Annotated in this window: 42 protein-coding genes and 4 pseudogenes; 15 read left to right on the top strand and 31 right to left on the bottom strand. The window is 64.0% G+C overall.

Annotation, left to right across the window (positions count from 1 at the left end):
- Window positions 1-32: 32 nt before the first annotated feature.
- The gene (locus PCE31106_RS22555) at window positions 33-1,067 is read right to left on the bottom strand and encodes a zinc-dependent alcohol dehydrogenase family protein (RefSeq protein WP_150564746.1); all 1,035 of its coding nucleotides are present in this window, start codon (window positions 1,065-1,067) and stop codon (window positions 33-35) included.
- Between the two features lie 24 nt (window positions 1,068-1,091).
- Entirely contained in the window at window positions 1,092-1,934 is an 843-nt protein-coding gene (locus PCE31106_RS22550; RefSeq protein ID WP_150549882.1) for a universal stress protein, read from the bottom strand.
- A gap of 230 nt (window positions 1,935-2,164) precedes the next feature.
- On the opposite strand from PCE31106_RS22550, the gene PCE31106_RS22545 reads away from it, so the two are divergent.
- The gene (locus tag PCE31106_RS22545) at window positions 2,165-4,150 is read left to right on the top strand and encodes a PAS domain-containing sensor histidine kinase (RefSeq protein WP_150564745.1); all 1,986 of its coding nucleotides are present in this window, start codon (window positions 2,165-2,167) and stop codon (window positions 4,148-4,150) included.
- A gap of 6 nt (window positions 4,151-4,156) precedes the next feature.
- On the opposite strand, the gene PCE31106_RS22540 is transcribed toward PCE31106_RS22545, so the two are convergent.
- The 6 genes and pseudogenes from PCE31106_RS22540 to PCE31106_RS22520 form a co-directional block, all read right to left on the bottom strand.
- On the bottom strand, window positions 4,157-5,149 hold the full coding sequence (locus PCE31106_RS22540; RefSeq protein ID WP_150564744.1) for a zinc-dependent alcohol dehydrogenase family protein: 993 nt from the start codon (window positions 5,147-5,149) through the stop codon (window positions 4,157-4,159).
- 36 nt (window positions 5,150-5,185) lie between these two features.
- A complete protein-coding gene (locus PCE31106_RS24665) occupies window positions 5,186-5,560 on the bottom strand; it encodes a helix-turn-helix domain-containing protein (protein ID WP_437343845.1) in 375 nt (124 codons plus the stop codon).
- 33 nt (window positions 5,561-5,593) lie between these two features.
- Window positions 5,594-5,974 (bottom strand): annotated as a pseudogene (locus PCE31106_RS24660) (cyclic nucleotide-binding domain-containing protein); the annotation flags it as partial.
- Window positions 5,975-6,125: 151 nt separating this feature from the next.
- A complete protein-coding gene (locus PCE31106_RS22530; RefSeq protein ID WP_150549886.1) occupies window positions 6,126-6,770 on the bottom strand; it encodes a response regulator in 645 nt (214 codons plus the stop codon).
- 164 nt (window positions 6,771-6,934) lie between these two features.
- Window positions 6,935-7,402: a universal stress protein gene (locus PCE31106_RS22525; protein WP_150564743.1), complete on the bottom strand. Its 468-nt coding sequence runs from the start codon at window positions 7,400-7,402 to the stop codon at window positions 6,935-6,937.
- A gap of 4 nt (window positions 7,403-7,406) precedes the next feature.
- Window positions 7,407-7,910, bottom strand: a complete 504-nt coding sequence (locus tag PCE31106_RS22520) for a universal stress protein (RefSeq protein WP_150549888.1) — start codon at window positions 7,908-7,910, stop codon at window positions 7,407-7,409.
- 285 nt (window positions 7,911-8,195) lie between these two features.
- On the opposite strand from PCE31106_RS22520, the gene PCE31106_RS22515 reads away from it, so the two are divergent.
- A complete protein-coding gene (locus PCE31106_RS22515; protein WP_150564742.1) occupies window positions 8,196-9,650 on the top strand; it encodes an MBL fold metallo-hydrolase RNA specificity domain-containing protein in 1,455 nt (484 codons plus the stop codon).
- Complete coding sequence (locus PCE31106_RS22510) at window positions 9,640-9,939, top strand: DUF1488 family protein (protein ID WP_017234428.1); 300 nt, start codon at window positions 9,640-9,642, stop codon at window positions 9,937-9,939. The genes PCE31106_RS22515 and PCE31106_RS22510 overlap by 11 nt, the downstream gene beginning before the upstream one ends.
- A 56-nt stretch (window positions 9,940-9,995) precedes the next feature.
- Here the strand turns inward: PCE31106_RS22510 and PCE31106_RS22505 are convergent, their stop codons facing one another.
- From PCE31106_RS22505 to PCE31106_RS22445, 13 genes are all read right to left on the bottom strand, one after another.
- Window positions 9,996-11,024 (bottom strand): zinc-dependent alcohol dehydrogenase, encoded by a 1,029-nt coding sequence (locus PCE31106_RS22505; protein WP_150564741.1) that lies wholly within the window; start codon window positions 11,022-11,024, stop codon window positions 9,996-9,998.
- A 52-nt stretch (window positions 11,025-11,076) separates the two neighbouring features.
- Window positions 11,077-11,757 carry a DUF4286 family protein gene (locus PCE31106_RS22500; RefSeq protein ID WP_150549891.1) on the bottom strand — a complete coding sequence of 227 codons (681 nt, stop codon included), beginning with the start codon at window positions 11,755-11,757 and terminating at the stop codon, window positions 11,077-11,079.
- A gap of 37 nt (window positions 11,758-11,794) precedes the next feature.
- The gene (locus tag PCE31106_RS22495) at window positions 11,795-13,174 is read right to left on the bottom strand and encodes an MFS transporter (protein WP_150564740.1); all 1,380 of its coding nucleotides are present in this window, start codon (window positions 13,172-13,174) and stop codon (window positions 11,795-11,797) included.
- A 25-nt stretch (window positions 13,175-13,199) separates the two neighbouring features.
- A complete protein-coding gene (locus PCE31106_RS22490) occupies window positions 13,200-14,342 on the bottom strand; it encodes a porin (RefSeq protein ID WP_174975392.1) in 1,143 nt (380 codons plus the stop codon).
- A 187-nt stretch (window positions 14,343-14,529) separates the two neighbouring features.
- Entirely contained in the window at window positions 14,530-15,441 is a 912-nt protein-coding gene (locus tag PCE31106_RS22485; RefSeq protein WP_150564738.1) for a LysR family transcriptional regulator, read from the bottom strand.
- Between the two features lie 82 nt (window positions 15,442-15,523).
- Window positions 15,524-16,792 (bottom strand): MFS transporter, encoded by a 1,269-nt coding sequence (locus PCE31106_RS22480; RefSeq protein WP_254441270.1) that lies wholly within the window; start codon window positions 16,790-16,792, stop codon window positions 15,524-15,526.
- Between the two features lie 10 nt (window positions 16,793-16,802).
- Window positions 16,803-17,606, bottom strand: coding sequence for a peptidylprolyl isomerase (locus tag PCE31106_RS22475; RefSeq protein WP_150564737.1), 804 nt, complete (start codon window positions 17,604-17,606; stop codon window positions 16,803-16,805).
- A 73-nt stretch (window positions 17,607-17,679) separates the two neighbouring features.
- On the bottom strand, window positions 17,680-18,363 hold the full coding sequence (narI, locus tag PCE31106_RS22470) for a respiratory nitrate reductase subunit gamma (protein ID WP_150549896.1): 684 nt from the start codon (window positions 18,361-18,363) through the stop codon (window positions 17,680-17,682).
- Between the two features lie 24 nt (window positions 18,364-18,387).
- A complete protein-coding gene (gene narJ / locus PCE31106_RS22465) occupies window positions 18,388-19,113 on the bottom strand; it encodes a nitrate reductase molybdenum cofactor assembly chaperone (RefSeq protein ID WP_150564736.1) in 726 nt (241 codons plus the stop codon).
- A gap of 1 nt (window position 19,114) precedes the next feature.
- Complete coding sequence (narH, locus tag PCE31106_RS22460; protein WP_150549898.1) at window positions 19,115-20,641, bottom strand: nitrate reductase subunit beta; 1,527 nt, start codon at window positions 20,639-20,641, stop codon at window positions 19,115-19,117.
- Window positions 20,638-24,399 (bottom strand): nitrate reductase subunit alpha, encoded by a 3,762-nt coding sequence (locus PCE31106_RS22455; protein ID WP_150564735.1) that lies wholly within the window; start codon window positions 24,397-24,399, stop codon window positions 20,638-20,640. The genes narH and PCE31106_RS22455 overlap by 4 nt, the downstream gene beginning before the upstream one ends.
- Window positions 24,400-24,716: 317 nt before the next feature.
- Window positions 24,717-26,456 carry an ATP-binding cassette domain-containing protein gene (locus PCE31106_RS22450; protein WP_150564734.1) on the bottom strand — a complete coding sequence of 580 codons (1,740 nt, stop codon included), beginning with the start codon at window positions 26,454-26,456 and terminating at the stop codon, window positions 24,717-24,719.
- 142 nt (window positions 26,457-26,598) lie between these two features.
- Window positions 26,599-29,904, bottom strand: coding sequence for a deaminase domain-containing protein (locus PCE31106_RS22445; protein WP_150564733.1), 3,306 nt, complete (start codon window positions 29,902-29,904; stop codon window positions 26,599-26,601).
- Window positions 29,905-30,274: 370 nt separating this feature from the next.
- Here PCE31106_RS22445 and chrA point away from each other — a divergent pair, with 370 nt between their 5' ends.
- On the top strand, window positions 30,275-31,498 hold the full coding sequence (chrA, locus tag PCE31106_RS22440) for a chromate efflux transporter (protein WP_150564748.1): 1,224 nt from the start codon (window positions 30,275-30,277) through the stop codon (window positions 31,496-31,498).
- Between the two features lie 71 nt (window positions 31,499-31,569).
- Here chrA and epsC read toward each other — a convergent pair whose 3' ends face one another.
- From epsC to PCE31106_RS22430, 3 genes are all read right to left on the bottom strand, one after another.
- Window positions 31,570-32,511, bottom strand: coding sequence for a serine O-acetyltransferase EpsC (gene epsC / locus PCE31106_RS22435; RefSeq protein WP_150564732.1), 942 nt, complete (start codon window positions 32,509-32,511; stop codon window positions 31,570-31,572).
- 446 nt (window positions 32,512-32,957) lie between these two features.
- The gene (locus PCE31106_RS24510) at window positions 32,958-33,086 is read right to left on the bottom strand and encodes a hypothetical protein (protein WP_017232138.1); all 129 of its coding nucleotides are present in this window, start codon (window positions 33,084-33,086) and stop codon (window positions 32,958-32,960) included.
- 183 nt (window positions 33,087-33,269) lie between these two features.
- Window positions 33,270-34,160, bottom strand: a complete 891-nt coding sequence (locus PCE31106_RS22430; RefSeq protein WP_150564731.1) for a LysR substrate-binding domain-containing protein — start codon at window positions 34,158-34,160, stop codon at window positions 33,270-33,272.
- A gap of 93 nt (window positions 34,161-34,253) precedes the next feature.
- Here PCE31106_RS22430 and PCE31106_RS22425 point away from each other — a divergent pair, with 93 nt between their 5' ends.
- Both PCE31106_RS22425 and PCE31106_RS22420 read left to right on the top strand, forming a co-directional pair.
- The gene (locus tag PCE31106_RS22425) at window positions 34,254-35,555 is read left to right on the top strand and encodes an aspartate aminotransferase family protein (protein ID WP_150564730.1); all 1,302 of its coding nucleotides are present in this window, start codon (window positions 34,254-34,256) and stop codon (window positions 35,553-35,555) included.
- Between the two features lie 296 nt (window positions 35,556-35,851).
- Window positions 35,852-38,044, top strand: coding sequence for a TonB-dependent receptor (locus tag PCE31106_RS22420; RefSeq protein WP_174975390.1), 2,193 nt, complete (start codon window positions 35,852-35,854; stop codon window positions 38,042-38,044).
- Window positions 38,045-38,113: 69 nt separating this feature from the next.
- Here the strand turns inward: PCE31106_RS22420 and PCE31106_RS22415 are convergent, their stop codons facing one another.
- Window positions 38,114-38,323, bottom strand: a complete 210-nt coding sequence (locus PCE31106_RS22415) for a tautomerase family protein (RefSeq protein ID WP_150549906.1) — start codon at window positions 38,321-38,323, stop codon at window positions 38,114-38,116.
- A gap of 81 nt (window positions 38,324-38,404) precedes the next feature.
- Window positions 38,405-39,139: an SDR family NAD(P)-dependent oxidoreductase gene (locus tag PCE31106_RS22410; protein WP_150564729.1), complete on the bottom strand. Its 735-nt coding sequence runs from the start codon at window positions 39,137-39,139 to the stop codon at window positions 38,405-38,407.
- A gap of 145 nt (window positions 39,140-39,284) precedes the next feature.
- Between PCE31106_RS22410 and PCE31106_RS22405 the strand changes: the two genes are divergently transcribed.
- From PCE31106_RS22405 to hutG, 9 genes are all read left to right on the top strand, one after another.
- On the top strand, window positions 39,285-40,259 hold the full coding sequence (locus PCE31106_RS22405; RefSeq protein ID WP_150549908.1) for a LysR family transcriptional regulator: 975 nt from the start codon (window positions 39,285-39,287) through the stop codon (window positions 40,257-40,259).
- Window positions 40,260-40,338: 79 nt separating this feature from the next.
- The gene (locus PCE31106_RS22400) at window positions 40,339-41,616 is read left to right on the top strand and encodes an MFS transporter (protein ID WP_150550392.1); all 1,278 of its coding nucleotides are present in this window, start codon (window positions 40,339-40,341) and stop codon (window positions 41,614-41,616) included.
- A gap of 208 nt (window positions 41,617-41,824) precedes the next feature.
- Complete coding sequence (locus tag PCE31106_RS22395; RefSeq protein ID WP_437343844.1) at window positions 41,825-42,988, top strand: DSD1 family PLP-dependent enzyme; 1,164 nt, start codon at window positions 41,825-41,827, stop codon at window positions 42,986-42,988.
- 164 nt (window positions 42,989-43,152) lie between these two features.
- Window positions 43,153-43,908 (top strand): histidine utilization transcriptional repressor HutC, encoded by a 756-nt coding sequence (hutC, locus tag PCE31106_RS22390; protein ID WP_150564728.1) that lies wholly within the window; start codon window positions 43,153-43,155, stop codon window positions 43,906-43,908.
- Window positions 43,909-44,085: 177 nt separating this feature from the next.
- Window positions 44,086-45,765, top strand: coding sequence for a urocanate hydratase (gene hutU / locus PCE31106_RS22385; RefSeq protein ID WP_150564727.1), 1,680 nt, complete (start codon window positions 44,086-44,088; stop codon window positions 45,763-45,765).
- Between the two features lie 42 nt (window positions 45,766-45,807).
- Complete coding sequence (hutH, locus tag PCE31106_RS22380) at window positions 45,808-47,349, top strand: histidine ammonia-lyase (protein ID WP_150564726.1); 1,542 nt, start codon at window positions 45,808-45,810, stop codon at window positions 47,347-47,349.
- Window positions 47,350-47,493: 144 nt separating this feature from the next.
- The gene (locus PCE31106_RS22375) at window positions 47,494-48,873 is read left to right on the top strand and encodes an amino acid permease (protein ID WP_150564725.1); all 1,380 of its coding nucleotides are present in this window, start codon (window positions 47,494-47,496) and stop codon (window positions 48,871-48,873) included.
- A gap of 7 nt (window positions 48,874-48,880) precedes the next feature.
- The gene (gene hutI / locus PCE31106_RS22370; protein WP_150564724.1) at window positions 48,881-50,098 is read left to right on the top strand and encodes an imidazolonepropionase; all 1,218 of its coding nucleotides are present in this window, start codon (window positions 48,881-48,883) and stop codon (window positions 50,096-50,098) included.
- 26 nt (window positions 50,099-50,124) lie between these two features.
- Window positions 50,125-51,087: a formimidoylglutamase gene (hutG, locus tag PCE31106_RS22365; protein ID WP_150564723.1), complete on the top strand. Its 963-nt coding sequence runs from the start codon at window positions 50,125-50,127 to the stop codon at window positions 51,085-51,087.
- Between the two features lie 98 nt (window positions 51,088-51,185).
- Here the strand turns inward: hutG and PCE31106_RS22360 are convergent.
- From PCE31106_RS22360 to PCE31106_RS22340, 5 genes and pseudogenes are all read right to left on the bottom strand, one after another.
- A pseudogene (locus PCE31106_RS22360) lies at window positions 51,186-51,581 on the bottom strand (amino acid permease); the annotation flags it as partial.
- 177 nt (window positions 51,582-51,758) lie between these two features.
- Window positions 51,759-52,730 (bottom strand): ExeA family protein, encoded by a 972-nt coding sequence (locus tag PCE31106_RS22355; RefSeq protein WP_150564722.1) that lies wholly within the window; start codon window positions 52,728-52,730, stop codon window positions 51,759-51,761.
- Window positions 52,720-53,439 (bottom strand): hypothetical protein, encoded by a 720-nt coding sequence (locus tag PCE31106_RS22350; protein ID WP_217425925.1) that lies wholly within the window; start codon window positions 53,437-53,439, stop codon window positions 52,720-52,722. Before PCE31106_RS22350 ends, PCE31106_RS22355 begins: the two co-directional genes overlap by 11 nt.
- 617 nt (window positions 53,440-54,056) lie before the next feature.
- Window positions 54,057-55,021: pseudogene (locus PCE31106_RS22345) on the bottom strand (IS91 family transposase); the annotation flags it as partial.
- A 220-nt stretch (window positions 55,022-55,241) separates the two neighbouring features.
- Window positions 55,242-55,805: pseudogene (locus PCE31106_RS22340) on the bottom strand (tyrosine-type recombinase/integrase); the annotation flags it as partial.
- Between the last annotated feature and the right edge of the window lie 83 nt (window positions 55,806-55,888).

The following is a 55,888-nucleotide window of genomic DNA, read 5'->3' as shown; positions in this document are numbered from 1 at the left end:
CGCCGCGCGCCGCGCGCCGCGCGCCGCGCGCCTCACGGCGAGATGATGACCTTTAGCGCATGCGTGTTCGCGGCGTCGCCAAATGTCCGGTACGCGTCGAGAATTTCGGCAAGCGAGAAGTGGTGGGTGATCAGCACGCTGGGAGAAAGGCGTCCCGATTGCACGGTCTTGAGCAACATCGGTGTTGCCGCCGTGTCGACCAACCGGGTCGTGATGCTGATGTTCCTGTCCCACAGCGACTCGAGATGTAAATCGACCTTGCTGCCGTGCACCCCGACATTCGCGATGACGCCTCCGGCGGCGACGATCGCCTGGCATAGCTCGAACGTCGCCGGCACGCCGACGGCTTCGATAGCTGTATCGACGCCGCGCCCGCCGGTCAGGTTCCGGATGGTCTCCTCGGCGGCTTGCCCGGGAGACAGCACCGTCGTGGCGCCGAGTCGCGTTGCCACTTCCAGCCGCGAGGCATCCGGATCGACAACGATCAGTTGCGCGGGCGTGAAGAACTGCGCGGTCAACAGCGCCGCAAGGCCGATCGGACCTGCGCCGACAATCGCCACACTGTCGCCCGGTTTGACTTTGCCGTTGAGCACGCCGCACTCGAATCCGGTCGGCAGAATATCGCTGAGCATGACCAGCGCATCGTCATCGATGCCCACAGGCGCATGGTAAAGACTGGTGTCGGCATGCGGCGTGCGGACATATTCGGCTTGTGTGCCGTCGATCCGATTGCCGAGAATCCAGCCACCGGCCGCGCAATGCGAATACATGCCACGTCGGCAAGCCTCGCACTTCCCACACGATGAAATGCACGAAATCAGCACGCGGTCGCCGGGCTTGAACGCGGTCACGGCGGTGCCTGTCTGAACGACCTCGCCTACCCCCTCATGTCCCAGGATTCTCCCAGGCTCCACCGTCGGCACGTCGCCCTTGAGAATATGCAGATCGGTACCGCATATCGTCGTCTTGGAAACGCGGACGATGGCGTCGGTTGGCGCGATCACCTCCGGCATGGGTCTGTCCTCCAGCGTGATTTGCTGTGGACCGTGGAATACCAGCGCTTTCATATCCGAACTCCGTATCACGTGGCATCAGTGCGACATCAGCACCGGCACCGTCATGGTTTCAAGTAGCGTGCGAGTCACCCCGCCGAGCACCCATTCCTGCATTCGCGAATGGCCGTAGCCCCCCATCACGATGAGGTCAATGCTCATGTCGGCCACACGGGAGAGCAAATCCTCTCCCACGGCAATGTCGTTGGCGCCGCGCTCGGGCGTGACGCGCACATTGACGCCATGACGGGCGAAGAACATCGCGATATCGAGCCCCGGGATCGGCCCAAGGACATCCGTTTTGCTTCCTCGACTGACGTGCATCACATGGACGGTCTTCGCCGCCTGCAAGAAGGGCATGGCGTCGGCCGCGGCGCGCGCCGCTTCGCGCCCGCCGTCCCACGCGACCAGGATGTTATTGAACGCACGCGGTACCTTGCCCGCATACGGCAAGATCAGGACAGGCCGACCAGCGGCGAGCACGACCGACTCGACGAATCCCATGGCCGGTATCGTTTCGGGGTCGCGTTGGTCTTCTTGGCCGACGATCACCAGATCCGCATAGCGCGCGTGGGTTTGCATCTCGCGAATCGTGTCGAATCGGGGCGCCAGCCATTCGGGACTGACGGCCTGACGGCGACATATCTCCATGAACATCTGCTCCGCTTGCTCGAGTCGCTTGGCGTCGCTCTCCGGCGACGACGGCGGCGGTACCCCCATGCCCCCAATATCGGTGACGTCGGAAAATAGCGGCATGTGGAACGGCAGGTAGATGCCCGTCAGGTGGGCCGGTAGCCGACAGGCAAAGTCCACGGCAAGCTCGACGCGTGCGCGGGATTGCTGACTGTTATCAACGTGAACAAGCAGCGTCCGGTAGGTCATGGTGACTCTCCAATGGGGGCGATCACCTTGTACTCTAGTTCGACGCCGGGCCCCCTCCGTTGACGCGGATCAAGGCCTGACTTGACGACGACGACGCTTTTACGTCCGCGGTCCGGGGTTTTGCGCTTGTCACGCGCGATGCCTTACGGATTGACGAGGATGGGAAAATTGCGCCAGCAGTGCTACAAAGACGGAATCCTCGGCATGAGAACCGACAGGGGGCAACGTACATGGCCAAATTGACGTTTCGTGGGGCAATACAATCGCTTTCGCAGCAGTCAGATGGCATCACCCTCGCCCTGCTGTGTTCGATCTGCCTCGCGCTTGCGGCATGGAACTGGGTCGCCGTACGCACCACCATGCAGGCTAACGTCGACGCGCGATTCGACTTGCGCACGACGGCCGCGACGGACAAGCTCGCGATCGCCCTCTCGGCTTATCGCGACACCTTGCATAGCGCACTCGACCGGCTGGCGATGGCGCCTCGGCCCGACGAAAACGCCTGGGGAGCGTATGCGCAAAACATGCGGGTGGCGGAGCGATTGCCCGGTCTGGTGAGCTTCGCCCGATGTCAGCGCACGGGCGACACCATCGAGCGTGTCGTCGCCTATACCATCGGCGACGACACCGTATTCGGTCCGAGCGGTTCGATGGCACTGCCAAGTGGTACAAATACAACAGGAAACCTCGTCACGAGGACATCGCCGACGACGGGGCGCGCGTATTGGATTTTCCTGTCCGACACCAGCCGCCCGTCGTTATGCGCGTACGCCGTTGCGGATATCGACGCGCTCGTACACGTTGCCATCGGGCCGCTTCTCCATGACATTGCGCTGACGGTAAGTACCCGGGACGGCGCGAACCAACCCATCCCCATCTTCGACAGCCTCTACCCTCGGGCGCCCGGCGAGCCCCGCCCCCGCGTCGGCTACCAAACGCAAGCGAGTCTGCCGTACGGGGAAAAACCTGCGCTGTTTCTCACCTTCACCGCGTCCAATGAATTCGCCTCGCTGCGCGGGGCCGGCGTGGCCAACTGGGCCCTTGGGCTGGGGCTCCTCATGACCGCAGTAACGACGTTCGCCTGGGCCCTCACCCTGCTGGCGCGACGTCACGCGCAACGGCACAGCGAACGCGACGCGGGGGACAAGCGACGCCGCGAAAGCCGCCTTTTCAGCGTGATCCAATCCGTGCGCGAGGCCATCATCACCGTCGATGATCAGCAACGGATTCAGATCTTCAATCCGACGGCGGAAAGCGTGTTCCGATGCAGCGCCATGGAAGCGATCGGCGAGCCGCTCGCGCGGTTCATCCCGGAGCGGTTTCGGGATGCACATCATCAGCATATCGAGCGTTTTGGCATGACCGGCGTGTCGGAGCGCCTGATGGGGCGAGGCAGGCCGCTCTGGGGACTGCGCTCGGACGGCGAGGAGTTTCCGATGGAAGCGTCGATTTCGCAAAGCGCCGACGCGGCCGGCAAGTTCTATACAGTGGTGTTGCGTGACGTGACCGAACAACGGCAAATTGCGAATGCCCTGCAAACGTCTCGCACTGAACTCGAAAAGCTCAATGCACGCCTCGAAGCGGTTCGGGAGGATGAAAAGCTACGGGTCGCCCGGGAGTTGCATGATGACCTGGGCCAACGGCTCACCGCCTTGAAAATGGACACGGCGCTGCTCAAGCGCGCCTTGGGCGATCAGGCCACCGTCAGCGGCGATGTCAAAAGAATCGAGCAATCCATCGACGGTATGGTCGCCGCAGTGCGCCAAATGGCCGCTGACCTGCGCCCTCCGATGCTCGATGATTTGGGGCTTGGTCCCGCGATCGAGTGGTACACCCGGGATTTTGCACGCCGGTATGGCGTGGACGTCGATTTTACGGAGGCACACAGTCTGCCCCCGATTCCCGCCCCGGTCGCAACGGCGCTATTCCGGATTGTTCAGGAGTCTCTCAACAACGTCGCAAAACACGCCAGGGCGACGTCGGTCACCATCGAATTATCATGCGATCGCGAATGCCGGCTTCGAATTTCCGACAACGGTCGCGGTCTGCCGCCAACGCGCCCGAAATCGGATTCACTCGGCTTCATCAGCATGCGTGAGCGGGCACGCTTGCTGGGCGGCACGCTGGAAGTCCGCAGCCCATCCGAGGGCGGAACGGTTGTCACCACCGTGATTCCCCTGGAGACGTCGGCACCGGTCCACTCGCGCGACGACTGAATCCGGCTATGGCGCGCGAATCTGGAGTACCGCGGCACCTGAAAAGGCGCCTCGACGCAGATCGCTCAAGGCGACATTCGCCTGTTCGAGCGGGTAGATTTTCGTCGTGACGTGCAACGGAATACGTTCGGCGAGCGCCAGAAACGTCAGCCCGTCGTCTCTCGTCAGATTGGCGACCGATCTGACCTGCCGCTCGCCCCAGATCAGGCGGTAGGGGAACGCCGGGATATCACTCATGTGGATGCCTGCGCACACGACGGTGCCGCCCCGATCCACGGCTGCAAGGGCTTGCGGGACAAGATCGCCGACCGGGGCAAAGAGGATCGCGGCATCCAGACGCTTGGGTGCCGGCGCGTCGCTCGCGCCTGCCCAGCAAGCTCCGTTGGCCAACGCAAAGGCCATCGCCGCTTCGTCGCCGGGGCGTGCGAAGGCATAGACTTCCCGTGATTGGGCTTGGGCGATCTGGGCAATCAGATGGGCGGCGGCACCGAAGCCGTACAGGCCGATCCGTCGTGCATCGCCTGCCATGCCGAGCGAGCGGTAGCCGATCAGCCCGGCACACAGCAGCGGCGCGGCGGTGGCGTCGTCGTAGCGCTCTGGCAACTTGAAGGTGAAGCGGGCTTCGGCCGCCGTGTATTCCGCATAACCACCGTTAAGCGTATACCCAGTGAAACGTGCGGCCTCGCATAGATTTTCCCGATGACTCTGGCAAAACCGGCAGTGTCCGCATGTCTCGCCTAGCCAAGGGACGCCGACCCGATTCCCGATCGCCAGTCCGCGAACCTCGGCGCCCAGTGCGGCCACCGTTCCGACAATCTCGTGCCCGGGGATGATCGTGTCGGGCACGTCCGGCAGGTCGCCATCCACCACATGGAGGTCGGTGCGACACACGCCGCACACGCTCACACGCACCAAGACCTGCGTGGGCCCCGGGACAGGAATCGGGATATCCACGAGCGTGAGCGTGCCGTCCCGCTTCGACATCTGCATTGCTCGCATACGTGCGTGCCAAGGAAACGGGGAAAAGAGACGCGGCTAATGCGACAGGGCCGCCATCTCACCCAGGCGCTTGGTATCGAGCAGCGTGATTTCGCGTTGCCTGACGCGCAGCGTATTCTGCGCCTGCATGCGCGAGAGCATTCGACTTACCGTTTCCAACTGCAGACCGAGGTAGCTGCCGATCTCCTCGCGCGTCATGCGCAGCAGGAACGAACTGGGGGAGTACCCGCGAGCGGCGAGCCGCGCCGAGACGTCGAGCAGGAAGCTGGCCAGCCTGGCTTCGCCGCGTGCGGTGCCCAGGCGCAGCAACTGGTTCTGCTCTCGCACAATGCCTGCCGCGATCAACCGATGCATCTGCCGCATGATCATGGGCACTTGTCCTGCAACGGCTTCCAGATCCGCGAACTTGATCGCGCAGACCTGGCTATCCTCCAGCGCCACCGCTTCCGACACCTGCCGGCCAAAGGCGATGGCGCCCAGCCCAAGCAGCTCCCCGCCCATCATGTACCCCGTGACTTGTTCCCGGCCATCCGGATGCATGATGACCGTTTTGAACGAGCCCGCACGCACGGCGTATAGATGCTCGAGAGGGTCGCCCGGTCGAAACAGCACTTCGGCGCGGCGAACGGTACGACGCACCCGGGTCACGCCGTCCAGACCGCGGGCAGATGCATCGGAAAGGCCTTCCGGCAGGCAAAGCTGACGCAGGAGGCAGGTGCTGCACCGGGGCACACCGTCATCGATATCGTTGAATGCCCGATGCACGCGAATACTCTGTGGGTAGGCCTCGGGGGCGGGATCGAGCGGGCGGAAGGAAGCATACATGGCGGACTCCGGTGGACTGGCCTGTGCAATCGACGCCTTCAGTATCGGAGACGGACACCGGAAAGAAAATAAGCGCGCGACGCGATCTTTTGTCAGCCGTGATGGCGCTCTGTAGGCCATGGCTGACAGACCGCGCTGTAAAACCGCGCGGTCAGAGGCTGTCCCGTAACAAATTGTGCTTGATCGCGTAATGGACCAGATCGGTCTGGCTCCTGAGGTCAAGCTTCTGCAGCACGCGAGCCTTGTAGGTGCTCACGGTCTTGGCGCTCACGCACAAGGTATTGCCGATATCGCTCACGCTCAGACCCCGGGCCAGCATCAGGAACACGTCGAATTCCCGGTCGGACAGGCGCCGGTAGCCCGGCGTGTCACCAGCGGCGCTTGCCAGGTCCTGTGCGATCCGCTCGGCCATCGCCAGGCTCAGATAAACGCCGCCGGCAACGACTTTCCTGACGGCCAGCACTAACTCTGACGGTGCGCTTTCCTTCGTCATATAACCGGCGGCTCCCGCTTTGAGGGCACGCACGGCGTACTGTTCTTCGCCGTGCATGGTGAGCACCAGAATCGCCAGGCGCGGAAATGATGCCTTGATCTGCACGATCAGGTCGATGCCGCTGCGTCCGGGCATCGAGAGATCCAGCAGAAGCACATCACAGGGCGTCTGCTCAAGCAGCGCCATCGCCTGCGCGCCATTCGCGGCCTCGCCTACGATCTCGAGGTTCTCGCTGCCGGCCAGGATGCGCTGCAACCCGGCCCTTACCAGCGTGTGATCGTCCGCTACGATGATGCGAGTCATGCGCCGGCCTCTGCGTCGCTTTGTGCATTTGGAGGTATCGCCTTCGCGATACGCGGGTGTATGAGATCGCACATCCGTCTGGCCGATTTTACACGCTCGGCTCGTTTGCGCACATTGCCTCGCGCAATGATGCCCGTGCGACCTCGCCAGGCGCGACCGAAGTCTCACGACACCGCATTGCCCGCCTCGGCCGCCGTCGGCGGAATGAGGATGACAGGGCGCTGCGCCTGTCTCGCGCAGTTCTCCGCCACACTCCCCAACGCCATACGTTGAACACCGCGCCGGCCGTGCGTGCCGATGACGATCACATCGGCCTGGTCTTCGTCGGCCGCCACGTTGATCTGGTGCGCGACATCGCCCCCGAGCGGCAGGAGTTCCCGGATCTCTACGTCACCGTCAACGCCGTCCCCCTTGAGCCGCTGGGTGGCCGTATCGCGAATCGCTTTGCCCTGCAGCCGCATCGCTTCGATAAACGGAAACGGATCGGCATCGGCTACGTAGGCCACTGGAATGTCCACGACAAACACGACATGCAGGTGAGCGTTGCGCGCCTTGGCGAGCGCCAGCGCATAATCAAAAGCCTTATCCGACGTGGGGCTGCCGTCGATGGCGACCAGAATGCGTTTCAACATGATCTCACCCCTGCTCGGCGTCGGTTGCGGCCGTGGACGGGCCCTGCGGCGATGGGGCGGGCCCGGTCACCAACATGACCGGTCGATGCGTTTGCCGAAGCACTTGCTCGGCAACGCTGCCCATCAAGAGCCGCCGCACGCCCTTGCGTCCGTGCGTGCCGAGCACCAGGAGATCGGCATGCCACCGCTCGGCTTCCCGAATGATGGCGTCGGCAATCGTGCCGCCCCATGCGCGCAGATCGATGGAGCGTGTGTCGGCCTGGATCCCTTCTTCACGCAGCGTCTTGTAGGTATCGCTCAACGTCTGCTGGTTCTCGGAAATCAAGGCGTCGCGGACCGCTTCGAGATCGATATGGGAAGCGAACGCGGCCTGATAGTGGGCGAAAGGGTCGTCGATCACATTTACTGCCCGAACGACGTCGTCGGGCATCGCGAATCGGATGGCTTCATGCAAGGCGCGCCAAGACGTCTCGCTACCGTCCGTGGCAAGTAGTATTCGATGAGACATTGCGTCGTCCTCAGTAGCGTCAACCGGTGAACTCGACGACAGGTCGGGGAACAGCGAGCGCGAAAAACGCGGTAGCAGCGAGGTTCGCGCGCGGGTCGAGTCAACCGTCTGCCATCGTGACGATTACACGGTAGCGGCAGTTAAGCGAACGGTGAGCGAACGCGAACACGGTCCTTGATACACATCAACGTCCACGGCCACGTCGGAGGAGGATCCGGCGCCGGAGGACTATTCTGCCAATACCGGGCGCCGTGTTGCCGCCCGGCCAATGTGCGAGGTGTGTTCATGCAGTTGCGCTTCTTGGGGGCCGCCGGCACCGTGACCGGTTCCAAGACCCTGCTTTCGGCCGCCGGCAGGCAAGTTCTGATCGACTGCGGCGCCTTTCAGGGTGTGAAGAATTTGCGCGCTCGCAACTGGGCGGCGCCCGCGTTCGACGTCGAGCGACTCGACGCCGTGGTACTCACGCACGCCCATATCGACCACAGCGGCTACCTGCCTGTGCTCGCGCGGTACGGTTACAAAGGTCCGGTCTATTGCACGTCCGCCACCCGCGATTTATGTGAGATTCTGCTGCTCGACAGTGCGCGACTCGAGGAGGAACAGGCGGCGTTCGTGAACCGTCACGGAAAGTCGAAACACCAGCCTGCGCTCCCGCTGTTCACCGCTGAAGACGCACACCGTGCGATCGCGCTGCTCAAGCCGCTGCCATTTGATACGCCGTTTCAAGTGTCCCCCGAGATCACGCTGCACTTCTGGCATGCCGGCCATATTCTGGGCGCGGCGATGGCGCAGTTCAATGTCGGTACCCGGAAGTTGCTGTTTTCAGGCGATCTGGGACGGCAGGACGATCCGATCATGCTGCCCCCGGCAGTCCCCGAGTCACCGGATTTCCTGGTGTTGGAGTCGACGTATGGGGATCGGCTGCACGACCGGACCGATCCCGGCGCGCAACTGGCGGAAATTCTGAACCGAACGTTCGCCCGGGGGGGCACCGTGATCGTGCCGGCGTTTGCCGTTGGTCGTGTGCAGAGCCTGCTTTACTGGATTGCGAAGCAGAAGGCGTCCGGTGGCATTCCGGACGTGCCGGTCTATCTCGACAGCCCCATGGCGATCAACGTCACGAAGACTTACTCGGCCCATCAGACCGATCATCGCTTGAATCATGTCGAATGCGCGGAGATGTGCGGCGCGGCGACGTTCGTCACCGGTGTCGAGCAGTCGAAATGGCTCGATACCCGCGCCGTCCCCCTGGTCATCATTGCGGGCAGCGGCATGGCCACCGGGGGGCGCGTGCTGCACCACCTCAAGGCGATGGCAGGCGACTGGCGCAACACCGTGCTCTTTACTGGCTTCCAGGCGCCCGGCACCCGCGGCGCGACCCTGGTCGGCGGCGGCGAAGTCAAGATTTTTGGCGAGTACGTTCACGTGGGCGCCGAAGTCGTGCAACTCGACACGCTGTCCGCTCACGCCGACTACCAGGAGACGCTCGCCTGGCTTTCGAAATTCGACAAACCGGTCCGGCACATCTTTCTCAATCATGGCGAGCCGGCCGCGTCCGATAGCCTTCGCCGGCGGATTGCGGAGCGCCTCGGCTGGCCTTGCCATGTCGTGGAACCGATGGAACAGGCTTACCTGGAGGGAGACGAAGCCATTCCTGGCCACACACCCGCCGCGACCGGCGCGTCCGACGATCGCCATCGCAGCCCGCGCGCATCCGAGGAGTTGGGTCATGAAGATTGAGTTTCCGCACGTCGCGCCGGCCTATAACGGCGACGACCTGACGATCGAGTTCGCGGCCGATCTTAACCACAAGCGTGTATTGTGTGCCATCTCCGCCGAGGCGCTGGAGGATCACTTTGGCGCGAAATCGTGCAACGTCGACGATCTGATGGCCGCATTCCGAGCGAATCGACCGGCCATCGAGAAAATGACCGAGCGCTACCTCGGACTCTGCCTCGGCGCGCCGGTCTTGTTGCGCAGCGGCCATTTCCGCTGGGGCATGGAGTGTCCGCCGTCTCGGGATGGCTAGCGTGCCCGAATCACGGTCGCACGCGCGACGACGTCGCGCACTCAGGCCGCCCTGCGTCAGGGAACGAGCACGATCTTGGATCCGATCTTCCGGCGCGCCATCTCGAATCCCTCGACCGCTTGCGCGAGCGGTAGCCGGTGCGTGACCATCGGTGCCAGCGAGGCATGATTCGCGATAAGGAAGTCGCGCACCTCTTGCCAGGTCGCGCGTGACGCACGGTAGGTCCCACGAATCTGATGGCGCATCCGTACCAGCTTCGCGCCGTCGAAGCTGATGGGCTTGCCGTGAATCCCGCACACGACAAATATGCCCGACGGACGCAGCACATCGAGCCCGGCCTGCACCGCCGCGCCGACCCCCGTCGCTTCGATCACGACGTCGTATTCGCTGCTGCCCAACATCGCGCGCATGGCGCCTTCTTGCGCACCGTCGAGATCCAGTGTCGCGTCGATGCCGAGCGCGCGCGCCGTTGCGAGGCGCTCGGCGTCGTTATGTCCGACGATCGCCACCTGTGCGCCGCGGGCCTTCGCCAGCACCGCGATCGCCTGACCGATCGTCCCGGGGCCCATCACCAGCACGCGCTCACCTGCACTCACTTCCGCCGTCTTGACCGCCGACAGCCCAATGGACAAGGGCTCCGCGAGCGATGCGACACCCGCATCCATCTCCGCCGGGAACGTCAGGCAATTGGCGGCCGGCACCCGTACGCGCGGCGCAAAGGCACCGTCGCGCAGCATGCCGATGCCCCGACGGTCGCGGCAATCATCGAGGCGACCGGCGACGCAGTGCTCGCAGCCGCCGCATTCGACAGAGGGGATGACGAAGACGGCATCGCCGACGCGCAGCGTGTGGACGTCGGCACCGAGCGTTGCGACGCGGCCCGCGAATTCGTGGCCGAGCGTCACCGGGAACGCGCCTCGCAGGAAATCGTAGCCACCCGACCAGTCGTAGATGTGAACGTCGCTGCCGCAGATTCCAGCGGCGGTCACGTCGACAATGACCTCTTGCGCGCTTGGCTGTTCGGGTTCGGGAACATCGCGCCACTCAAGACCGAAGGCGGCGGTCGCTTTTTGCAGGGCTTTCATAGAGGAACTCCGGAAATCATCGTTCATTGCCATTGCCACTGCCGACGGCGCGTCAGCGGGCGCGGCGTAGCGAGTCGTCGACATCTGCGTGACCAATCGCAAAAATCAGTGAATACACGTCGGCGGTGGGAGGCGCCGAGACCGACAGCGCGTCGTTCACCAAGGCACGAATCGCCGCGCTCAAGGTGCCTGCAGCCTGCAGGTCTTCCGTCTCGACGAGCAGGACGTGCGTAGGCATCTCAGACGCCGTCCAGCGAGCGAACGCACTCGGCTGCGCCGCGAAGACCGCGCCCAGGTGGGCGGCGACCGCGCCGTCGAGCGCGGCGCAGGCGGTCGTCAACTCGGCTACGGCGGGTGCCGCCGGTGCCACGGCGCGAATTCGGACGCACGCGAGCGCCCCCCCGGTGCCGCTTCCCGCCGAGCCGAGTGTGCGGCACGGCGCCCGCAGAACGTGGGTCAGCGTGTCGCGCATATTGGCAGACCACGGTGTCGGCGCATCGATCACGTTCAGATAGGCTTGCGACTCGAAGACTTCGGGAGCCGTCACGCCATAGGCGGTGAAATATTCCCGTTGCCCCGACGCAGCGTGCCGGTAGCGTCGCCCTTCGATGAAGCCGTCGATGCCGACGCGTTCCGGCACATGCTCGCGCATGTGCCAGCGGTTGTATTCCTGCGCATGCTGGGGCGCAACGTCATTCCAGAGCGCCAGAAACGCCGGGCCGGGAAATACCATGAGTCGTTTGTCCAGTTGTCAATAAAGGGCAGCGCGTTCAGCGCGTTACGGGCGTTACGGGCGTCAGCACCGGTACCGGCTCGCGCCGGAGCGGTGGCATCGCAAACATGCAGCAGGCGGCAAGCAAGGCGGGAATACCGACGATCAGGAACAGCACGGGGTACGCCATGCCTGAGCCGAGCAATACACCGCCGATGCTGGAGCCCAGCATCGAGCCGAAGCGACCGATGCCCGTCGCCCAGGCCACGCCCGTGGCGCGGTTCGCCGTTGGGTAATACGTCGCCGCAAGGCCGTTGAGGCCAACCTGCGTGCCACTGATGCAGACACCCGCCAGGTACACGAGCGGCGCTAGCACGGCAACTTTGCCGAATGTCTGGCCGACACAAATCACGGTGACGAAGGCCACGGCATAGGCCACGCCCAGCACGCGTGTCGGCTTGGCGCTGTCCATGACGCGTCCCAGCAGCAACCCGCCGGTCGTACCGCCGATAGACCACAGCGCGGTGATGAGTGCCGCGTTGCGCATGGAGCCACCGGCGTTGGTGATGATGGTCGGCAGCCAGCTTGCCATCAAGTACAGCACCGACAGTCCCATGAAGAAGGCCGCCCACAACAGCAACGTGCCGCGCGCATAAGGCGCCACCAGCAACTCGCGCACCGGCGAGCGGCTCGGCTTCGTCTCGAGGGCGACGAAGGTCGTCTGCAACGTCACGTCATTGGGCGCGATTCGGCGTCCAAGCGCGCGGAGGCGCTCCTGCTCATGCGGGCGGCGCAGCGCGAGAAAACGCATTGACTCGGGCAGCAGCGCCCACAAGACCGGCAACAACAACAGCGGCAACACCCCACCCACGAGCACCATGGCATGCCAGCCGTGCCGCTCGATGATCTGCGAGGCCACCACGCCGCCGAAGGCGGACCCCATCGAGTTGCCGCACATCATCAGGGTGATGATGGACAGCTTGCGCTTGCCCGACGCGTACTCGGCCGTGAGCGTGACGGCGGCAGGCGAAGCTCCCCCGATGCCCGCGCCGGCGACGAAGCGCAGGATCGACAGTTCGGTAACGTTCGTTGCGAACAGTGTCGCCAACGTCGCCAGGCCGAAGGTGGCGACCGACGCGAGCAGCACGAACCGGCGACCGCGCCGGTCCGCCAGCGGTCCGAACACCAGCGAGCCGGCCATCATGCCGAGCAGCGCCGACAGGAAGATCGGTGAGAGTTGCGCCACCGAAAGGCCCCATTCGCGCCGCACGGAAGGCGCGATGTAAGCCGCCAGTCCGATGTCGATGCCGTCAATGGCGACAATCAGAAAGCACAGGGCGACAACGCGCCACTGCAGCCGCGACATTCGGCGTCCATCGAGGAACGACTGAAGATCGAGCGCCGAATGGGCGTTGGGGAGGTGAGTAGTGTTTGGCATGCGAGTTCAGGTCCCGTCGATATGGTCAGAACAGCTTGCGCAATCCAACGCGCACGGCCAATTGGTTGGGGGTTGTCGACGCGTTCAACCCGAAGATGTCGGCCACGGCGGCCTTGCCCGTTGAATCTCGCCCGCTCGCGTGCTGCCAGACGAGAATTCCGTAAACGTAGGCGGTCTTGGAGAAATTGTAGGCGGCCCCGCCTTCGACGGACTGATAATGCCCGCCCGGCGCGAAGCTGTACTGATAACCCACGCCAGCCATTGTGTTCGCCGAGAGGTTGTAGCCGTAGTTGATCTGATAGTTGTTGAAGACGGCGTCGGGTGGTGCCGATGGGTTGGATGCAGTGCGCACGATGTCGAGAAAGCGCACGTTCTCGTACATGGCCGAGACCTGCGAACGACCCCACGTGTATTTCGCCCCACCGCCGACGACCTGCTGGCTCGTGGCCGTGACGTAGTTCTGGAAGATCGGGTTGGTGACCGGGTTGCTATAGGCGGCACCCGGCTGCGCCGCACTCGCCGCGCCGAAGATCGACGTGCCGGGGGTGCGCATGTTCATGTACGCACCGCTGATCAACAGGCCACCGTTCGTGTACGAGGCGCCGGCGCCGTACGTCCGGTCTTTGGCGAAATCGCCCGCCGCATTCCCGAACGAGACCATCGTGCTGAATTTCAGACCATCGTAGGTCTGGCTCTCGTATTTGACGACGTTATTGATCTTGTTGTAATTCCACGAGCCGTCGATGTCGCCCAACGTCGCCCCAAGTCCCCCGGCAAACATGAACGAGGTGGACAGCGGTACGAAGTAGTCGTTTGTCATCGAGTACTGATGACCGATGGTCAGCGTACCGAGTCGCGCGTCGGACAGGCCGACGAAGGCCTGACGTCCGAACAACGTGTTGGCCGGTTGCGCGGTGCCGTTCATGATGTTGAAGCCGGCTTCGAGCGTGAAGATGGCCGACAGACCACCCCCAAGGTTTTCGACACCCCGCAAGCCGAACTTGTCGCCGGCGCGCCCGCCACTGGCGGCCTGCCAGGCGGCGCTGCCGCCAGTGTTGTTCACGTAGGTCATGGCGGCGTCGACCGCGCCGTAGAGTGTGACGTTGCTTTGCGCAAACGCGCTCAGCGAGCATGCCGCGAGCGGCAGACAAGCGATCCAGTGCTTCAAGGTTGTCTCCTGTATCTCTTATTTTTTGTCGGATGGCGCCGGGCATCGGGCATGCCGTACACCGGACGGCCAGATCATGGCCGAACGGGGCGCGCAGACATAGCAGCGGAGTGGAAGTTCAGAACACGCGATTTGGAAATAATCGCGCAGCGCCCTCAGGGCAAGGCAAGCGACGCGGCGGCGAGGCTCACAGGTCGGTCCCTTGCGCCTTCAGCCTCGACAGTCCTTCGACGAGGAAATCCAGCAGCGCATGGAACAGTTTGGGGTTGTGATGGTTCGCTGGACGCAACACCTTGATCCAGTAGTCTGGCAGTCCGAACCCTCGAAGGATCTGCACCAGGCTGCCAGCCAGAACGCTGTCGCGCGCCCGATAGCGCGGCAGGATCGCCACGCCCATGCCGTCGACGCAGGCATTGTGCATGGCGTCGATGTCGTTGGTCGCGAAGCCGCCGTCGACAGTGACCTGGATGTCGCCGGCACGCGCGTCGGTAAACGTCCACGTGCGCACGGTGTTCTGATACGAGTAGAGCAGGCAGCGGTGGCCGGGCAAGTCGGACGGATGCTCGGGGGTGCCATGGCGCGCCAGATAATCGGGCGACGCGTAGACGTGGCGCTTGAACGGACACAGGGGGAATTCTTCGACGCCCTCGTAGGTCACGGGCAGGCCGGTGATCACGAAATCGAAGTTCTCGAGCACGGGGTCGACGGCGCGGTTCGCCAGTTGCAGCTCGATGCTGGCTTTGGGATGAGACAGGAAGAACGCGTTCAGCAGCCTGCCGAGGAAGTGGTTAGTGAACGATGCAGGCGCCTTGACGCGCAAACGCCCGCCGAGCGAGCGTTCATCGACCACGGCGCGTTCGGACAGGCGCTCGTAGGCGGCCAGGAAGTCGCGCGCGGCACCCATCATGTCGCGCCCCGAGGCCGTCAGCGCGAGGCTGCGCGTGGTGCGCTGGAAAAGCAGCACCTTGAGCTCTTTTTCCAGCGCACCGACCCGCTTGGTCACTACCGGCGCCGACACGTCGAGCCTGCGCGCGGCCGCAGTGAAGCTGCCCATGTCGGCCACCGCGAGGAACGCTCGCACGTTCTCTACACTATCCATCGCTCCATACCTCTCATCTTCTTATGGAGGTGAATTGTATAGATAGCCGCTCCAGTCGCCCACGAACGCTGCCCGGGCCCGACTACATCACCCGCGCGCGTCGCACTTCAGAAATATAAATCACGATCAGCGAGACCCACACGACGCCATAAAGGAGCATGAAGCAACTCGAGCGAATCTTGACGACGTCGAGCAGCGCGCCGAACAGAATCGGCAGCAGGAACCCGCCCAGGCCACCGGCCAACCCCACGATACCGGTCACCACGCCCATATTCTCGGGAAACTCGTCCGCCACGTATTTGAACGTCGAGGCCATCCCGAACGCGAACACCGCGCCCAGCACGAACGCGAGCATCACGAACCCCACCACCGACACGCTGATGTGGAACGTTTGCGGTCCCTGGATCGTGTAGATCACGAAATCGGTCTTCGGGTACGACAGCAGGAACAGGCACATCCAAGCTACCCACAGGCACCACCACGTGACCGCGTGCGCGCCGAACTTGTCGGCGAGCACGCCACCGACCGCCCGCAGTACCGACCCCGGCAGCGAAAAACCTGCCGCCACCGCCGCGGCCATCACCACCGTCATGCCGTATTCGGCCTTGAGATACTGGGGAATCCACAGCGACAACGCCGTGAAACCGCCGAAGGTAATCGAGTAGTACTGGCACAGCCGCCATACGCGCGCATTGCTCAGCACCTTGAACGACGCCAGAATCGATCCGCCCTTCTTCCCCGCGCCCGGGTCTGGCGCGGACGCCAGCCAGAAGATCACTGCCGTGACGAGCAGCACGACCGCATAGATGCGTGGGACCGCACGCCAGCCGTACGCCGCCTCCAAGCTCGGCGTGATGAACAGGTTGACGGCCGCCCCTGCCGTGCCCGCCCCGAAAAAACCCATCGCGAATCCGCGCCTGGCCGGCGGGAAGAAGCGAGCGACATAGGGGGTACCCACAGCGAACGACGCGCCCACGCACCCAAGAAATAGCCCGATGACGAGGAATTGCCACAGCTGCGTCGCGTAGCTGACGACATACACGGGAATCGCGCACGTCACCAGCAACACGGTCATCACGAGGCGCCCGCCAAAGCGGTCCGTCCAGATGCCGAGCGGCAGGCGCATCACCGCGCCGGTCAGCACCGGTGTCGCCGTGAGCAAACCGAATTCCGTGCTGTTCAGGCCAAGGTCTTCGCGCAACTGGATGCCCAGCACGCCGAACATCATCCAGACCACGAAACAAACGAGAAACGCGAACGTACTCGCGAACAACACCGAGTACGCCTTGGCGCCCGGCGCGGGCAGATTGCCGGCAACCGATGGCGATGCAGCAACGCGTGCGGTATCCATCCCCTCTCCCTTATTGCACAAGCGGCCCGTCGGCGCTCGCAAATGTCACGCCTTCCAAGTCGGCTTGCGCGGCCAGCAGTTGCACGTACTGACGCGTGGCGCGCAGGCGCACCTGCTCCGTGAGCATCATGGCGATGTCGTCCTGAACGGCCTCGAACGGAATCAGCGCACCCGGCACCCGGTGATCGATCCGAACCAGATGAAAGCCGAAGCGGGTTTTGATCAGCCGCGGCAGAACGCCGATCTCGTCCGAACCGAAAATGCCTTGCGCGAACTCCGGCACGCAGCTCGTGCGCTCGAGCTGGCCAAGACTCCCGCCCACCTGCGCGGACGGACAGTTCGACCGCTCCGCCGCCATCGTTTCAAACTGGTCGGGCGCTTGCAGGATCGCGTTGAGCGTCTCTTCCGCCTTGCCGCGCACCAGCGCGAGCGGTGCCCGTCCGGTCACACCGAACAGGATATGGCTCGCGTGCACCAGTTCGCCGCTGGTGAAGCGATCACGATGCTGCTCGTAATAGCGACGCGATTCCTCGGCAGTGGCCACGGGCGTCGCGACTTCCTTCGCGAACACCGCATCGGCCATCGCATCGGGCCGGTCGGCGTCGATGGGCAGCCCCAGCTCGACGGCACGCTGGCGCAACAACTCGCGGATCGCTAGCGCGTAGCGGGCCATCGCCTCGGCGTCGGCCGTCGGATCGGCGCCGGAGATCGGCGCATCGGCAAGTTCTGCCACGGCCTCGTCGATGGCGCTTGATAGAATCTCGACACCGTTCACGCGCAGCGGCGCGCGGGCGTCTGCCAACAAGGTTTGCATGTTGAGGGTCCTTGGCCGTAGGGACGTTATTCGACGCTTTTCGTCGTTCACAAGCAAAAATTAACGCCGCGCCTCAGCGCTTGCGCACCAATTGATACGGGCGGATCAGATAGACCACGGACGCCAGACCGCTCCAGATGTGCACCATGCGCGTGAAGGGCGACACCAGGAAGATCGTGAAGCCGAGCGCGATATGCGCGCGATAGGTCAGTGGCACCCCTTCAAGCAAGGTCGCCACGCCCGGCTGGAATGTCACGACGCCTTTCACGTAATCGGTCAGTTGCTCGAACATCGCGCCGTCCATGTGCCGCATGGAGAGCAACACCGTGCCGAGTCCGAGCGCGAGTTGAATCCAGAGCATGAACACGATGACGATGTCCCACGTGCGGCTCGTGGCGCGCACGCGCGGCGTGCCGATGCGACGGGCGATGAGGATCGTCAGGCCAATGATGGCGACCACGCCCGCGGCCCCGCCACCGACCATCGCGATCAACTGGTGCTGCGACGCGTTCAGGAACGGCGAAACGAGCCAGTGTGGCGCCAGAAACCCGGCGAAATGCCCGGCCACGACGACCAGCACGCCCCAGTGAAACATATTGCTGCCCAGGCGCAGCATGCCGTGCTTGAGCAATTGCGACGAATCGCTCTTCCACGAATACTGCTCGCGGTCGAAGCGGATCAGGCTGCCGATGAGCAGCACCGTCAGGCAAATGTACGGATAGATGCCAAACAGAAACTGATGAAAGAAAGCTTGCATGGTCACACTCCTTGCTTTCCGAACTCAGCGCCCAGGACGGCGCGCATGGAACTGAATCGGTTCACCGACGGTATTACCCTGCCCGCTCGGATGCCCCGCGCCCACGAAGCGCACCGGGGCATCCTGATAGCTGGCGTCGATGGCGTCGTAGTCCGCCGCACGGGGAATATGCGAGGCGTCGTCGACGTGTTCGGGCGGCGGCTGCGTCTCGCGTTGCACCGTGGTCGTACCGCTCAGCCAGAGCAGCGCGCGCGTGAGTCCGGCATAGGGCGATCCGCGTTTGGAGAGCCCGACATCGATGGCCTGCAAGAGATGTTCGATATCCTTGAGACGCGCCAAGCCTTCCGATTCCGGCAGGACCCCGACGTACTCGAGAAACGCCGGCAGATAGTCGGGTAACTCGCCGGGCGCCAGATAGATGCCGCTGCGCTCGTACGTCTGCATGAGGTCGACCATCGCTTGACCGCGATCGCGCGACTCGCCGTAGACGTGCTCGAACAGGTAGAGCGACGTTGCGCGGCCACGGTCGAACTGCGCCACGTAGTTCTCCTGCAACGTGAGCAGATCGCGCTCGCGCCAGTGGGCGAAGAACGCGTCGAGCTCACGTCGTGCGGCGCCGCCAATGCGCGGACTGCCCAGCAACGTCTGCTCGATCTCGGGCAACGCGAGGGCCACTTCGTCGTCCGGGTAATGCAGCAGTGCGCCGAGCAGGCGGCACTGCAAGCCGAGGGGGGTATCGGAGGCGGACATCTCAAATCTCCTGAATCGGAATGGTCCGCTTGTTCTTCTTGACCGGGTTGAACAGGTTGCCCGTATCGTTGCCCGACGAGCATCCGTTGCCGAACGAGAAGCCACATTCGCCGTGCATGTCGAACGTGTTTTCGGCATATTCGCGGTGGGCGGTCGGGATCACGAACCGGTCCTCATAGTTGGCAATCGCCAGATACCGGTACATCGACTCGACCTGGGCGACGCTCAGTCCTGCTTGCGCCAACACGTCGTCTGCCTGCACGCCATCGACGTGCCGTGCGCGCATGAACGCGCGCATGGCGAGCAGACGCTCAAGGGCCAGCTTCACCGGGGCTTCGTCGCCGGCGGTCAGCAAGTTCGCGAGATAGCGCAGCGGAATGCGCAGCGACTCCACGTCGGGCAGCGCGCCGTTCATGCCGAGATCGCCGCTGTTGGCCGCGGCGTTGATCGGCGAGAGCGGCGGCACATACCAGACCATCGGCAGCGTGCGATATTCCGGGTGCAACGGGAACGCGATGCGCCAGTCGACCGCCATCTTGTAGACGGGCGACGCCTTGGCGCCTTCGATCCACGCGTCAGGCACGCCGTCGAGCCTTGCCTGCGCGATCACCGCCGGATCGTTAGGGTCCAGAAAGACCGACAACTGCGACGCGTACAGGTCTTTCTCGTCGGCAACGCCGGCCGCCTCGCTGATGCGGTCCGCGTCATAGAGCAGCACACCGAGATAGCGAATGCGACCCACGCACGTCTCCGAGCAAACGGTCGGCTGCCCGGCTTCGATGCGCGGGTAGCAGAAGATGCACTTCTCGGCCTTGCCACTGTGCCAGTTGTAGTAGATCTTCTTGTACGGGCAACCCGACACGCACATGCGCCAGCCGCGGCACTTGTCCTGATCGACGAGAACGATGCCGTCCTCCTCGCGTTTGTAGATCGAGCCGGACGGGCACGATGCGACACAGGCCGGATTCAGGCAGTGCTCGCAAAGGCGCGGCAGGTACATCATGAAGGTGTTCTCGAACTGGCCGTAGATATCCTTCTGCACCGCTTCGAAGTTGTAGTCCTGCGAGCGCTTGGCGAACTCGCCCCCGAGAATTTCTTCCCAGTTCGGTCCCCACTCGATCTTCTCCATGCGCTCGCCGGTGACCAGCGAGCGTGGGCGTGCCACCGGCATGGCTTTCGCATCCGAGGCCGTTTGCAGATGCCCGTAGTCGAATGTGAACGGCTCGTAGTAATCGTCGATCTCCGGCAGATGCGGATTGGCGAAGATACTGGCGAGCAGCTTGAGCTTGCCGCCCTGCAGCGGTTCGAGCTTACCGTTGGCCTTGCGCGTCCAGCCGCCGCGCCAGCGTTTCTGGTTCTCCCAGTCTTTCGGATAGCCGATGCCCGGCTTGGTCTCGACGTTGTTGAACCAGGCGTACTCCATGCCTTCGCGGCTCGTCCAGACGTTCTTGCACGTAATCGAACAGGTATGGCAGCCGATGCACTTGTCCAGATTGAGCACCATGGCAATCTGCGCGCGCACTTTCATTGGCGTTCTCCGGTCGGGGGCACGAGCATCTGGTCGGCGGTATCGTCGAGCCAGTCGATACGATTCATCTTGCGCACTACCAGGAACTCGTCGCGGTTCGAGCCGACGGTGCCGTAGTAGTTGAAGCCGTACGAAAGCTGGGCGTACCCGCCGATCATATGGGTCGGCTTGACGCTGATGCGCGTGACCGAATTGTGAATGCCGCCGCGCGTACCGGTGATCTCCGAGCCTGGCGTATTCACGATCTTCTCCTGCGCGTGGTACATCATCACGGCCCCGCTTGGAATCCGCTGACTCACCACGGCACGGGCGCACAACGCCCCGTTCGCGTTGAAGCACTCGATCCAGTCGTTGTCCACGATGTCCAACTCGCGCGCGTCGGCCTCCGACATCCATACGATCGGTCCGCCGCGCGACATGGTCAGCATCAGCAAGTTGTCGGTGTAGGTGCTGTGGATGCCCCACTTCTGGTGTGGCGTGAGGAAGTTGAGCACCTTTTCGGGATTGCCGTTGCTGCGCTGGCCGAGCATGTGCGCATAGCTGCCTGTGTCGATGGGCGGCTTGTAGACGCACAGCGATTCGCCGAACGCTCGCATCCACGGATGGTCCTGGTAGAGCTGCTGGCGTCCGCTCAGCGTGCGCCAAGGCACCAGTTCATGGACGTTGACGTAACCGGCGTTGTACGACACGTGCTCCGACTCGATCCCGCTCCAGGTGGGCGACGAAATGATCTTGCGCGGCTGCGCCTGAATATCTCGGAAGCGGATCTTCTCGTCGGCGCGGGCTTCGGCAAGATGCTTGTGTGACAGCCCAGTCACTTTCGTGAGTGCCTGCCACGCCCTCACGGCCACCTCGCCGTTGGTCTCGGGCGCAAGCGTGAGAATGACCTCGGCGGCGTCGAGCGCCGACTCGATGCGCGGCCTGCCGTTCGACACCCCGGCCTCCGAGACCTTGTAGTTAAGCTGCCCGAGCAGGTCGATCTCCTCGTGCGTCTCCCACTGAATGCCCTTGCCGCCGTTGCCGAGCGAATCCATCAACGGGCCGAGCGAGGTGAATTTCCGGTAGGTGTTCGGATAGTCGCGCTTGACCACGACCACGCCTTGCGCGGTCTTGCCCGGCACCGGGTCGCACTGCCCCGCGCCCCAGTCCTTCACCTCATACGGCTGCGCGAGTTCGCCGGGCGCATCGTGGGCGATGGGCGCGAGCACCACGTCCGTCTCGTCGCCGAGATGGCCGTCGCACAGTTCGGAGAAGCGCTTCGCGATGCCCTTGAATATCTCCCAGTCGCTGCGCGCCTGCCACGCCGGATCGACGGCGGCCGAGAGCGGGTGAATAAACGGATGCATGTCGGACGTGTTCAGATCGTCCTTCTCGTACCACGTGGCGGTGGGCAGCACGATGTCGGAGTACATGCACGTGGTGGACATCCGGAAGTCCAGCGTCACGAGCAGATCAAGTTTCCCCTTGGGCGCTTCGTCGCGCCATTTGACTTCTTCCGGACGCGCGCCGTGGCTCTTGCCGATGTCTTCGCCCTGCACGCCGTGCGTGGTGCCCAGCAGGTGCTTCAGGAAGTACTCGTGGCCCTTGCCTGACGACCCGAGCAGATTCGAGCGCCACACGAACAGATTGCGCGGGAAGTTGTCGGGGTGATCCGGGTCGGTACACGCCATGCGCAGCGTGCCGTCCTTGAGGGCGTTCGCCACATACTGCCCGGCCTTCGACGGGTCGGGCAGCGAGCGGCCGACGTCGAGCGGATTGGTTTGCAGTTGAGGCGCCGTCGGCAGCCAGCCCATGCGCTCGGCGCGCACGTTGTAATCGATGGGCCGTCCGTGGAACGGGGTCTTGTCCGCCAGCGGCGAGAGCAGACCCGACGGATCGCTGTTGTCGTAACGCCACTGGTCCGTGTGCGCATAGAAGTACGAGGTCGCGTTCATCTGGCGCGGCGGGCGGTGCCAGTCGAGCCCAAACGCCAGCGGCGTCCAGCCCGTTTGCGGGCGGAGCTTTTCCTGGCCGACATAGTGCGACCAGCCGCCGCCGGATTTCCCGATGCATCCGCACATCACCAGCATATTGATGATCGCGCGGTACGACATATCCATGTGGAACCAGTGATTGATGCCGGCCCCGATGATGACCATCGACTTGCCCTGCGTCTTGTGCGCATTCTCGGCGAACTGGCGGGCCACCGAAATCACGTCTTCCCGCTTGACGCCGGTGATCGCTTCCTGCCACGCCGGGGTGTAGGGCACATCGTCGTCGTAGGTATGGGCGATGTGCTCGCCCCCCAAGCCCTGATTAAGCCCATAGTTCGCGATGAACAGATCATAGACGGTCGCGACCAACACTTCGCCTTCGGTGGTCTGGATGCGGCGCACACCGACATTGCGGCGCTGCACCGACGCGTGCGACGTGCAGGTGAAATGCGCGTGCGGCTGGTTGCCGAAATAGGGAAAGAGCACGGGCACGACCTCGTCGTGGCCCTTCACCAGCGTGAGGCACGGCTGGATGGCCTTGCCGTCGGGGCCCTCTTCGCGCAGGTTCCACTTCCCCTGGTTGGCGTCGTCGCCCTGTGCCCAGCGATAACCGATCGAGCCGACCGGCGCGACGAAATCACCGCTCAGCTCATCGATCACGACCGTCTTCCAGTCGGCGTTGTGCGGCTGGCCCAGCGCGCCGTCGAAGTCGGCCGCGCGCAGTTGGCGCTCCGGCACGTAGCCGTCGCCCTGTTTGACCATTCGCACGAGACACGGCATGTCCGTGAAGCGCCGGCAGTAGTCGATGAAGTAATCGCTCTTGCCGGCCAGATGGAACTCGTTGAGGATCACATGTCCCATGGCGAGCGCCAGCGCGGCATCGGTGCCCTGCTTCGGATGCAGCCACAGGTCACCGAACTTCGCCCCTTCCGCATAGTCGGGGAAAATCGACACGATCTTGGTGCCCTTGTAGCGCACCTCGGTCATGAAGTGCGCGTCCGGCGTGCGCGTCTGCGGCACGTTCGAGCCCCACATCACAATGAACGTCGAGTTGTACCAGTCGGCCGATTCGGGCACGTCCGTCTGCTCGCCCCACGTTTGCGGCGAGGCCGGCGGCAGATCGCAGTACCAGTCGTAGAAGCTCAGGCAGACGCCGCCGATCAGCGACAGATAACGCGCGCCCGCGGCATACGACACCATCGACATCGCCGGAATCGGCGAAAAGCCGGTGACGCGATCCGGGCCATAGCGCTTGACCGTGTAGACATTGGCGGCGGCAACGATCTCGTTGACCTCGTCCCACGACGCACGCACAAAGCCACCTAGACCGCGACGGGCCTGATAGGCACGCCGTGACGCTTCGTTCTCCACGATGGAGGCCCATGCCTCGACAGGCGCGAGCGACCGGCGCGCTTCGCGCCAGCGCGACACGAGTGCGCTGCGCACGAGGGGATACTTAAGACGATTGGCGCTGTAGAGATACCAGGAGTACGATGCGCCGCGCGAGCAGCCGCGGGGCTCATGGTTCGGCATGTCGGGGCGTGTGCGGGGGTAATCGGTCTGCTGCGTTTCCCAGGTGACGATGCCCCCTTTGACATACACCTTCCAGGAGCAGGACCCGGTGCAATTGACCCCGTGCGTCGAGCGCACGATCTTGTCGAATTGCCAGCGTTGACGGTAAGCGTCTTCCCAGTTGCGATCTTCGTCGGTCGTGGCGCCGTGCCCCTCGGAGAACTGGGGACGTGAAGACGTGAAAAAACGAAGACGGTCAACGAAATGACTCATGGCGTTTCCCTTGCATGAGCCGGCGCAAGACGGCGCCGACAGGCGAGCGAAAGCGGGAACGCCACACGATTCCGAAGTGTTGGGGGGCGGTTCCCGCCGGCTTAAGGCAACGACTGCGCAGTCGGGTCTTCGAACACGAGGCGATTATTCCCCTTCGCCTGCGTCATGTAAAGTGCGTCGCACAGAACGTTTGCGTTGGCTCAACACCCGTCGATATTTCTTGTAGTGCTATACAAGCAGCGCTGGGTTTCGGCTTGGCGTTGACAGACCCCACGGGCGAGTGATCCGCTATATCGTTGTCAATATAGCGGTTCGAGCTAGGTCCGTCGGGCCAGCACCTCGTCGCGCGGGCCGGCGTCGACGACGCGCCCCCCGTCCATGACCACGAGGGTGTCGAATCGCTCGAGCAGACTCGGCCGGTGCACCGACGCGACGATGCAGGCGTTCGGGAACGCTTCATACAGGCGATCGAATACCCGTGACTCGGCCAACGGGTCGAGCGCACTGGTCGGTTCATCGAGCAGCAATAGCGAACTCCCTTGCGCTGCCAGCGCGCCCCGCGCGAGCGCGAGCCGTTGTCGCTGACCGCCCGAAAGGTTGCCGCCGCGCTCGTTGAGCGTGCTGGTCAGGCCATCGGGAAGATGCTGGAGGACGTCATCGAATGCCCCTGCATGCACGGCCGCCTGCACGGAAGACGCGTCGGCCGGCTCCCCGAACGTCAGGTTCTCCTCCACGCTCGCCTCGAACACCTCGGCTTCCTGCGGGATCAGCGTGGCCAGCGTGCGCAGATCGGCCCACGGCGTTGCCGCCCCGTCGCGCAGCAATTGACCGTGCTGCGGGAGATAGAGACCGGCGAGCGTGCGCAACAGCGTGCTCTTGCCGCCGCCACTCGGGCCGACGAGCGCCACGTGGGCGCCGCGCCGGAGCACGAGGTCAACGCTATGAAGTCCGCCACGCGTATCGTCGGCGTAATGCCACGACACGCCGCGCAATGTCAGTGTGTCCCACGGCGCATCAGGCGCGACAGCGGGGACGATCGCTTCGGGATCGCCCGGCGCCGCCCATATCGGCTCGGCGCTGCCGTAATCCGTGTGCATGCGGGCGAAGCTCTGGAAGTTCGACGCCATAGAGCCAACCACCGTCGCCGCCTGCTGTGCGTATTGGTAAATCATGAATACCGTGCCCAGCAACACCGCCTGCCCCGGCTGGCGCGACTGCAACACGTAGACGACGACCAGGATCCACGTCAGCCCCATACCGAGAACATCGACGGCGAACCATTTGCCCTCGTTCACCACGACAGCGCGACGTAGCGGCGCCATCACCGTCTCGATGCGACGTCCCAGCACTTTGCGAGACGCCGCCTGCAGGCGCAGGCCGATCACCGTGCCCGCATTACCGACAAAGTCGAGCAGCGCGGCGGCGTAGCGTCGTTCGGCGTCGTTCTCGGCGCGCGCGAGCTGCATCAGCACACGGTCGAAACGCAGGATGATGAGGGCCACGACGACATAGCCCGTCACGGCGATCACACCGCTGGTGCGAGACAGCAACGCGAGCGCCACCAGCGGCCCGACAAAATTGAAGGCGCTTTGCAGATAGCCGAATTGATTCTGGGCAAAGTCGGACAGCGCGCGACTGGATTGCACCACACGGTGTTGCAACTCGCCGGAGTGTCGGCCATCGCGCCATGCCAGCGGCGCGGTGGCGATCCGCGCGTACAGTTGATCGGCCAGCCGCACACGCACGCGAACCCCGACGTTGCGCTCCAGGATCCGGCCCGGCCCGTGGAGCAGCCACGACACCAGATAGACACCAACCAGATAGACGATCCAGCGGCCCGCCGTCGTCATGTCGCCTTGTTGCAGCGCATTAATCGCCTGTGCCGCCAGCCACGGCATGGTCAGACGCAACAACTGTGCGGCCGACAACAGCCCGGCGGCGCCGAGCAAATGCAGCCGCACGCCGTGGGCGTGGCGCCAGAGCGCGCGGTAGAGATCTCGCGCCGCACCGCCCAACCCGATGGCGGGGTCGTCTGCAGGGGAATCAGGTGCCGTCATGCGGGCATGGTTCCTTTGCCATGAGGCACAGCACCCGGTCCGCCGCGGCCGCGATCGGCGGACGTCGGACCGGGCAGTCGTCAGGTGCCGGAAGTGGCGCCGTGAGCGGTCAATATATTGGAAAATCGATCAAGCGTCGCGCTTACAGGCTGGAATGCGCGTGCCGATCGTCCGGGTCGCGCGCATGCGCGTGGGTTCTCGCCTGCCCGGCCGCCGCGGCCGACGCCGTCACCGCAAAGGGTGCCGGCGTGACGTTGGGGCGTGTTCGGCGATCGCGCGGCGATGGGGCCACATAGTAGAAGCGCAACTCGGCGTCGGGATAGTGATACGGGACCATGGCGAGATTGACGGCGCACGAGTCGCAAAACGGCAGACGCGAGCACAGGACGATCGAGCGGACGACGTTTTCGCCCAGCGGATGATCCGCATAGATCTGCGCCAGAATCATCCGCTCGGTGTCGAGCGTACGAGACTGTGACTCGCCCGTGGCGGCGTTGATTGTTGGCAGGTCCGCATCGGCCATTGCCAGACGCAGTTCGGGTGGCTCGGTGAAAATGACGTCCTGCCCCGTGCGGGTCGCCTTGCGGCGTTGAGCGATGACGTTATGGTCTCGCCGTGCATACGCCCGGCCCGCGTCCACGATGCGTACACTCGGCGTGTTTGTGCGCAGTCTGGTGCGCTGAAGCCCCGACAGGCAGTAGTAGATCGTTCTCGTGCCGTCGACGAGCGTGACTTCCGCCACCGCGATATTCGCGTTGCCCGAAACCTCGCGCATCCGGTCGCCGACATCGCGTGCCGCGCGCGCCGTACCGCCAACCAGCGTCTGGATTCCCGACATGCCGGGAAACAGCGTCTCGAAGATCGACAGCACATCGCGCGTCGTTTCCACGTCGCCGACGAACGGCAACTGCGACCATACGGCCAGCGGGGCGGGACGCGAGACGAAGTCTCTTGCAATCGCGTTGATGAACGCTTCGGCTTGCGCGGGGTAGTGCTGCCAGTGGTTCCACAGGCGATTGAACATCGGCATCAACGACGCATCGATTCCGGGGGGCTGAGAAAAGCCGCTGGCGCCGGGCGACGCCGGCGGCGTTCTGGAGGCGGCGACCCGATGTTCGATGGCCAGCGTCAGGTCGCGAATCGCCTGGCGCGCCTCGATCACCGACAGTGAAATGTCTTCGAGCCCGCGCCAGACGTCTGCCGGCGACGGCGCCTGCTGCCAGAGCTTGAGATACAACTGCAGAAATGTGCGCGCGTCGCCGTAGGCAATCGTTGGCAACACCGTCGCGTTTTCGCCCGTCGCACGATGATGCTGCGCCCTGCGGTACGCGCGAATGTCGCGATGCCTCGCCGAGCGCAAGTGCAAACGCACCTGACGCGTCGATTCGGCTTCGTCGCTCCCGGGCAACCTGAAGCGGTAGTAGACGTCGTGCGACAGTTGCACCACCCCGTGCAACGCGCCGTCACCCGCCCGATAGGTCCCGAACGGGGCAGCGATGCGCATGTCGCCGAGGGTCAGGCGCACACGACGCCCCCCGACCGGACCCTCCGTCGTCGACTGCTCATAGAAGGACAATTCGCCGTCCAGTTCCGGCGTATACACGGACGGATCGACGAGTGGCGAGTCCGGCGAGACGTGCGGCACGTCATGCTCGTCCAAACGCCCAAGACGCCCGAAGGCAAAGAACACATGGCTGCCATCCTCCGCTTGAAACGGACGGGAATACACGGCGACACGCAGGCGCACGAGCGGCGACGCGTCCAACGCCTGATGCTGCGTCAGAGTTGCGCCCTGCTCCGTGACCGTGACCTCATCCGTGCGCTCTGAGTGGCATTCGAGACACATGCCGTCGATATCGATCCCCGTGCCGCGCGAGATGCGGCACAGCGCCTCCGAACCGCGCTCGCGACGGATGTCGTCAAGGGGCCGGAGGTCGGAAGCGTGTTTGCGCGTATGCGCCACCGTCGCGCCGTACAGCACCCCATCGATGTCGAACACCTTCACGCCGTTCTGCGTCAGGTCCGGGAGGTATTCCACGTAGACGTTCGGCGGCAACGACCATTGCACGCCTCGCCCCAGAGGACCGTCGAACGGCTCGTGCTTGATGAAGCGAGGCAACAGGGGTTGCGTCGGCGTAGCCTGAGTGGAGGCTTCCAAGGGCTTGTCCGGCCAAAGGTGCTGGAGCAGCGCGATGGCGTCCTGATGGAGCGTATCGGCGCGCACCATGGCGGCCAAACATTCAAGCCCGGAGATCGTCAGGCGAGAGGCCAATGTGGCAGGCCCGCCGATGTCGGCTGCGGCGTGCCGACGCGAGCGGGTCTCGACGTGCGCGTCCGAGACCCGGCGGCGATCGCGAGGGGCACGCTTCACGACAGTGTCGATCAGCAGCTCGGCGATTTCCTCCATGTCCGGCGAATCCAGGACCGACGAATCGGGATGCGGCCACCCCGCCGAGACAGTGGCGCCCGCGATGGCCTGCACGAACCGCACCTTGTCACCTTCGCCGATCCGGGACTCGATCGACGACCAGCGCTCGCCCCAGAACAGCGGCCCATAGGTTTCGGCGAGGCCTCTCTCACCCATGCCGCTGGACGAACCGAGGTTATGCAACGGTGTGATGAGCGCGGGGGCGTCGTGCGCGAGCGAGAGCGCAAACTCGCGCCAGATGCCGTCCTCGGCCCTCAAGTGCAGCGAAATCGCGTGAGAGGCCTCGTAGGCGATCCGCCTCGGCGGCAAACCCGACCGCCCCGCGCGCTCGACGATCATCGACTTGTGCGTTGGGCGCAGGACCTCGGCATCGGCAAATGCCGCACGCGTTTGCGCGTCCGACGCGGCAACGGATTCCCGGATCAGCGCGACGATGGCGCACTGGATATCCCCACGGTACGCTTCCAGCCCCGCTCTCAGGGCCTCGCGGCTGTCGGCCGGCGCCGGCGGGCGACCGAGCGATCTGGCGTGCGGTGTCGGCAGGCACTGCGCCATCACGCCACCGCCGTCGGGGCGGTAGGGCCACACGCGCAGCAGCGCGTGAATGCCGGACACCGCGTCAGAATGCGGCAACGCTATCGGCGCCGCGGTCGGACCCGGCTCGATACGAACCTCTCTGCGGCCGATCGACCGTGGCCCGGCAACCGATGCCCCGGGAGCGACGGCCGCGACCGCCACGCCTGTCGTACAGACCACCGCGAGCAAGCCCAGCGCGAAGGCCGCATTGGGGATCTCGCGGCGCGTTGCGCCTGCCGCTGCGCGAGCGACGGGTTCGGCCCGCAGTGGTTGCGGGGCCGAACGCAGGGGCGTCTGCGTCTGGACAGCGCGACGACGGGGCACCGACAGACCGGCCCGCCAGTCGTCGACGAATGCGGGGCGAGCGATGCCCCGTCTTGGATGGTGTGCATTGGCGGCCGGTAGATGCGCGTGGTGCGACATCGCGTAATGCAATCGAGTCATTCAGCGTTTCTCCGTGAATTCCGCAGCGTTGTGCCATCGCGAGATTGCGAAGGACAACATCCGCAGCGAGGGGGAGAACGCTAACGCGGCCCGCGGAGATGCGATTGCTGAAACGAACCGGCGATTGTGGCAGTCTTCACCGCTGTCACCGCCGCTAGGGAGAAATTCGAAAATCGCCGTCCGTGCCGAGAATGGCGGTCCTGCCATGCACGACGCTGACCGACAGCGTCTACGGCTGGCGTGGCGTAAGCTTGCGATGCCCCCAGTGTGCTCGCGTCATGCCGACGTCATGCTGAGGTCACCGCGTCAGCGCTATGATGGCGAACTTTGTGTTGCTGGATAACGTGAGTTGGAACCCTTGAAAACCGACATCGAGACCGTCGCGGGTCCCGCCACGACGCATGCGCGCGCCGCCCTGGAAGTGCTGCGCGCGTTTCTCCTGTTGGGCCTGACCAGCTTTGGCGGGCCGGTCGCCCACATCGGCTATTTCCGTGGCGAATTCGTGGAGCGGCGTCGCTGGCTCGATGACGCGAGCTTCATCGATCTGGTCGGGTTGTGTCAGTTTCTGCCCGGACCGGCGAGCAGCCAGGTTGGGTTTTCCATCGGACTTCAGCGGGCCGGATGGCTGGGCGGCATCGCCGCGTGGTGCGGGTTCACGCTGCCATCGGTGCTGCTGCTTCTCGTGTTTGCCGTCGTGGCGCCGCACCTGGGCGGTCCGGTCGGCGACGGCGTGCTGCATGGCTTGAAGCTGGTGGCAGTCGCCGTCGTGGCGCAGGCCGTATGGGACATGGCGAGACGGTTATGTCCCGACACGCGCCGCGCGGGGATCGCGTTGGCCGCCATGACAGTGCTCGCGTTGACGACAACCCAGTTTGCGCAGCTCATCGTGATCGTGCTGGGCGCGGGGCTTGGCGTTATGCTGCTGCGCTCGGGCCACGCGATGGCGGCACCGCCGTTGCCCTCGCCGACGCGATTCCGGATCTCACGGACGGCGGGCGCCGTGGCGTTGATTCTCTTCTGCGTGCTGTTGGCTGGATTGCCATTCTTGCGCCATCTCACTGACGACCGGTCCGTGGCCATTTTTGACGGTTTCTACCGATCCGGGGCGTTGGTGTTCGGCGGTGGCCATGTGGTGTTGCCGCTGCTTCAGGCGCAGACCGTGGCGACGGGATGGGTATCGAACGGCGACTTCCTGGCCGGGTATGGTGCGGCGCAGGCGGTGCCGGGCCCGCTCTTCACGTTCGCGACCTACCTTGGGTGGCGCTCGGGGGGGCCGCTGCATCCGTGGCTTGGCGCCGTGCTTGCGACGGCGGCGATCTTTCTTCCCGGGCTGTTGCTCGTCGTCGCTGCGCTGCCTCATTGGCAGGCGTTGCGTGAACGCGCGACGACGGCGGCCATGCTTGCCGGGGTAAATGCGGCCGTCGTGGGGATCTTGGCCTCGGCGTTGTACTCGCCGGTGTGGACGAGCGCGGTGCACAGCGCTGCCGATTTCGCGGTAGCGGCCATTGCCTTCGTGCTCTTGACGCGCTGGAAGGCACCGCCGCTTGCCGTGGTTGCGCTATGCGCTGTCGCGGGGGCGGTGGGACTTGCCTGACGTGTCTGACGGACGTCGATATTGAAAACGGCCTGACCGAACCGTGCGTGGCGCGAGCCACGCGGGACGTGTCAGGACGATTCGTTATCGCAGCCGGACACCGGGGGCGAGCCGGCCTCCGTGCGCGATCTTGCTTGCGTGATGTTGCTGAACGGCGGGACGTCTTGCGTGAGCCAGACGTTGCCGCCGATCACCGAGCCTTGTCCGATAGTGACGCGACCGAGGATCGTTGCGCCGGCGTAAATGACCACGTTGTCTTCCACGATCGGGTGACGCGGGAGGCCTTTGCGCGGATTGCCGTCGTCGTCGGCTGGGAAGCGCTTGGCGCCGAGCGTGACGGCTTGGTAGACGCGCACGCGCTCGCCGAGAATCGCGGTTTCCCCGATGACCACCCCCGTCCCGTGATCGATGAAGAAGCCGGCACCGATTTGGGCGCCTGGGTGAATATCGATCCCTGTTTCCGAATGGGCTTGTTCGGCGATGATACGGGCGAGCAGAGGCAATTCCAGTCGATAGAGTTCGTGGGCGACGCGGTGGTGAATCATCGCGTGAATGCCTGGGTAGCAGATCAGCACTTCGTCGACGCTGCCGGCGGCCGGATCGCCTTGATAGGCGGCGAGCACGTCACGGTCGAGCAATTCGCGGATCGCTGGGAGGCGTTGGGCGAATTGCTGGATGGTGGCGTGGGCGCGTTCCTCGATGCGTGCGGGCGTGAGGTTGGCGTCGTGGCGGGCTTTATGGCGCCATTCCATGCGGGCTTGTTCGGCGAGACCGTTGAGCACGCTGGTCAGTGTGTGACCGACGAAATAGTTCTCGCCTTGCTGGTGCAGGTCTGGCGGGCCGAGGCGCATGGGAAAGAGCACGCCTTTGAGGGCGCCGATGATATCGGCGAGGTGTTCACGGGAGGGCAGATCGCGACCGCCGGATTCGAGGAGGCGGCGTTGGCCGTCGCGCCAGCGCAGGCGAGCCGAGTGCAGGGAGGAGACGATGTCGTCGATGTCGAAAGCGGCCACGAGGGGATGACTCCTGAAAAGCGGGTGCCGGGGGACGGTGTCGTCGGCGGAAAGCGAAAGAAAGCGGGGGCGCCCGAAAGCGCGTCAACCAAAGAAGGATAACGGGTTTCCAAAGCATCAGTGGCGAAGTGGTTTATTTGGGCGGTGCCGGGCTTGGGTCGTTGGGTGGAGGGACTGGGGGCGTGGAGGGGAGACGGACCGGGGCCCCTTTCTGCAGCGAGTTGGGTTTATGTCTGAGAGGCGGAAAGGGGCTCCGGTCCGTCTTGGGGGGAGGTGTTGAAGGCGCCAAGAGCCGCCAAGAGGCGCTAAGCGTTGCCAAAGACGCGGGCAAGCGGAGCAAAGAAAACGCCGAACGGTCGACGATCGTTGCGTACGTCGCGTGGGAAAAACTGAAACTGAGGTGCTTGGCGAAGGCGGAAACGTCGCCCCTCGCCCGGAACAGGCGCTTATAGGGCCCGCTTGACGGTGCGTGCCGCGCCCGAGATATCCTGCCCGACGCCGTCGACCGTATTGCAGCCTGCCAACGAGAGCAGCGAACCGACCACCAGGAAAACCGCCAAAATACGCGCCAACATATCGACCTCGATACAAAAAACGAAATAACCACGAGTTTCCGGCCACCTTCGGAGCCTCCCAAGGCCCGGAACCCGGCTTCTTGTTGATGAGCGGGGAAGCGACTACCCCCGCCTCAAAACGATGCGCAATTGTGCGTCAAATTCGCCCGAACAGGGGCAAACACCCAAGCCCCACGTCCCCCCCTACAACACCGCCAGCGTCCGCCGGATGTGACCGGCGAATGCGACGCTCAAGTGAGTCGGGCGCGCGCGATCGAACTTTACCGTAATCCCGACCGACGGCAATGGCGGCAACGTATCACCTGTAACAATACGTAAATCCGCGGGCACCGCCGTTTGCGTCATCACCGCGAACGCCTGCCCCGAGCGAGCCAGCGCCGTCAATCCCGCCAGATTGCTGCTCGCATAGGCAATGCGGTACGCCCTGCCCGCGCGCGTCAACGCCTCGCATGCCGCCATATGATCCAGCGTATCCGGGTCGGACAACGCCAGCGGCAGCGCCACGTCGGGATTCGAAATCACCGCCTCCAGGCCCGGATTCCCGATCCAGACCAACGGTTCCCGTCGGATGACGCCCTCATCGTCCACGCCATCCGGCAACGAAATCAGCGCCAGATCCAACGTATGACGCGACAGTTGCTCCATCAAGCGCGGTGTCGGCTCGCAAATCACCTCCACCAACGCATGCGGATGCGCCACCGCAAACTCACGCAACAGATGGGGCAGAAACGCGGCGGCGTAATCGTCCGGACACCCGAATCGAATCGTGCCACTCAACCCCCGGCCCGACATCTCCGCCATCGCCTCGTCGTGCGCCCGCAAAATCCGCTGGGCATGCCCCAGCAAACGCTCGCCAGGGCTCGTCAACACCACACCGCGGCCCGTGCGCTGCAACAACGGCTGATCGACGATCACTTCCAGACGCTTCATCTGCTGACTCAGCGCCGACTGCGTTCGCGCGATGCGCTGCGCCGCACGGCTGAGCGAACCCGCCTGCGCAATGGCAACGAACGAACGCAGCAAATCGATTTCCAGGGACAGGCTCAAGATATTAGGCTCGCTTCTATCTTCCATTAGCACTATTCGCTTCCATGAAATCAGAGCGCTGCCTAGACTGCAAGCGGTAAATGCCCCTCCCCATCGCCGTTGCCCATCGGAGACACCTGCATGTCCAAGAACCAAGACGCCGACTTCTGGCGCAACGCCCGGCAACATCTGATCCGTTACGGCGGCACCTTCGAACCGATGATCATCGAGCGGGCGCAAGGCAGCTTTGTCTACGACGCCGACGGCCGCGCCATTCTCGACTTCACCTCCGGGCAGATGAGCGCCGTGCTTGGCCATTGCCATCCCGACATCGTCGCCGTCGTCACCGAGTCCATCGGTACCCTCGACCACCTGTTCAGCGGCATGCTCTCCCGGCCAGTGGTCGATCTCGCCAAACGGCTCGCCGACATCACCCCCGAGGGCCTCGACCGGGTCATGCTGCTGAGCACCGGCGCCGAATCGAACGAAGCGGCCATTCGCATGGCCAAGCTGGTCACCGGCAAATTCGAAATCGTCGGGTTCGCCCAATCGTGGCATGGCATGACCGGTGGCGCCGCCGCAGCGACCTACAGCGCGGGACGCAGAGGCGTCGGGCCGGCCGCGGTCGGTTCGTTTGCAATTCCCGCACCGTTGACCTACCGTCCCCGCTTCGGCCCGGCCGGTCAGTACGACTACCTCGCCGAACTGGACTACGCGTTCGACCTGATCGATCGCCAGTCCAGCGGCAACCTCGCGGCCTTCATTGCAGAACCGATCCTCAGCTCCGGAGGCATCATCGAGCTGCCGCCGGGATATCTGGCGGCCCTCAAGCGCAAATGCGATGAGCGCGGCATGCTGCTGATTCTCGATGAAGCGCAAACCGGCGTCGGCCGCACCGGCACAATGTTCGCGTTCGAGCGCGACGGCGTCACCCCCGACATCCTCACACTCTCGAAAACCCTCGGCGCAGGCCTACCGCTCGCCGCCATCGTAACGTCCGCCGAGATCGAGGAGCGCGCCCACGAACGTGGCTACCTCTTCTACACCACGCACGTCTCCGACCCGCTGCCTGCAGCCGTTGGCTTACGCGTACTCGACGTCGTCGCGCGCGATGGGCTTGTCGCGCGCGCCAATGTCATGGGCGAACGTTTGCGCAACGGATTGCTGGGGCTGATGGAGCGCTTCGAATGCGTGGGCGATGTGCGTGGACGCGGCCTGCTGCTCGGCATGGAAATCGTCAAGGATCGTCGCACCAAAGCGCCGGCTGACGGACTCGGCGCGAAGATCACACGCGAGTGCATGAATCTCGGCCTGAGCATGAACATCGTGCAACTGCCGGGCATGGGCGGCGTGTTCCGCATCGCCCCGCCGCTGACCGTCAGCGAAGACGAGATCGACCTCGGGCTGGCGTTGCTCAGTCAGGCCATCGAACACTCACTGTAAGGCCTGTTATCCCGCACTAGGGTCCGCGTGGCCAACGCCACGCCACCTAAGCCCCCCCCGATAACTTCCCGCCTCTCCGTTTCTTCTCGCATCCAGATTCGCCCACCTGGCAAAGCCCCTACAGTTGCGCGAGAATTCGCAACTCAGTTGCAATGCAATTGAGTTGCATCTATTATTCCCGCCACGCGTTGCCCGTCTGAATCAAAACATTCGCCGTCGCCGCAACCGGCGCGCCCGCGTTCGCGTGTGCGTGCGGGGCGAACGGCATCCACACCATAAGCACATTGAGGAACGGCATGCTTGCCAGCCCCACACGTCCGCGCTTCGGCGCACTCACCCGTCACGCCCTCGCTGCAGCGGCAGCTTGCGCATTGGCCCCCCACGTATTCGCGCAAACCGTTTCGCCACCCACGGTCACCGACGCCACGCCCACGGACAACACGAACGCCGCGCTAGCGGCCACGACCGTCTCGGCCAAGCGCCTTGACGCAGCCCGCAACGCGCTCTCACCCGAGACCGGTAGTTCCGTCTACAACTTCGACCAGACGGATATCCAGACGCTGCCGCTCGGCGCAAATACCCCGCTCAATCAAGTCATGCTGCAGGCGCCGGGCGTAGTGCAGGACTCGTATGGTCAGTTGCACGTGCGCGGCGACCACGCCAATCTGCAGTACCGCATTGACGGCGTGATCATTCCGGAGGCCATCAGCGGCTTCGGACAAGCGATCGACGCGCGCATCGCGTCGCAAATCAACCTGATCACCGGCGCGCTCCCCGCGCAGTTCGGGTATAGGACAGCGGGCATCGTCGACATCCGAACCAAAGGCTCCCCCGGCCTGGAAGATGACACCGGCGAGCCCCCCAAGGCCTTCGGGGGCGAAGTCGGTGTCGTGTTCGGCAGTCATGCCGAGCGCCAGGTCAACACACAGCTCTACGGGACCAAGGGGGCGCTAAGCTACTACTTCAGCACCCGTGTGTCCGCCAACGACATGGGCATCGAGAATCCGACAGGGGATCGCAACGCGATACACGACCACACGAATCAGACGAACGCGTTCGGCATGATGTCGTATCTGCTCAATACCGATAATCGCGTCTCCTTCATCTTCGGCACGGCCAACAACCGCTTCGAGATCCCGAACCTGCCGGGCGTTGCACCCGCGTATACGCTCGACAACGGCGCGATTCCCGATTCGGCAAGTCTTAATGCCCATCAACAGGAACGCACCGATTTCCAGGTGCTGTCGTGGCAGAGCCATCTGTCGTCGAAGCTCGACACGCAGATCTCGTTGTTCCACCGTACGAGCCGCGTCGATTACACGCCCGATCCCATCGGCGATCTCGCCTACAACGGGGTTGCGGCCAATATCGCGCGGCGCAACGAAGCCTACGGCTTGCAAGCCGACAGCAGCTACAAGCTCACCGATCGACACACATTGCGTTTTGGTCTGTTCTTGCAGCAGGAACAGTTCGGCGTGAACAATACGTCGAGCGTGTTTCCCGCAGTGGACGGCCAGCAGACGAGCGGCACCCCGCTGACCATTGTCGACAACGCCAGCGCGCGCGGCACCACCTACGGCATGTATCTGCAGGACGAATGGAAGGCCACCGATCGCCTCACCGTCAACTACGGCGCGCGCTACGATCACGTCAACACCGTCACCAACGAGGGGCAGCTATCGCCCCGACTGGGCCTGACCTACGACCTGACAAGCCGCACCCGGGTTCATGCGGGCTACGCCCGGTACTTCACGCCGCCGGCCACCGAGAAAATCGATACGACCTCGGTCTCGACATTCCTCAACACCACCAACGCGCTGCCATCCGACGCGAACACCGCAGCGCTTGCCGAGCGCTCCGACTACTTCGATCTCGGCATCTCGCATCAGTTGACGTCGTCGATCACCGTCGGCCTCGACGCCTACTACCGCCGCGTGCGCCATCTGCAGGACGAAGGGCAATTCGGCAACGCGCTGATCTATTCCACGTTCAACTACAACAAAGGCCGCATCTACGGAGTGGAAGGCACGCTCAACTATCGTCAGGGCAACGTCGGCGCGTATCTGAACGTGGCCCTCTCGCGCGCGATGGGGCAAGGCATCGAAACGGGCCAGTTCAACTTCGACGCGGACGAACTGGCCTACATCAACAGCCATTGGGTGCATCTGGATCACGACCAGCAAGTGACGGCGTCGGCCGGCGTGTCGTATCAGTGGGGGCCGACGCTGCTCTCGGCCGACGCGCTCTTCGGCTCTGGCCTGCGCAGCGGGTTCGCCAACGCGCAACACCTGCCGGCGTACCTCCAGATCAACCTCGGTGTCGGGCAAAAGGTGGAGATGCCGGGACTCGGCCGCTTCAACGTGAAGCTCTCGGTCATCAACCTCTTCGACCGCGTCTACGAGCTTCGCGACGGCACCGGCATCGGCGTGGGGGCGCCGCAGTTCGGACCTCGTCGCACGTTCTATCTGGCCATGTCCAAGCCGTTCTGATGACGCCCGCGCCGCTGCCCGCCGCCCGGGCGGCGGCGCGTTGCGTAGCCCGCCCCGTTACGACAGCACTCACGCATCGGGCGGCAGTTGTCGAATGACCGTCGTGGTTTGTCCCGCATAGCCCCAGTTGTCCGTGTCGATCTCCTCGATCACGATGTGCGTGAGGTGCGGCGGCTTGTGCAACACGCGCTCCAGGGTCTCGGTGACTTCACGGATCACCTGTGCTTTCTGCTCGGCGGTGTTCCCTTCCCGAGTGATACGAATGCTGACGAACGGCATGATTGACTCCTCAAGATGCCGCGGCCGGTGAATTCACCGAACCGCTGTGCCATGAACAACGAAGGCGAAGCGCCGTGTCGATCAGCGTCCGGCGCTGAAACCGCCGTCCACCGGAAGAATCGTCCCCGTCACATATTCGCTCTGCACGAGGTACTGCACCGCCCGCGCGATGTCCGACACGTCAGCAATGCGTCCGAGCGGATGCATCTGCCCCAGCGCGTCGTGCGTTTCAGGGGCATGCATCGGCGTGTCCACGACCCCGGGGGCTACGGCGTTGACCGTTACACCGTAGGGCGCCAGCTCCAGCGCCAGTGCGCGCGTCGCCTGATTGAGCCCCCCCTTGAGCGCGGCCGCCATCAAGGCAGGAACACTCGAATGCGCCTGCAACGCGATCGACGCGGTCACGTTGACGATCGCGCCACGACGGCGCTCGCTCATGTGGCGCGCCGCGGCTTGTGAGAAGTACAACGCGCCCTTCAAATTCGTGGCGATCTGCTCGTCGATCTCGTCCGGCGTGAAATCCACAAACGGCTTCGCCGTGAAGATGCCCGCGTTATTGACGAGCACATCGACGTGACCGAACGCCTCAATGGCGCGCGCGAAGGCCGCTTCGGCCACCTTGGGGTCGCCAACATCGCCCACGACAGGCAGGAATCGCTCGCCTACCCCCAACGCCGCGCGCGCCGCGTCGAGCCGCGCGCTACTGCGCCCAGTGCCCACGACGTTGAAACCCTCCTTCAGGAAAGCTTCCGCCAACCCGAGTCCGATGCCACTTGAGGCACCCGTGATAATGGCCGTGCGTTCCGAATTGTTCATGATGTCCATCCTCAACTTGAAGTGGCCTGCCGGGACGGCGGATCATCCATACGCCCCGCGGGTTGAGCACCACTCTATTCGTGAATGAAGACGCGAAAAACACATACGGATACACTTGTCTTTTTACATGATGTAATGAATCGATATGCAGCGGCAATTCGGCGACATCCTGCTCGGCAGCATCGAGTTGTTCTGCCTGGCAGCCGAAGCGGGCAGCTTCACGGCGGCCGCGAACCTGGCGGGCGTGACGCCGGCCGCTGTCAGCCGGTCGATCGCCCGGCTCGAGCAACGCCTCGGGGTACGTCTCTTTGTTCGCTCGACACGGCGCATCCGTCTGACCGAAAGCGGTAGCACGTACTACGACGAATGCCGCTCCGCCCTTGGCATGCTCTCCGAAGCTGAGCACCGAGTCTCAGGCGCCCAGTCGCAGCCATCCGGCACCCTGCGTGTCAGTGTGCCGACGACCTACGCGCACTATCGACTGCTGCCGCTGCTGCCCGCGTTCCAGGCGCAATATCCGCGCATCAAGGTGCACGTGCATGTGAGCAACCGCAACGTCGACCTTCATGAGGAGCGCTTCGACTTCGCCATTCGCTTTCGCGCCCAGCCCGAGTCGAGTATGGTGGCGCGCCCGCTCGAAGACGCCGCACTCGTGGTCGTCGCCCACCCGGATTACCTGAATCGCGTGGGAACGCCGCGAACCCTTGACGACTTGGCCGAGCACGACTGCATCGAATTTGACCTGCCGAGCACGGGGCGAGCGATACCGTGGCTGTTCCGCGAGGCGGGCCGCGAGATCGAGCGTGCCGTGAACGGCAACTTTCGTTGCAGCGACGACGTGCTCTCGGGCGTCACACTCGCGAAGGCCGGTGCCGGGCTGTTCCAGACTTACCGCTTCATCGTTGAGGAAGATCTGGCCGCCGCGCGTCTGGTCGAGGTGCTGGCCGCTTATGGGGGACGCTCGCGCCCGGTGAGTCTGATGTACCCCCACAGCAAGACGCTGCCGTCTCGCGCCCGGGTCTTCGTCGAATTCTTGCTGCAAACGTTGGGGCATTCGTCCGCGCCTCGCAACACTGACTTCCGCGCGGCGGCCATTCCCGCCCCCCGGCGCTCGGACTAGACTCGGTCGTAGCCCGCTCCCACGGTTGCACGCCAATTCCTTGCGCAATGCTGAGGTTCCTGTGAAGCCCCCCGTCGACGTGTCCCAATTCGCCTCGGCCGATGCCGCCCACGTAGCCGATGGCGCCAGTTATGCTCAGCGCAACGTTCGGTACTGGCGCCGTAATCTGACTATCGCCGTGTTCGGATCGTTTACTACGTTGGTCAGCTTGAGCATGTTGCTGCCATTCCTGCCGCTCTACGTCCACCAGCTTGGCGTTGCATCGGCGTCGGCCGTCATTCAATGGTCGGGCGTAGCGTTCAGTGCGACGTTTCTCGGCACCGCCGTCACGGCGCCCCTCTGGGGCCATCTCGCGGACCGTTTCGGCCGCAAGCCGATGCTCATCCGCGCGGCCGTCGGCATGGCCATCGTAATGTCGCTCATCGGCGTCGCGCACAATGTCTACCAACTCGTGGGGCTGCGTCTGATTGCTGGCCTGGTCGGTGGTTATGCGTCGGCGTCGACGGTGATGGTGGGCACACAGGCGCCGCGTGAACGCGCGGGTTGGGCACTGGGTGTGCTGTCGACGGGCGCCCTCGCGGGCAGCCTGGTCGGGCCGCTGGTCGGCGGATTGCTGCCACCGTTGCTCGGAATTCGTGGCACCTTCTTCGCCGGCGGTGCGATGATTGCGGTCACGGCGCTGCTCACGATCTTCGGGGTTCGCGAAGACTTCGATGCGTCGCGCGACGGAAAACGCCACGCCCCATCGGTAACGCCGACCAACGATCCCTCGCCGCACGCCGGCAGCATCGCGGCCATTCTGGCCACGGCCATGATGGTATTGCTGGCGAACATGTCCATCGAACCGATCATTACCGTCTACATCGCGCAATTGGGCGTCGACAGCGCGCACCTCACGCGCGTCGCCGGCGTCGTCATGGCCAGCTCCGCGCTGGGCAGCATGCTCACCGCAGCCCGCTTGGGTGCGCTCGCGGATCGTGTCGGGAGTTGGCGCGTTATCGTCGGCTGCCTTGTCGCGACGGCACTGGTCATGGCGCCGCAAGCGTTTGTCACCACATGGTGGCAATTGGCCGCGCTGCGTGTGCTCATGGGCATGACGCTCGCGGGACTGCTGCCCGCCATCGGCAAACTCGCCCGTCACTCGGTCGGCGAGCGCAATACCGGCAAGATGCTCGGCTACCTTCAGTCGGCACAATTCAGCGGCCAGGTGATCGGGCCCGTCGTCGGCGGCCAGATTGCCGTCGCGTTCGGGCTACCGTCGGTATTTTTCATGACGGCAGTGTTGCTCCTTGCCTGCAGTCTGTTGGCGAACGTCGCGCGAACCCGAACTGCCGAACGCGCCCATCGACTCGCCTGACGGCGCGACGCTCACACGCGACCCGACGCATATCCTCGATCTGGATCATTCACCTGGGCTTAATGTCTGATGTTGCGTCAGTTAACCACGAGGCCGCCGCCCCTGCCTACACTGACGCCTTTGACGACGGTGTCGCACCACGCGGGCGCACTGCCATCCGCCGCATTTGCGACGCCGGCGGCCCACGCCCGTCCCCTGCCCGAGACCGATGACCATGACCGCAAAGCCGCCCCTCCCCTCGTCCTCGTTGCCGATGCTCGACACGCCGGCCGCCGTGATCGACGTGCCGCGCATGCAGCACAACATTCGCCGGATGCAGTCCCGTATGGACGCGCTGGGCGTGCGCTTTCGTCCCCACGTCAAGACCAGCAAGTGCGTGGAAGTGGCACGCGCGCAGATCGACGCGGGCGCTGCGGGCATCACCGTCTCCACCCTCAAGGAAGCCGCCCGCTTCTTCGACGATGGCATCACCGACATCCTTTACGCCGTCGGGATGGTCGCGAGCAAGCTGCCGGCCGCCCTCGCGTTGCGACGCCGCGGTTGCGACCTGAAGATTCTCACGGACAGCATCGTATCCGCGCAGGCCATCGCGGCATTCGGCGCTGAATTTGGAGAGACGTTCGACGTGTGGATCGAGATCGATACCGACGGGCATCGCTCGGGCATCGCGCCAGAAGACGATGCGCTGCTCGACGTGGCGCGCGTGCTGCATGAGGGCGGTGCGACGCTGGGCGGCGTCATGACCCACGCGGGCTCGAGCTATGACGTCGACACGCCCGAAGCGCTCGCCGCCATCGCGGAACAGGAGCGCGCCGGCTGCGTGCGCGCCGCGACCCGTTTGCGCGATGCCGGACTGCCGTGCCCGGTGGTCAGCGTCGGCTCGACGCCCACCGCCCTCACTGCCGCGCATCTCGATGGCGTTACCGAAGTGCGCGCGGGCGTGTACGTGTTCTTCGATCTCGTCATGCACAACATCGGCGTGTGCACGACCGACGAACTGGCGTTGAGCGTGCTCACGACCGTGATCGGGCATCAGCCCGAGAAGGGTTGGGCCATTGTCGACGCCGGCTGGATGGCCATGAGCCGCGACCGCGGCACACAAAAACAGAAACGCGATTTCGGCTACGGACAGGTTTGCCGCATCGACGGCAGCCTCCTCCCTGGGTATCAGTTGAGCGGCGCCAATCAGGAACACGGCATTCTGTCGCGCGAAGGCGCGCCGGACCCCGACATCGTCGCGCGCTTCCCTATCGGCACCCTGTTGCGCATCCTGCCGAATCACGCCTGTGCCACCGGGGCGCAATTCCCCGAATACCACGCCATCGCCCCAGATCGCGCGCTGGCGGTCTGGTCGAGATTGCACGGCTGGTAAGCGAATTCGTCTCGCTGCGCGGCGGGCCTCGGCGCCGCTTTCGCGCGACCTTGCCTTGATCGATGCCGTGCGCAGCGGGTCGCGTTTTTCTCCTCCGCAGCGAGCGATTGGCTTATGCTTCAGGCTTTCCCACCCGCACGTCAGTGACCGGAGAAGCCATCAAGGTGCCACGTCAATCCGCCCAACCGACTGTCGAAACGCTCAACGAACAAGGGCCGGCACCGCGCTATCTGCAACTCAAGCAGTTCATTTGCCGTCAGATCGACAGTGGCGCCTGGCCGCCGCATCACCGCATACCCTCGGAAAACGAGTTGGTCGAGTTCTCGGGCGTGAGTCGCATGACGGTCAATCGCGCGCTGCGAGAACTCACCACCGAGGGACGCCTCGTACGCATGCAGGGCGTCGGCACGTTCGTGGCCGAGCCGAAATCGCACTCCCCGCTGCTGGCCGTCAACAATATCGCGGACGAGATCGCCGAGCATGGCCATCGCCATCGCGCCGAAGTGAAGCTGCTGCGCGAAGAACTCGCTGGCCCCGAACGCGCGCTCGCGATGGACCTGCAGGAGCGCGAAACGCTGTTCCACTCGGTGATCGTTCACTACCAGGACAACGTGCCGGTGCAGATCGAGGATCGCTGCGTCAATCCCACGCTCGCACCGCACTACCTCGAACAGGACTTCACCCAACTGACGCCCAACGCCTATCTGCAGCGTCTCTCGCCGCTCACGTCGGGCGAGCATGTCGTGGAAGCCGTGACGGCCACGCCCGAGGAAGCGCAACTGCTTAACATCGCGCGCACCGAACCGTGCCTGCTGATCCGTCGGCGCACATGGACGGGCAAGCGCGTGGTCTCCGTTGCCCGGCTGCTGCACCCCGGTTCTCGCCACCGCCTCGAAGGCCGCTTCGGCGCGCCTGAATAAGCCCGCGGCAAGCCAACGATCAGGCACCGATCAGCCAGCGCCGGCGCGTCAGGCCCGGCCGTCCCCTCTAACGCCGTCCCCTTGGCTCACCAAAGTACGTAAAAACCCTAGTTCACGGTAACTTGTATATACAATACTGTACAAGTCATTCTCCGCTCCGAATTAGAGGAACACGTTGTGAGCCAAGTCACCCGATACCGCGATGTCACGATCCGCGCCCCGCGCGGCACGCAGCTCAATGCCCGTAGCTGGCTTACCGAAGCGCCGCTGCGCATGCTCATGAACAACCTGGACCCGGACGTCGCCGAGAACCCGAACGCGCTCGTCGTGTATGGCGGCATCGGCCGCGCCGCGCGCAACTGGGAGTGCTACGACAAGATCGTCGAAACGCTCAAGACGCTGGGTGACGACGAGACGCTGCTCGTGCAGTCGGGCAAGCCGGTGGGCGTTTTCAAGACGCATGCCGACGCGCCGCGCGTGCTCATCGCCAACTCGAATCTGGTACCGCACTGGGCGACCTGGGAGCATTTCAACGAACTCGACGCCAAGGGGTTGGCCATGTACGGCCAGATGACCGCCGGTTCGTGGATCTATATCGGCAGCCAGGGCATCGTGCAAGGCACTTACGAGACGTTTGTCGAAGCCGGTCGCCAGCATTACGATGGCAATCTGAAGGGCCGCTGGGTGCTCACCGCCGGCCTGGGCGGCATGGGCGGCGCGCAGCCGCTGGCTGCCACGCTGGCCGGCGCCTGCTCGCTGAACATCGAGTGCCAGCAGACCAGCATCGACTTCCGTTTGCGCACGCGCTACGTCGACGAGCAAGCCAAGGATCTCGACGACGCGCTCGCGCGCATCGCCAAATACACCGCCGCTGGTCAGGCCGTGTCGATTGCCCTGTGCGGCAATGCGGCCGAAATTCTGCCGGAACTGGTGCGCCGTGGCGTGCGTCCGGACATGGTCACCGACCAGACCAGCGCCCACGATCCGCTCAATGGCTATCTGCCGATCGGCTGGACCTGGGACGACTACCGCGAACGCGCCCGCACGAAGCCCGCCGAAGTCGTCAAGGCCGCCAAGCAGTCGATGGCGGTCCACGTCAAGGCCATGCTCGACTTCCAGGCGATGGGCGTGCCGACGTTCGACTACGGCAACAACATCCGTCAAATGGCCGAGGAGGAAGGCGTCGAGAACGCCTTCGATTTCCCCGGCTTCGTGCCCGCCTATATCCGTCCGCTCTTCTGCCGTGGCGTCGGGCCGTTCCGCTGGGTCGCGCTGTCGGGCGATCCGGAAGACATCTACAAGACCGACGCGAAGGTCAAGGCGCTGATTCCCGACGACGCGCACCTGCATCGCTGGCTCGACATGGCGCGCGAGCGCATCAGCTTCCAAGGATTGCCTGCGCGGATCTGCTGGGTCGGGCTGGGGCTGCGCGCGAAGCTCGGACTGGCCTTCAATGAAATGGTACGCTCGGGTGAACTCTCGGCACCGGTCGTGATCGGCCGCGACCACCTGGACTCGGGATCGGTCGCCAGCCCCAACCGCGAAACGGAAGCCATGCGCGACGGCTCGGACGCTGTCTCCGACTGGCCGCTGCTCAACGCCCTGCTCAACACGGCGAGCGGCGCGACCTGGGTGTCGCTGCATCACGGCGGCGGCGTCGGCATGGGCTTCTCGCAGCATTCGGGCGTGGTGATCGTGTGCGACGGCACCGACGCGGCGGCCGCGCGCATCGCCCGTGTACTGAACAACGATCCGGCGACGGGCGTCATGCGCCACGCCGATGCGGGCTATGACATCGCCGTCGACTGCGCGCGCGAGCATGGCCTGAACCTGCCCATGCTGGGCGACGCGAAGTAAGCGAGATACTCCAAAAAACTGTCGAATCAAGGAAATCCGTCCATGGCACACCTGTTTGTGACGCCCGGCGCGCTCACGCTCGCGCAACTGCGCGACGTCTTTCAACACCCGACCACTCTCACGCTCGACGAGACCGCCTACGCGGCCATCGACCAGAGCGTGGCCTGCGTGGAAAACATCGTCGCCGAAGGCCGCACGGCTTATGGCATCAACACCGGCTTCGGGTTGCTCGCCACGACGCGCATCGCCAAAGACGATCTCGAGAACCTGCAACGCTCACTCGTGCTCTCGCATGCCGCCGGCGTGGGCGCACCGCTTGATGACGCGCTCGTGCGTCTCATCATGGTGCTCAAGATCAACAGTCTGGCGCGCGGCTATTCGGGGATTCGTCGCAAGGTCATCGATGCGCTCATCACGCTGGTGAACGCCGAGGTCTACCCGTGCATCCCGCTCAAGGGCTCGGTCGGCGCCTCCGGCGATCTCGCCCCGCTCGCCCACATGTCGCTGCTGTTGCTGGGCGAAGGTCAGGCACGCTATCGCGGTCAGTGGATCAGCGCCCGCGAAGCCCTCGCCGTGGCCGGACTCGAACCGCTCACGCTCGCTGCCAAGGAAGGCCTGGCGCTGCTCAACGGCACGCAAGTCTCGACGGCCTATGCGCTGCGGGGTCTTTTCGAGGCGGAGGACATGTACGCGGCCGCCAGTGTTTGCGGCGCCCTGACGGTCGAAGCCATGCTCGGCTCGCGCGCCCCGTTCGACGCCCGCATTCACGCCGCGCGCGGCCAGCGTGGCCAGATCGATGCGGCAGCGCTGTACCGCCATCTGCTGGGCGAGACGAGCGAGGTGGGTGAGTCCCACGCGCACTGCGAAAAGGTGCAAGACCCCTACTCGCTGCGGTGCCAGCCGCAAGTCATGGGCGCGTGTCTCACGCAGATCCGTCAGGCGGCCGAGGTGCTCGCCGTCGAAGCGAATGCGGTGTCGGACAACCCGCTCGTGTTCTGGGAACAGGGCGACGTGATCTCCGGCGGCAACTTCCACGCCGAGCCGGTCGCCATGGCGGCGGACAACCTCGCGCTGGCGCTGGCCGAAATCGGCGCGCTGAGCGAGCGTCGCATCTCCCTGATGATGGACAAGCACATGTCGCAATTGCCCGCGTTTCTCGTGGCCAACGGCGGCGTGAACTCCGGTTTCATGATCGCGCAGGTGACGGCCGCCGCACTCGCGTCCGAGAACAAGGCGTTGGCGCATCCGGCCAGTGTCGACAGTCTGCCGACCTCGGCCAACCAGGAAGATCATGTGTCGATGGCCCCCAACGCCGGCAAGCGGCTTTGGGAGATGGCCGATAACGTCAAGGGGATTATCGCGATCGAATGGCTTGGCGCCTGCCAGGGGCTGGACTTCCGCGAGGGGGTCAAGTCGACCCCGGCACTTGAGCGCGCCCGCGCGCTCCTGCGCCAGTCGGTTCCGTTCTACGATAAGGACCGCTATTTTGCGCCCGACATCGAGGGCGCAAGCGCGTTGATCGCCCAGCGCCAGCTCAGTGCGCTGGTGCCGTCAGGCACGTTGCCTAGCGCGCCAGTCATCTAAATCGCACAGGCCTCTTCCCCCGCCGGGGCGAAGCGAACTGCGATTCGCGCCACCGGTGGTTGGGGACAGGGTTGCCCGTCCCCCCGCCGCATTCCCTTGCCGCCCGCGATCGCGGGCTGGCTCATCACGCATTCAGGAGACAGCTTGAAAAACCTGCAACGCAATCTGAGCGCGCGGCACATCCGCTTTCTGGCGCTCGGCTCCGCCATCGGCACGGGCCTGTTCTACGGCTCGGCATCCGCCATCCAACTGGCCGGTCCGGCCGTCATCCTGGCCTATATTCTGGGCGGCGCCGCCGTGTATATGGTGATGCGCGCGCTGGGCGAGATGGTCGTGCGCCAGCCCGTCTCCGGCTCGTTCGGCCGCTATGCGAGCGACAACCTTGGCCCCTTGGCCGGGTTTCTCACGGGCTGGACCTACATTCTGGAGATGGTCATCGTCTGTCTGGCGGACGTGACGGCGTTCGGCATCTATATGGGATTCTGGTTCCCGGACGTGCCGCAATGGATCTGGGTGCTTGGCATCGTGATGCTGATCTGCGGGCTCAACCTGTGCAACGTGAAGGTGTACGGGGAGATGGAATTCTGGCTGGCGCTGGTGAAGATTCTCGCCATCGTCGCGATGATCGTGGGCGGCGGTGTGATTCTGTTTGCGGGTGTGCAACTCCATAGCGAGCATGCCCCTGCGGTAAGCAATCTCTGGTCGCACGGCGGTTTCCTGCCCAATGGCTGGGGCGGACTCGTGGCGTCGCTGGCCGTGGTGATGTTCGCCTACGGCGGCATCGAGATCATCGGCATTACCGGCGGGGAGGCCAAGAATCCGGAAACCGTGATCCCGCGCGCCATCAACGCCGTGCCGATGCGCATTCTGCTGTTCTACGTGTTGACGATGTGTGTGCTCATGGTGATCTTCCCGTGGACCGGCATTGGCAGCCAGGGCAGTCCGTTCGTGCAGATCTTTTCGGGGCTGGGCATCAAGTCCGCCGCCGCCGTCCTCAATGTGATCGTGATTTCCGCCGCCATCTCTGCCATCAACAGCAATATTTTCGGCGCGGGCCGCATGATGTTCGGCATGGCGGAACACGGTCAGGCGCCGGCCGCGTTCTCGACGACGTCGCGTCATGGGGTGCCGTGGGTCACGGTGCTGGTGATGACGGCCGCGCTGCTCGGCGGCGTGGTGCTCAACTACCTGATCCCGGAAGGCGTGTTCCTGATCATCGCGTCGATTGCGACGTTTGCCACCGTGTGGGTGTGGCTGATGATTCTGCTCTCTCAGGTGGCGATGCGCCGTCGTCTGTCGGCGGCGGAAGTCGCCGCGCTCAAGTTCAAGGTGCCGCTGTGGCCGGTCGGCCCGGCGCTGGCCATCGCGTTCATGCTGTTCGTGATCGGGGTGCTCGGCTACATGGAGGACACCCGTGTCGCGTTGTATGTCGGCGCCGGCTGGATCGTACTGATGTCGGTGGCCTATCAGTTCGGCGTGAAACCCAAGGAAGCGCAGGTGCGCGGCCCAATGACCCTGGAATGAGCCTCTCATGAAACGGACCTACTGGAAACACTGTCACGTCGCGACGATGCGCGATGGCCGTTACCACGCCATCGAAGATGCCGCGATCGTCACATGCGGCAAGCATATCGAGTGGGTCGGCGCGCGCAGCGAGCGCTCGGCCTCGGGCACCGACGCGTGCGTCGATCTGCAAGGGGCGTGGGTCACGCCGGGCCTGATCGATTGCCATACGCATCTGGTGTTTGGTGGCAACCGCAGCCTCGAATTCGAGCAACGGTTGCAGGGGGTCAGCTACGCGGACATCTCCGCCGCCGGCGGCGGCATCAAGCACACGGTGCGGCACACCCGCGACGCCACCGAGGATGCGCTCTTCGAATCGGCGCGCAAACGGTTGCTTGCCTTGATGCGCGAGGGCGTCACCACGGTCGAGATCAAGTCGGGTTATGGCCTCGATCTGAACAGCGAGCGCAAGATGCTGCGCGTGGCGCGTCGGCTCGGCGAGGCGTTGCCGGTCACGGTGAAGACCACGTGCCTGGCTGCGCACACGGTGCCTTCGGAATTCGCGGGCAAGGCGGACGAGTATGTGAATTACGTGTGCAACGACATCCTGCCCAAGCTCGCGGAGGAGCATCTGGTCGATGCGGTCGATGCGTTCTGCGAGACCATCGCCTTCTCACCGTCGCAGGTGATGCGGGTGCTGCTGCGCGCACAGAAGCTGAAGCTGCCGGTGAAGCTGCACGCCGAGCAGCTCTCCCCGCTCGGCGGCGCAAGTCTTGCCGCCGAGATGGGGGCATTGTCGGCAGATCATCTGGAGTATATGAGCGCCGACGACGCCGCCGCAATGGGACGTGCGGGCACGGTTGCCGTTCTGCTGCCGGGCGCGTTCCACATGTTGCAGGAGACGCGTCGCCCACCGGTGGATCTGCTTCGCCGTCACGGTGTCGATATCGCGGTGGCGTCGGATTTGAACCCGGGCACGTCGCCCGCGCTCTCGCTACGCTTGATGCTCAACATGGCCTGCACGCTGTTCGGTTTGACGCCGGAAGAAGCGCTGGCGGGCGTCACGCGCAATGCGGCCAAAGCCTTGGGCATGCTCGGCACGCACGGCACGCTCGAAGCCGGGAAGACGGCGGACTTCGTGGCGTGGGAAATCGATCGACCCGCGGAACTCGCCTACTGGCTGGGCGGCGAGTTGCCGTCTCGGACGGTACGCCACGGCGAGTGGCGCGACCTGACCTCGGTTTGATGTCGCACGGCGCACAGGAGACTTTCATGGCGAGTCGTTTGCAATCGGTGCCCGGCGATCCCCCGGTCTGGCGCGGACGCACGGATTCCGGCGAGCGTGGCGACACGCGCCGGCTGTTCAACGTCGTGCGCGAGATCGATTCGCGCACTGACGCGGCGGCGGGCGGCGCGCCCGTGCTGATCGGCTTCGCCTGCGATGCGGGCGTCAACCGCAATCAAGGACGCGTGGGCGCCGGTGAGGGTCCGCCAGCGATCCGTCGGGCGCTGGCGAACCTGCCCGCCCACGACATCGCGTGCCTGTTCGACGCCGGTGATATCGCTTGTGACGGCGATGACCTCGAAGCGGCACAAGCAGCACTGGCCGACGCGGTACGCCATCAGCTCGATGCCGGGGCGCAACCGGTGGTGCTGGGCGGCGGTCACGAGATCGCTTGGGGCACGTGGCAAGGACTGCGCGCGCATCTCGACGCGACTGGCGACCGCTCACGCGTGTTGATCCTGAATCTCGACGCCCACTTCGATCTGCGCACGGCGCGTCCAGGCACGTCGGGTACGCCGTTCGATCAGATCGCGCAGGCCTGCGAAGCGGCCGGACTTCCGTTCGACTACGCGTGTCTGGGTGTCAGCCGGTTGAGCAATACTGCATCGCTGTTCGACCGTGCCCGTGCGCTGAACGTGACATACGTGGAGGACACCGAGATGCAAGACCGGCATCTCGACGCCCGTCTCGAACAGATCGATGCACTGATCGCAGGCGTCTCGCACGTATATCTGACGATCGATCTCGACGTGCTTCCCGCGCCGGTCATGCCAGGGGTTTCCGCCCCCGCCGCCTATGGCGTGCCAATGTCCGTCGTCGAAGCCATCGTCACGCATGTGCACCGCTCAGGCAAACTGCGCGTGGCCGACCTGGCCGAATACAACCCGCGCTTTGACCCACAAGGCGCAGGGGCTCGCGTCGCCGCCCGCCTCGCTTATCGTCTGCTCTGACGGCAACGCCACGGTCGTTCCCGGGGCGCGGATCGTGTCCCGGCAAAGCGATCAGTCGAAGGCGTGCCCACCGAACGGCAAAAGCGCGCCATGCCACTTCACTGTTTCGGCCCCTGCGTCTGCACGGCAGCAGCGGGGGTATCCCGGCGATACCACACCGCATAGATCACTGACAGCGCCACGACAAACGGCACGCCATAGACCAGCGTCAGGCGGAATTCGTCGGTCAAATAGGTGGTCACGAGTGTCGCCAGCATGAGCAGCGCGCCCGCCAGACTCGCATACGGATAACCCCACATGCGAAAGCTCAGCGACGCTGCCTCGTGTGCACGGCGGAAGTACAGGTGCGTGACGAAGATCATCAGCCACGTGAACATCGCACCGAACATCGACACGGACATCATCAACGTGAACGACGCCTGCGGCACGAACACGTTGAGCGCGACCGCCAACCCGATGCCGATGGTCGAGAGCATGAGCGCCGCGACCGGTACGTGTAGTGACTCGCGTTTGAAAACCGACCGACTTGCAATCAGCGGCTTTTCCGACTCACATTATTTGCAAATGACCGGATGGTCAGAATCACATTAATTGCAAATGAACTTGCAATCGTAGCGGCCGACTTGCATTGCATCGCCACCGACTCACATTAATTGCAAATCAAAATGTACTCAGATTGGTAGCCCGGCCCGCAACATTTTCTCCCGCAGCTCGGTGGAGCGTGTCGGCTCCAATGTGTTGTTGAACATGGCCTTTATCTCCGTCGCCTTGGCATCGAAGAGTTCGACCAGATCCTTGGTGCGATAACCATGCCGGGTCAACGTTGGCTCCAAGTCGTCAATCTGGCGGGAAAGCACGGATTCAACCACGCTTGCGGTCACGGGTTGCTCTCCTGCCTGGTACGCGGCCTCCAGAGCTAGGCTGAGATGCAATTCAACTTGCAGCGGCGTGCGCAGCTTGCTGGCCAGCACGTCGATAGCATCCTCGGTCAAGATGGCGTTGGTCTCGATTTGGCCCCCAGAGCAGGTGGCCAACAACCATTTGATGTATTCGCGCTGCGCGCCGGCGATTCCGTCCAATGAGAATACGTCGGTACGGTAGCCAATTTCCTCCATCGTCGGCCGACGCAAGTCGTTGCGCAGCTTGGGGTGACCCGCCAGCACCACCGACAGGAGGCCACCGCCATCCTCCACCAGTTCCATCAGACGTTTGAGCCCGGTCAAGGTATGGCCGTTGAGGTCATGTGCCTCATCGACGAACAAGACAATGGGCCGTTTGCCCTTCTTCACCAGTTCCTGCAACTGGCGCTCCCGGCGTTCCCCTTGTTTTGGAATCTGCACCTGCTTGTCGGCCGATAGGTCATAGAACAGGGCCGAAATCAGCGTGGCCAGCTTGATGCTTTGTTTTTCGATGGCCAGCGACTTCGAAACGGTGACCTTCTTTTCCTCATCCAGCGCCTGCTGCAGGCGTCGCAGCAAAACCGTCTTGCCACTGCCAACCACGCCACACACTGCAATCAGCCGCCCCTCACCAATGGCACCGCGGATGTCCTTCATCAATTCTTTGTGGTGTTCGGTCTCGTAGTAACCGGCCTGGTTGAACGCAAGGGTCAACCCGAAATGCTGCATCACTTCAACTCGCATGCTGTGCTCCTTTTTGTTGCCGGAAGTACTCCCGCACCCGTCCCATGACAATTCGCCGATTCAGTGTCTCTGCCAGAACCTGGTCAATGAAGCCGCGTTCCTCAGGCAATAGCTTGGTCAACGGCCTGGCCAAATCATCGGCAATCGCCAGCTTGGCGGCGATGGTGGTGGGATAGTGGTACTCATGCGATTCGGCATCAAATGGCTGGCGTGCAATTGGCACAGGCATGGACGCAGGTTTTGACACGCACAGGTCGTTGCCGGACAGTGCGGCAATGGGCAGGCCGAGCTGGTCGGCCAGTGTGCGGATGCGGTCGGCCCGCTCGTCGGCTTTGCCGCGTTTGAAGGCTCGGTAGCGATGCAGCGGAATGGGACCCGATATCGGGTAAAAGGGGCCAAACTTTTCGCCGTTGTATTCGATGTGCAAGGCATCGTCAAAGAGTCCCCACAGCAATACCACCCAGTCGCCCGCCATATCGGGTTCGACTTCGTACTGGGTGCCATCGATGCCGATACGGGCATCAACGCCCACCTTGCGCCGCTCGGGTGTGCGGGCAAAGCGACAAAACTGCTCCCAGGTACACATTTCACGCAAGCCGTCGGCTGGCAACTTGGCTATCCAGTCATCCAGGCGGGAATGGGCTTCATGGCGGTGGCGCTGCGCGTTGTAACGGTCAAGGTAACGCAGTAGCCACTCATTGGCCTGCAATTCGGTTTCAGGCTTGTGGGGGCCGATTCAGAATTCGGAATTTATAGCACGTTAGCGCGCTGTACTATGAGCAACGGTGCCGCTTTGCGAAGTGCTGCTGGGGCTTGATGCGCTGTCTCTACCCGACTAAGCCAATAGCATTTCTCATGAGAGGATCAGAAAACAGTGAAAATCGTGCATTGTAACTCGCGTTTCAAGGTGGTTTTCATTGTGCAAATACGCTGCCCGACAACCGCCCTTCGCCAATTGGAGCTATTGTGTAGGTTTGTTCGATGCCTGCCCTGACCGTGCAAGCGGCAGATGACCAGACGAGGTGGGTGGGCAGGCGTTGGACAAACCCCGAGGGAGGAAACCGCGGAATGTATCGGCGCGGTTTGAGCAGGCTTACCGGGCTATGGGGATTTGAAGGTTCGTACTCGTGCTGAGCGTGGCACTCAGCCCGGTCAATCGGCTGAGGATCGAGCTCAACGGCCTGGCACGGACTCCGGTGAACGCAGTGATTCGCTGATGTATCGAGCCGGAAGGGCGGTTATTCCAGCGTAACGTAAAACCGTCCGCTATCGGCTCTGGATGCTGAAGAGACGACGGTTGGCTTGAGTGGCGAGATGAGGTTAAGTTCATGCTGCGTTACGCAGCCCGGGTGGTGCACGGATCGGTTGCCCACGCACGAATATCTCGAGGATGCTCATGGCCGCGCCACAACAACGGCAAACGAAGGTTGGCGGCGTCGCTGGGAGCGCCGTCGACTCAACAAGCGGTTGCACATCGGCGCCCTGAACCGCCTGGGCAAGGAGCTTCCGCACGCGCGCCAGATTCTCGCGGCGCCCGGCATTGGCGATCAAGCCATAGTGGCGGATACGGTGAAACCCGCCAGGCAGTACATGCAGCAGAAACCGCCGCATGAACTCCTCGGCGCTCAGCGTCATCGTCTTGTAGCGCGTTCGTCCCTTGACCCGGTAATCCTTCCAGCGAAACGTCACGCCACGCTCATCCAGCGCCACGAGCCGCCGGTTCGAGATCGCCACCCGGTGGGTATAACGCGACAGGTAAGCAGCACCGCCGCCGGACCGGCAAACGGACGCTTGGCATAGACCACCCATTCGCACTTGCGCATCGGTGCCAGCCACCTGGTGAAGCGCGCCGCCGCCGCCAGCGGCTCGTGCTCACCGAAGAAGCGTAGCTGCCCAGCTCGATGTGCTTTCTCCAATTCTTCGAGAAAGCGCCGGCGAAACAGTCGTGAGAGCACGCGCACCGGCAGAAAGAACCCCGGTCTGCAACGGACCCAGCGTTCGCCGTCCGGGGACAGACCCCCGCCGGGGACGATCCCGTGCACGTGGGGATGATGCGTCAGCGCCGACCCCCAGGTGTGCAGGACCAGCGTCACCCCGATCTGCGCGCCCAAATGTTTCGGATCCGCCGCGATGGTGCCGAGCGTTTCGGCGGCCACCTCGAACAACAGGCGATAGATCACCGCCTTGTTGGTGTAGGCGATGGCGCTGATCGGCGCCGGCAGGGTAAAGACCACGTGGTAATACGCCACCGGAAGCAGGTCTGCCTGACGGGCTTCCAACCAACGCTGTGCCGCCTTGGCCTGACACTTCGGGCAGTGGCGATTGCGGCAGGAATTGTAGCAGCACGTGTCCCCCCAGCGCCGCGCTGCGGCACTGTTCGATGGCCGACATGACCTTGAGCTGTCCCAGACTCAGATGCTCGCGCTGAGACCAACGCCAGGCCGGACCAAAGGCGCGGAAGATATCCGCGACCTCCAGGGTCGGACGCCCCATGGAAGGAACTCGGTGGTTCTATTCCGGGTGCAGCATCTCCAGGGGGCTGACCACTTCGCGCAGGAGGTCGGTGGCGACCTGGGTATAGAGCGCCGTCGTGTCCAATTGCTTGTGCCCGAGTAGCACCTGGATCACACGAATATCCACCTTCTGCTCCAGCAGGTGCGTTGCAAAGCAATGTCGAAGCGTGTGCATCGAGACGCGCTTGTCGATCTTCGCCTCCGCGGCGGCGGCATGGATAGCCCGGTTGAGCTGGCGGGTGCTGAGCGATTCGATCGGGTTGAGGCCCGGAAACAGCCAGCCGCCATCGAGCATCTTGCCCTGTGCGCGTGCCACACGCCACCACACTCGCAGGCGTTCGAGCAGTACTGGTGAAAGCATGGCGTAGCGATCCTTGCGGCCTTTGCCCTGTTCAACGCGCAGCGTCATGCGTTGGCTGTCAATGTCGCAAACCTTGAGCGCGACAACTTCGCTGGCGCGCAGCCCAGTTCCGTAGGCGAGCGACAGTGCCGTTTGATGCTTCAGGTTGCCAGACGCCGCGATCAGGCGACCCACTTCCTCGCGGCTTAATACGACGGGGAGTCTCTGTGACCCTGCCTCGTTTTCACGTACAGCAAGTCATGCGGTAAGCAATGCGGCCTCGTAGTCGACGGGAGTACGAAAAT

Source organism: Pandoraea cepalis (genome assembly GCF_902459665.1).
GTDB lineage: Bacteria > Pseudomonadota > Gammaproteobacteria > Burkholderiales > Burkholderiaceae > Pandoraea > Pandoraea cepalis.
Note: the sequence above shows the minus strand (reverse complement) of the source record. Positions and strands in the feature narration are given on the sequence as shown.

Coding starts and splice junctions, on each gene's coding strand:
- PCE31106_RS22550 (WP_150549882.1), bottom strand. CDS start 1,934: ATGACCTACCGGACGCTGCTTGTTCACGTTGATAACAGTCAGCAATCC.
- PCE31106_RS22545 (WP_150564745.1), top strand. CDS start 2,165: ATGGCCAAATTGACGTTTCGTGGGGCAATACAATCGCTTTCGCAGCAG.
- PCE31106_RS22425 (WP_150564730.1), top strand. CDS start 34,254: ATGTCCAAGAACCAAGACGCCGACTTCTGGCGCAACGCCCGGCAACAT.
- narH (WP_150549898.1), bottom strand. CDS start 20,641: ATGAAAGTGCGCGCGCAGATTGCCATGGTGCTCAATCTGGACAAGTGC.
- PCE31106_RS22520 (WP_150549888.1), bottom strand. CDS start 7,910: ATGTCTCATCGAATACTACTTGCCACGGACGGTAGCGAGACGTCTTGG.
- PCE31106_RS22395 (WP_437343844.1), top strand. CDS start 41,825: ATGACCATGACCGCAAAGCCGCCCCTCCCCTCGTCCTCGTTGCCGATG.
- PCE31106_RS22505 (WP_150564741.1), bottom strand. CDS start 11,024: ATGAAAGCCCTGCAAAAAGCGACCGCCGCCTTCGGTCTTGAGTGGCGC.
- PCE31106_RS22540 (WP_150564744.1), bottom strand. CDS start 5,149: ATGCGAGCAATGCAGATGTCGAAGCGGGACGGCACGCTCACGCTCGTG.
- PCE31106_RS22450 (WP_150564734.1), bottom strand. CDS start 26,456: ATGACGGCACCTGATTCCCCTGCAGACGACCCCGCCATCGGGTTGGGC.
- narI (WP_150549896.1), bottom strand. CDS start 18,363: ATGCAAGCTTTCTTTCATCAGTTTCTGTTTGGCATCTATCCGTACATT.
- PCE31106_RS22415 (WP_150549906.1), bottom strand. CDS start 38,323: ATGCCGTTCGTCAGCATTCGTATCACTCGGGAAGGGAACACCGCCGAG.
- PCE31106_RS22355 (WP_150564722.1), bottom strand. CDS start 52,730: ATGCGAGTTGAAGTGATGCAGCATTTCGGGTTGACCCTTGCGTTCAAC.
- PCE31106_RS22525 (WP_150564743.1), bottom strand. CDS start 7,402: ATGTTGAAACGCATTCTGGTCGCCATCGACGGCAGCCCCACGTCGGAT.
- PCE31106_RS22500 (WP_150549891.1), bottom strand. CDS start 11,757: ATGGTATTTCCCGGCCCGGCGTTTCTGGCGCTCTGGAATGACGTTGCG.
- narJ (WP_150564736.1), bottom strand. CDS start 19,113: ATGTCCGCCTCCGATACCCCCCTCGGCTTGCAGTGCCGCCTGCTCGGC.
- PCE31106_RS22510 (WP_017234428.1), top strand. CDS start 9,640: ATGAAGATTGAGTTTCCGCACGTCGCGCCGGCCTATAACGGCGACGAC.
- hutH (WP_150564726.1), top strand. CDS start 45,808: ATGGCACACCTGTTTGTGACGCCCGGCGCGCTCACGCTCGCGCAACTG.
- PCE31106_RS22405 (WP_150549908.1), top strand. CDS start 39,285: ATGCAGCGGCAATTCGGCGACATCCTGCTCGGCAGCATCGAGTTGTTC.
- PCE31106_RS22455 (WP_150564735.1), bottom strand. CDS start 24,399: ATGAGTCATTTCGTTGACCGTCTTCGTTTTTTCACGTCTTCACGTCCC.
- PCE31106_RS22475 (WP_150564737.1), bottom strand. CDS start 17,606: ATGCAAACCTTGTTGGCAGACGCCCGCGCGCCGCTGCGCGTGAACGGT.
- PCE31106_RS22480 (WP_254441270.1), bottom strand. CDS start 16,792: ATGGATACCGCACGCGTTGCTGCATCGCCATCGGTTGCCGGCAATCTG.
- hutG (WP_150564723.1), top strand. CDS start 50,125: ATGGCGAGTCGTTTGCAATCGGTGCCCGGCGATCCCCCGGTCTGGCGC.
- PCE31106_RS22410 (WP_150564729.1), bottom strand. CDS start 39,139: ATGAACAATTCGGAACGCACGGCCATTATCACGGGTGCCTCAAGTGGC.
- PCE31106_RS22515 (WP_150564742.1), top strand. CDS start 8,196: ATGCAGTTGCGCTTCTTGGGGGCCGCCGGCACCGTGACCGGTTCCAAG.
- PCE31106_RS22445 (WP_150564733.1), bottom strand. CDS start 29,904: ATGACTCGATTGCATTACGCGATGTCGCACCACGCGCATCTACCGGCC.
- PCE31106_RS22430 (WP_150564731.1), bottom strand. CDS start 34,160: ATGGAAGATAGAAGCGAGCCTAATATCTTGAGCCTGTCCCTGGAAATC.
- hutI (WP_150564724.1), top strand. CDS start 48,881: ATGAAACGGACCTACTGGAAACACTGTCACGTCGCGACGATGCGCGAT.
- PCE31106_RS22555 (WP_150564746.1), bottom strand. CDS start 1,067: ATGAAAGCGCTGGTATTCCACGGTCCACAGCAAATCACGCTGGAGGAC.
- PCE31106_RS22495 (WP_150564740.1), bottom strand. CDS start 13,174: ATGCCAAACACTACTCACCTCCCCAACGCCCATTCGGCGCTCGATCTT.
- PCE31106_RS22530 (WP_150549886.1), bottom strand. CDS start 6,770: ATGACTCGCATCATCGTAGCGGACGATCACACGCTGGTAAGGGCCGGG.
- PCE31106_RS24510 (WP_017232138.1), bottom strand. CDS start 33,086: ATGTTGGCGCGTATTTTGGCGGTTTTCCTGGTGGTCGGTTCGCTGCTC.
- PCE31106_RS22420 (WP_174975390.1), top strand. CDS start 35,852: ATGCTTGCCAGCCCCACACGTCCGCGCTTCGGCGCACTCACCCGTCAC.
- PCE31106_RS22485 (WP_150564738.1), bottom strand. CDS start 15,441: ATGGATAGTGTAGAGAACGTGCGAGCGTTCCTCGCGGTGGCCGACATG.